This window comes from Saccharicrinis aurantiacus (genome assembly GCF_947489045.1).
In the GTDB taxonomy this organism is placed as follows: Bacteria; Bacteroidota; Bacteroidia; order Bacteroidales; family Marinilabiliaceae; genus Saccharicrinis; species Saccharicrinis aurantiacus.
The window spans coordinates 1-57,671 of the sequence record NZ_CANLCN010000015.1 but is presented as its reverse complement, the minus strand read 5'-3'; the positions used below and the strand labels follow the sequence as shown (position 1 = coordinate 57,671).

Below are 57,671 nucleotides of genomic sequence, written 5' to 3'. Positions count from 1 at the left end.
CCGTAAGGTTTAAAACCCTTAAATTTTGGTGGAGCAACTACTTTTCTGAGTCTTCTTTGACGTGGCATTTATTCAACAATCAAAAGTTTAATTGAGAATATTCTCACTACAAACATAGTGAGAATATTCTCATTATAAAATATAATTGAATAAATTTTAATAAAAAAGGTGAGTGAATTAAGTTTGATTAGACTGTTTTAAAAGAAAAAAGGCACAAAGAACTGCTAGAGTTTTGTGCCTTTAAAATGATGTATTATCAATTGTTGACTTAAGAGTCAATGTCGAACTTATTGTAAGTTTCAAATTGCCATATTTCAAGTACTTCTTTAATATGCAATTCGTAGGGTTTATATAATCTGTTGGTCGAAACCAACTGAAAGTTTTGTTTGGTGTCGAGCTGATTGTAAACTAGTTTAAACACAATACCCTCGTCTTTTGTAACAATTACACAAGGCGTAGCATCCTTAATATTTTCCCAATCCTGAATATACGAACATGTAACCCAAGTTCCTTCGGGAACAGGCAGCATAGAATCTCCTTGTATCTGAAAAGTGCGGTAAGTTTTATCTTTAGGTAAAAATGGAATAGAGAATTTATCTAATGATTCAATATATTCTAAATCGCCAAAGCCATTTGTATAGCCTGCTTGTGCCTTAATAGGTACTACTTCTATATTTTCGTCGCCTTCGTCGTTTACCGATATGGTGAGTAAGCGCAATTTTTTACCCGTAATATCAATATCAAAACCTTGTTCAATTTGCGATAACTGAAATTCCGATAGTGCTTTTAGGTTATATCTGAGGATGGCATCAACCGACATGTCGAAATATTCGGCAAATCGAATCAGTACTCTAAAAGGAGGTTGAATATTTTTTTCGTACCCCGCTAAACTGGTTCTAGTTAGCTCTAATTCTTTGGCTAAAGCAGCTTGCGAAAGCTTCTTTCTATTGCGTAGGTACTTAATATTGGTGGGAAAAAACATTGTATTTATTTGTCTAAAATTTTTATGAATCAGTATGTCTTAAAAATCAACATAATGCTGCAAATATACACATGTGCACTGTGTTAAAAAAGTGAATACTCTGTCAAATATAAGAATTATTGCTTAAATTATTGACAGAAAGTTTACGAAATAGTCGACAGTGTTAGATAGGACAATTTTACATTTGGATTTAGATACCTTTTTTGTGTCGTGCGAGAGGTTGTTAGACAGGAAGTTAAATAACAGACCTGTGCTAATTGGGGGAACTGCAGACCGAGGTGTAGTCGCTGCATGCAGTTACGAGGCGCGTACTTATGGGGTTCATTCTGCAATGCCCATGAGAACGGCCAGGATGCTTTGTCCGGATGCTATAATAATTAGAGGCAATAGTGGCGTGTATAGCGAGTTCTCCGAAATGGTTACCGAAATTATACGTGAGCGCTCGCCATTGTTCGAAAAATCGTCCATCGATGAATTTTATGTTGATATTACCGGAATGGATCGTTTTGTGCAATCGAGCTATCAATGGTCTCGGGAGTTGAGAGAGAAAATATTGCACGAAACACATTTGCCTATTTCGTTTGGTTTATCAACTAGTAAAACCGTATCGAAAGTAGGAACAGGGGAAGCCAAACCTAATAATCATATTTTAATATCGCAGGGTACCGAGAAGCCTTTTCTAGCACCTTTATCCATAAAAAAGATACCTATGGTGGGCGATAAAACCTACCATAAACTGCGTAGTTTAGGTATTGAACGTGTAAAAACCGTACAAGAAATGCCCGTGGAGTTAATGGAGCGCGTGCTGGGTAAAAATGGTAATATGATTTGGAAAAAGGCTCAGGGTATTGATAATACCCCGGTTGTGGCTTGGCACGAGCGCAAGTCGTTATCTACCGAGCGTACCTTTGAACAAGATACCACAGATACCCATCAACTGCGCAGTATTATTGTGGCCATGGCCGAAAGTTTGGCCTATCAGCTACGCAAAGAAAACAAGCTAACCGCTTGCATCACATTAAAAATACGATATACCGATTTTCAGACTTATACCCGACAAAAGCGAGTGCCTTACACTTCGTTAGATCACACACTAATTGAAACGGTGCTCGATTTGTTTGAGAAGGTTTACGACCGCAGGGTTTTGGTGCGCCTTATTGGAGTCAGGCTCAGCAACCTTGTGGGCGGAACCTATCAGATGCGTTTATTCGAAGATTCAGAGAAAATTATAAAACTTTATCAAGCAATGGATAATGTACGAAACAAATATGGAAAAAACTCACTCAAACGTGCGGTGGGTATGGATACCGTAAACCTTGGCGGGATGAATCCATTTAAGGGAACGAAAGAGTGAGGGATAGGCTGAAGGCAGCAGCATATCTAGCACCACGATATTGCGTCACTGCGAGGCACGAAGCAGTCTCAAGATGAGTTGTATTGTAATGTGTTAAGTATGCCACAAACACATTGGGTTTGGCAAGCGATTATTCCTTATTGTATTGATGCAGTTTGGTTTAAGCGCCTCGGTTTATGGCCTCTTTTTTAAATGGCTTTTGTTTTATATAAAGCTTTAGTAAGACTAGGAAGTTGAGAGCTTCGCTCGAAAATCGCCTGGCCGCACTTAAGCTTTAAATAAATAAGAAAGTTATTTAAAAAGCAGTCTTGATGTTTTTTCCCCTGCCTTTGCCGGCAGGCAGGTTGGTTTTTTATATCAAGATAAAAAATGAAGTCAGGGTTTGGGATGAAATCCCAAGACGATATTGTAATCAGATTAAAAAATAAAGATTGATAAATAATCATTCATATTACAGTTTTAAATACGGGGCTTTGTCCGTAGAGCAAGTTCTGCAAGAGCTAGAACTTGGCGGCTACGCTACGGCCGTACTTACCGATATAAACAATACGGCAGCTAGTCTTGAGTTTGTAAGGCAAGCAGCCGAATTCGATCTCGACCCTGTGGTGGGCGTTGATATCCGCAATGGCGTAACGCAACAATACGTAGCTTTGGCTCAAAATGCCGAAGGTTTTAGAGAGCTCAACGAGTTTGTGAGTGCGCACCTGCACAGTGGCGAGCCTTTTGAGGCCGAGGCTCCAGAGTTTGGACATGTATATATTATATATCCCTTTCAATCGAAGTTACGCCAACTGCGCGATAACGAGTTTATGGGAGTGAGCCCGCATAATGTAAAGTATTTGCACTTTACAGAGTGGAATGATAATCAAAGCAAATTGGTGATGTTGCATACGGCTACATTCCGCAATAAACGGGATTATAATATACATCGTTTAATGCGCGCCATCCACAACAACACTTTATTGAGTAAATTATCGAAGGAGAAGCAAGCCGACGAAAGTGATGCTTATTTGAGTAGGGAAGAGCTGATGCGTATTTATAAATCGTACCCAAAGCTGATTATCAATACACAACGCATGCTCGATAAATGTAGCTTGGAGTTTGAGTTTAAAAGTAATAAAAACAAGCAGGTTTTCAGTACTTCGGCTGATGCCGATTACGAGTTGCTAAAGCGCGAAGCCCATAAAGGCTTGCAATATCGCTATGGAGATGTCGTGAGCGATGAGGTGTTGGCTCGCCTCGAAAAAGAACTCAAAGTAATTAAGGAGTTGAACTTTTGTGCCTACTTTCTGATTAATTGGGATTTGGTACAATACGCCATCAGCAAAGGGTATTACCATGTGGGGCGGGGTAGTGGAGCCAATAGTTTGGTGGCCTATCTATTGCAAATTACCAATGTTGATCCGGTTGAGCTCGACTTATATTTTGAGCGTTTTATCAACCCTTATCGTACTTCGCCACCCGATTTTGATATAGATTTTTCGTGGACGGATAGAGATGATATTACCCGCTATTTGTTCGATACTTACGGATGGGATAAAACGGTGTTACTGGGCACCTTTATCACCTTTAACCATAAATCCGCTTTTCGCGAGATAGGTAAGGTATTTGGTTTGCCCGATGAAGAAATTAAGCGCTTACAGAAAAATACAAATCCTAAAGATGCCGATGAATACGGAAAGTGGGTGATTAAATACAGCCAGTATATTATTGATTTCCCAAGTCACAGCAGCATCCACTCCAGTGGAATTTTAATAGCTGAGGAACCTATTAGCACTTATTGTTCTACGCAGCTATTGCCCAAGGGATATCCATCCACTCAGTTTGATATGTATATTGCCGAAGATGTGGGCTTACATAAGTTTGATATTTTGAGTCAGCGAGGTTTGGGTAAAATTAAAGATGCACTTATCCTGATTAAGCAAAATCATGGGGTAGATATAGATATTAATAATACCAAGCTCTTTATGGAAGATCCTCGCGTTAAGCAGATGCTTAAAAAAGGACAAGCCATAGGCTGCTTTTATATCGAATCGCCAGCCATGCGAATGTTACTTACCAAGCTTAAAGCCGAAGATTATAAGCGTTTGGTGGCGGCAAGTTCCATTATTCGTCCGGGAGTTGCACAAAGCGGTATGATGCGCGAGTATATTGAGCGCTTTCAGGATGAAGGCAGGCGATTGCGTGCGCGTAAGGCTTTGCCAGAGTTGTATAACATACTTACGGAAACTTACGGCGTAATGGTGTACCAAGAGGATGTAATAAAAGTGGCACATTATTTTGCCGATTTAAGTTTAGATGAATCGGATGTGTTGCGCCGTGGCATGTCGTGGAAGTTTAGGCAGCGCAACGAGTTTTGGAAAATCCGAAATAAGTTTTTCGATAATTGTAAGCGAAAAGGTTATGCTCATGCTGTTATTCAGGATATATGGCGACAAATAGAGAGCTTTGCCAATTATGCCTTTGCCAAAGGACACTCGGCGAGTTATGCCGTAGAAAGTTTTCAGGCCTTGTATTTAAAAGCCTATTATCCGCTCGAATATATGGTAGCCACGCTAAATAATGGTGGTGGTTTCTACTCGCAACAGCTGTATTTGCACGAGGCTATTATGAATGGGGCAGCTGTAGAGGTGCCTTGCGTAAACAGCAGCGAATGGCAAAATACCTTGCATGATAAAACGATCTATCTGGGTTTTTATTTGCTGCGCGATGCTGAACATACTATCTGTCAGAATTTAATTACTGAACGTAAAGTCAATGGTGCTTATACTAGCTTGCGCGATTTTGTAAATCGTTGCCCTGTTGGTTTAGAAAGTCTGATTAGCTTAATAAGAGTGGGTGCTTTCCGCTTTAGCGGGAAGGGAAAAAAGGAATTATTGTGGGATGCACACCTGCTGTTGGGGCATAATAAAAAAACAAAATCAGAACGAACACTCTTTCAAACGGAAGTACAAGAATTTGAATTACCACAACTTTGGGCGCATAATTTAGAGGATGCCTTTGACGAGATGGAGTTATTAGGTTTATCAGTGCGTACATCTTTTGAGTTGGTAGAAGGCGAATTTACATCGAGCCTTAGGGCACATCATCTGCCACAGCTTATTGGGAAACATGTGCGTATTGTGGCTTACCTAATTCATTGCAAACCCAATAAAACCAACAAAGGAAAAATGATGTTTTTTGGTACCTGGATTGATTTAGATGGACATTGGGTAGATACCGTTCATTTTCCGCCGGCAGCGCAAACGCATCCCTTCCGAGGCCCGGGTTGTTATACCATTGAGGGACTTGTTGCTGAAGAGTATGGTTTTGTAAGCATTGAAGTTACTACTATGGAGCGTTTAAAAAACTATACTTTAGATGGCGATTCTGTGAGGTTAAAGCCAATAGCGAGTTAGTTGTTTTGTTTAGAGTAAGTAGGGTGAAGGCAGATGGCAGAAGTGAAGGAGTATATTTTATTGCTAAGGAGCAGGTATTCGATCCACTACTGCCTTCAGCCTAATAACTAACACCTAGTACCTAACAACTAACATCTAGTGCATACTCCATAAATTCGCCCGCTTGTTTAAATCCCATTTTGCTAAAAATACCTTTTGAATCATCCGAAGCTTGTAAATGTATTTGCTCAATACCACGCTCTTTAGCCAACGCGATAGTATGTTTTACTAATGCTGTGGCAATACCTTGATTACGATCTTCTTTCATTACTGAGAGATTATAAATACCTGCACTTTTGGGGTTCTCGGGTTCAATGAAGAGTTCAATAGTACCACTAGGTACGCTATCGTGCAGATAATTCAAAAGGACTAAATTATCATCGTCAAGAATAGTCTCTGCAAGTGTATTATAATACTTTAATACATTGGTATCAAAAGGTTCCCAATTATTAGCAATAATAAATGCATGATCGATAATAGCTTGTTTGTTATAGGCAGGTACAATATTAGGATTAAGTTCTCCCTCAGTAAGCACATTTACAGGGGCACTCATTCCTTCATTTGTAGCAGAATGCGTGATATTAAGTTCAGAGAAAATCTGTAGAATTGACTCATTTAGCTTATCTTTTTCAATCCAAATGCACGATTTACGTAATCGATTATCGTAAAAGTTAACAGCTTCTTCTATCGACTTCTTACTTACTACAGAAGCATCAGTAATATGAATTACGTTATAGGTATCAACTACCAATCCGCTATCAATATAAGTTAAACCTTCACGTTCGAAAACTTGCAAGAAGGTCTTTTGTGCCGGAAGGTGCTTAATATGTAGGTTAAAGTTTTTATCGATTGCTTCAGTGGGATTCATATAATGAAATTGAATATTTAGTGCTGCAAAAGTATAAAATAGATTGGAATTTTTAGGATAGCTTATTGTCCTTTAGTTTTTTGTATATTTGTTCAAAATACTTGAACTATGCGTACGATACAACTAAAAGTAAGTGATAAAATATACGATAAATTTCTTTGGCTTTTAAGTAGATTTAGCAAGGAGGAAATTCAGGTATTAAGTGATGAGTCTGAATTTAATGCCACTAAGAAGTACCTTCATAGTGAATTTAATGCGCTTCGCTCAGGAAAAGCAGAATTGAAATCTCAAAGTGAATTAGAAAATAGGTTAGATCGTATTATCTAAGTTTGTGAAAATTGTTTATACTGAAGGATTTATTTTGCGGTTAGAGAGACAGTTGCATTTTATAGCGAAGGATAATCCTAATGCTGCGAAGAGGTTAAAAAAGGATTTATTACAAAAAATAAAAACAATAAGACCAAACCCTACTATGTTCCGTAAATCTATTTATTTTGAAGATAATACTATTAGAGATTTAATTTTCAAAGGGTATACAATTGTATTTAGGATAAATATAGATCAAATTGAAGTTTTTGGATTTGTCAAATACCAAAAAGGTGTAATAGACTAAAATAAAAAAAGCTGAACCTAATTGAGTTCAGCTTTAAATCTTATTTATATAATAATAGGTTGTTAATGTTTTGTATGATATTGATATTCAATAGTAATTACAATGAATAGTATTTTATATAAAGGATATGTATTCAATGTATTATAGTTTTCACTACTGTCTTCAGACTATTAACTCACAAACTATTATTCCAAATACCATTTATACATTCTATCAATACCTTCGTCAAGTTCAACTTTATGTTTCCATCCTAAACTATGTAATTTAGAAACGTCAGTTAACTTACGCATAGTGCCATCAGGTTTGTCAGCATTAAAAACCAATTGCCCTGTAAAACCAACTTTCTCTTGAATAGTTTCAGCCAATTGGCGTATGGATATTTCTTTGCCTGTACCAATATTGATATGCGTATTTCTGATATCATTAGCATCGGTTACGGTATCCTTAAAATCAACTTTACCCATTATATATACACAGGCGTCAGCCATTTCTTCCGACCATAAGAACTCGCGCATTGGTTTGCCACTTCCCCAAATCTCAATGCTAACTATATTCTCTGCGTTTATCGAAACTCCGTATTTGGCAAGGATATCTATTATTTCTTCTTGAGAGTTTGCCCCTGAAACTCCTTCAATGGGGTTCTGGTTAAAATCAGCTTTAATAGCATCCCAGTTACCATCTTGTAAGCACTTGCCTAAATGTGCTTTTCTGATTAAGGCAGGTAGAACATGCGATTTCTCTAAATCGAAATTATCATTAGGTCCATATAAATTGGTAGGCATCACAGAAATGAAGTTGGTGCCATACTGTATATTATACGACTCGCACATTTTAATGCCTGCTATCTTGGCAATGGCATAAGGCTCGTTCGTGTATTCTAAAGTGTCTGTTAACAAGCAATCCTCCGGCATAGGTTGAGGTGCCAACTTTGGGTAAATGCAGGTTGATCCTAGAAATAGAAGTTTCTGTACTTTATTTATATATGATGCATGAATCACATTATTTTGTATCATCATGTTCTCATAAATAAACTCGCCTCTGTAAGTATTATTGGCTACAATACCACCAACTTTAGCGGCAGCCAAAAAGACAAAATCAGGCTTTTCTTCTTCGAAAAAGTGATTTACAGCAACTTGATTGCGCAAATCTAATTCTGACGAAGTACGTGTAATTATATTGGTATACCCTAAGTCTTCAAGGTTTTTTACAATAGCACTCCCCACCAATCCTCGGTGACCTGCTACATATATTTTATCGGTAAATTTCATTTACTCACTAATTTTTATTCAATTTATCACGAATGAAACGAATTATTAGGATGGGTTTATAATACGCTTACTAGTTAAAGAAGCGGTGCCAAAATTAACTAATAAGCCAAGTTTGTGATTGATAGCTTTAAGATAGTTACTTGTTTGTTCAAATTGACTTTTTCCAAAATAAGATGAGGCTTTAATTTCTACCACGATAGAATTATAGCAAACAAAATCTGCCACATAGTATTTTTTTAACCGTTCACAATCGTAATATATGTTAAGCTTCTGTTGGCTCTCAACAGGAATTTTTCGTTTAAAGAATTCTCTGTCTAATGCCTCTTGATAAACAGCCTCTAAAAAACCATGGCCTAATTGCGAATGTACTGCCATACATGCCCCAATAATATTATAACTTTCGTCTTTGTAAATTATCTGAGTTATCTAATTCGCTAAATTAGTTAACAGAACTTGTTCACTTTCGCTTAATTCGCGGGAAACCTTACTCAAAATAATTTAAAGTCTCATAACCACCCTCTTTCAGGTATTTATCTTTTTGCATTAGTTTAACATCTGATTGCATCATATCTTTCACTAAACCTGCTAAATCATATTCTGGTTCCCAGGTTAGTTTTTCTTTACATTTCGTGGCATCACCAATAAGTAACTCTACTTCTGTAGGACGATAATAAGCAGGATCAACTTTTACCACTTCTTTACCAATTTCTATTTGGAAATCAGGATTATTACAAGCTTTTACCTTGCCTACTTCATTTTCTGCCTCACCTGAAAACTCAAGTTCGATACCTACTTCAGAAAAGGCCATTCTCACAAAGTCTCTTACGGTGGTGGTTATTCCAGTAGCAATTACAAAATCTTCAGGTTTCTCTTGTTGAAGAATTGCCCACATAGCACGCACGTAATCTTTAGCATGACCCCAATCGCGCTTGGCATCCATATTACCTAGATAAAGGCAATCTTGCATCTTTAGGGCAATTTTAGAAGCAGCACGTGTAATCTTACGTGTTACAAAGGTTTCACCTCGCAAGGGGCTCTCGTGGTTAAATAAAATACCATTACACGCATAAATGTTATAAGCTTCGCGGTAGTTTACTGTAATCCAATAGGCGTACATTTTAGCTACTGCATATGGTGAGCGAGGGTAGAAGGGGGTTGTTTCCTTTTGAGGAACTTCTTGCACTAAACCATATAACTCAGAAGTAGAAGCCTGGTATACTTTGGTTTTCTCCGTTAAGTTTAAGAAACGAATGGCCTCAAGGATACGAAGTGTTCCAATACCATCAGCATTAGCTGTATACTCCGGCGTATCAAAGCTCACTTTAACATGACTCATAGCCGCAAGATTATAAATCTCATCGGGCTGCACTTCTTGAATAATTCGAGTAATGTTCATTGAATCCGTCATATCACCATAATGAAGAATCAAGTTTCGATTCTCGATATGTGGATCTTGATACAAGTGATCAATTCTATCGGTATTAAATAAAGAAGAACGCCTTTTTAGTCCGTGAACAATGTACCCTTTGCGTAATAAAAATTCGGCTAGGTATGCGCCGTCTTGTCCGGTGATACCGGTTATAAGTGCTATTTTTGACATGTTATTGGTTTTTCAGCCTCAGATATACATCTTCCACTGATTTTTTAATGCTGTAAATATCGTTTTATATAAGTTAATTTGCAATAGAATTAATTGGATGTTTATTTGATTTGACCAAGCCAAAGGCTATCACTAAATCCGCGTTCTTTATAATCGCGAAAAACAATCCATATATCAGTATTGCTGTTATTGAGAGTGGATTCCTTCCATAGATAAGATTTTTCTTTTCGTTCAATGCCAGTCATTTTAGAAATTGTAGCATATTGACCACGTTGGTTAGCGATAAGCAGTAGTGTGTCGGATCCGTTACCTGTAACTTCATCGCTCCATTTAAATAAAAGCCCATCTGCTGTTCTTGTGATACTTGCTTCTGCGGGGAGGGGAACAATACCCTTGCTTACTAAAGCTAAGGTATAGTCAATTTTTTGCTCAGGGTATTCTCCCACAATAGCATTACGCATATTGTACGACTTTGCTGCCATGTATGCAGATCGGCCAAGTGCTTCCTCTTTAAAGGTAAGCCTTAAGATTTCCTTAAAAGGGCTCAGAAATCCATTGACAAGCTGCATTTTCTGACGCTGTGCCAACTGCTTTTCTGATTTAGCATCCTTATAACTGCCCGGTAAAGAGCGTACATAACTTTTCCCATACATCTGGTAAGTAACTACATTACCTAATTTTCCGGAAGCACCTTCGCGACTAGTTTTATATCTTGCCATAACTAATTCGTATTATAGTTATATTAAAGCTATATACAATTCATAGTAAAGTCAAGTTAAATTCAATAAAAATCGAATTTAATATGAGTTTAAATTGAGTTTAATGTGTTGATGTTACGAGCTATTTGCGAATCTATTGCTCATCTACTAGAAAGTTATTGGGCATAAAAAAGCCGGTTCATGTGTGAACCGGCTTTTCGTAATGACAGTATTACTTATACTTAGTCAATATAATGTTCTGAATCTTTATTTATACATCTCAGCGTAATATTTTTCATATTCACCACTAGTGATATTTTCCATCCAGTCTTTGTTTTCAAGGTACCATTTTACCGTTTTCTCTATGCCTTCTTCGAATTGCAAAGATGGTTCCCAGCCTAATTCATCTTTTAGTTTAGTTGAATCGATCGCATAACGTAAATCGTGACCAGCTCTATCGGTTACATAGGTGATGAGATTTTCAGAAGTTCCTTCTTCTCGGCCTAATAAGCGATCAACCGTTTTGATCATTACTTTAATTAAGTCAATGTTCTTCCATTCGTTGAATCCACCAATGTTATAGGTATCACCTGTTTTTCCCTCATGAAAAATGATATCAATGGCTCTAGCATGATCTTCAACAAATAACCAATCTCTTACATTCTCGCCTTTGCCATAAACAGGTAGAGGCTTGTTGTTTTGAATATTGTTGATGAATAAAGGAATTAATTTCTCAGGGAACTGATATGGACCATAATTATTTGAGCAGTTACTAATTACTGTAGGCATACCATAAGTATCCTGAAAAGCTCTTACAAAATGATCTGATGAGGCTTTTGATGCTGAGTATGGTGAGTGCGGATCGTACTTAGTAGTTTCTAAAAAGTAACCTTCCTCTCCCAATGAACCATATACTTCGTCGGTAGATACATGATAGAATAGTTTTCCATCGTAGTTATCGCCCCAATAGTGCTTAGCTGCTTGTAAAAGACTTAAGGTACCCATCACATTGGTTTGTGCAAAAGTAAATGGATCTTTAATAGATCTATCTACATGTGATTCGGCTGCCAAGTGAATAACAGAGTCAATATCATGCTTTTTAAATAGCTCTTGCATTTGCTCAAAATCACAAATGTCTGCTTTTACAAAAGTATAATTGTCTTTCTTTTCAATATCAGTAAGGTTAGCTAAATTACCTGCATAGGTCAATAAATCGAGGTTAATAATGTGGTATTTAGGATATTTATTTACCAATAAGCGAACCACATGCGAACCTATAAACCCGGCTCCTCCTGTAACTAATATATTTTTACTCATAATGCTGTTTTAAAAAGGATTAGCAGTATCCTTTAATGGTTTTAATATTTGATCTTTTCCTGAAAGTTGAATTAATGAAGCATCAATCTGCCAATCTACATTTATTTCTTCATCGTTCCATGCTATGCCTGAATCATGATCAGGGGCATAGTCGTTATCTACTTTATACGCAAAAGTAGCAGTTTCACTGAGAACGACAAAACCATGTGCAAAGCCTCGTGGTACAAATAACTGACGTTTGTTATCGCCGCTAAGGTTTACAGCTACGTATTTTTTATAAGTAGGAGAATCTTTACGCAGGTCAACAGCAACATCTAAAACTTCACCTTCTATGCACCTAACTAGTTTAGCCTGATTATAAGGAGGATTTTGAAAATGTAAACCTCGTAGGACACCTTTCGATGATTTTGATTCGTTGTCTTGTACAAAAGTAATGGGGCCAATATTAGCCTCAAACTGCTTTTGATTAAAGGATTCTAAGAAATAACCTCGGCTATCGCCAAATACTGCGGGTTCTATAATGATTACTTCAGGTATATCTGTTTTAATGAATTTCATTTTATTTTACTTTTTTATGGGTGTATAGGTTAAAGGGGCTAAAAGGGTTGAAGGTGTTTGAAAGAGTTAAATGGGTATAAATGTTTGCAAAGGTAAAAGTGGTTAAAAGGGTAGAAGTGGTTTTTTTTAAAGAGTTATGTGAAAGGTTAACATTTTTCACTCTTCAACCCATTGCACACTTTTACTATTTCTACTCATTATACCCCTTTTGCTTCTTCAGCTCCTTCTAACATTCCACCATTTTAACTAATCTAAGCATACCTACCACTACTTTAACTATTTACACTCTTTTCTTCTCAATCCTCTAATTTAGTTACACTTTTTACCACTTAAACCTCTCAGCTCTCTATTGATTTTATGAGATTGTATATACTGATGCTAATTTTACGTGCTTTACCATGTAGGTTTTCAAAAGTTGTAATGTCAATGTATTTTAGGTCTTTCGCAACGTAAAGCATGCTGCGTACCTCGCCACAAGATGCTCGAGAGATATAAAGGAATCGGATAAATTCTTTATTGGATTGTCGTTCGAAGCCTTCAGCAATATTATTCATAACAGAAACTGCTGCACGTTGAATTTGATCTTTAAATCCAAAATCCTTAGATGCATTGAACGTTCGGTATATTTCACCAACAAGAATACGTGACTCTTGCCATACAACTAAATCCTCAAAGCGATTTACCTTCATAGTTTTGAGTGTTTAATGAGTTAAAGGGCTTGTAAAAGTTAGACGTGGATGCAAAGGTTCAAAAAGTTAAAGGGGGTATAAATGCTTGCAAAGGTAAAAGGGGTTAAAAGGGTAGAAGTGGTTTTTTTAAAAGAGTTATGTGAAAGGTTAACATTTTTCACCTTTTCAACCCATTGCTCGCTTTTCACTTCTTTAACCTTTTCTACCTCTTCAAACCATTTTACTCTTTTAACCCTTAATCCTATTCCACCAACTTCAACAAATACTGACCATATGCATTCTTCTTTAATGGTTCAGCTAGTTTTTTCACTTGTTCAGCATCAATGTAGCCCATCTTAAATGCAATTTCCTCTAGGCAAGCAATTTTTAAACTTTGACGTGTTTCTACCGTTTGTACAAATTGACTGGCTTCAAGGAACGATTCATGCGTACCTGTATCTAACCATGCATAACCACGACCCATTAACTCTACTTTAAGCCTGCTTTGATCTAAGTATACTTGATTTACTGTAGTTATTTCATATTCCCCCCTATGTGAAGGTTCAATTTCACTAGCTATTTTAACCACATCATTGGTATAGAAGTACAAACCAACAACGGCATAATTAGAGGCAGCCTTTTCAGGCTTTTCTTCTATGGAGGTTACATTTCCTTCTTGGTCAAAGGTTGCAACACCATATCGTTCTGGGTCGTTTACATAGTAACCAAATACTGTAGATTTACCTTCCTCCTCAACATTTTTACGTGCATTGGCTAACATTTCCGGCAAACCATGTCCGTAGAATATATTATCGCCCAATACCATACATACGTCATCATTACCGATAAAGTCTGCACCAATAGTAAAAGCTTGCGCCAATCCATCAGGACTAGGCTGCTCCTTATACTCAAAGTGCATACCTAAGTCACTACCATCTCCAAGAAGACCTTCAAAGTTTGGTAAATCTTTAGGCGTGGAAATAATAAGCACCTCGGTAATACCCGCCAGCATCAAAATTGATAGGGGGTAATAGATCATGGGCTTATCGTAGATGGGCACAAGCTGCTTGCTAATTCCTTTTGTGATGGGGTAGAGGCGTGTGCCTGAACCGCCTGCGAGTATGATTCCTTTCATGTGCAGTTTTTGTTAATGAAACAGATATTAACTTAGGTTAAGGATTTGGGTTTTATACTCTGATGCAATTTTAGACCATGTATACTCTTCTTTAGCTATTTTTGCCATCATTTGGGAATTTATGCTTAGATCACTAATATTAGTTTTATTGAGTACAGCTATCAATTCTTCGGTATTACTAAAATATAAAGCACTATCTTTTGTTGTTTCTCTATTTGTTGGAATATCTAAAGAAATTACTGCTTTTTTCAAACTCATAGCCTCTACTAAAGAAGGAGCTGTGCCACAACGAGAATGCGAGTGCACATATACACTCGCATTACCCCTAATAAAATCTAACTCTTCTTTATTGTATATAGCATCTAATAATATCATATTTTTATGTTTGCTATATTTCTCTTTTAAACGCCTTCCATACTCAGAAATATCCCAATTTGAAACAATTACTATCTTATACTTATTAAATGTTTCAAATGCTTCCAAAACGATATGAATATTGTTATCTATTTGTGCTCTAGATACACTAACAGCGTAAGGTTCTTTAGTGAAATTATACTTATTAGCAAAACGCAAATCATCAATACTGATGTTTTTTACATGATCACTTCCATATCGGATGACAATAGAATCAGCATTGAAGTGATTTTTTAGACTTTCTCGATAAAGTTCATTATCTGCGATATTTAGATTAGAGTACTTCGCTGCAATCCTATGATTAACTTTAGCCCACTTCTTTTGAAAACCGTTCAATTTTTCCCTTTCCCATTCATTCAAGCCACCATGGTTAACAATAACTTTAGTTTTGAATAATTTTATTAAGGGTGTAATAAAACCCGATCCAACAGGACTTAGGTATAGTATTACATCAGCTGTAAATAGGGATGAAATGAATGTTATTGTATCATAAAATATACCTTTAAATCCATTAGCTTCTATTCTAATGTACCTAAGCTTGGCTCCATGATAACTATCAATCTTTTTATTGTACTTGAAAGAGTTGCAGTAAACAAGGAGATCAAAATCGGAACCTAGATATTGGCAAAGGTAATCAGATAAGGTCTCAAATCCACCATATTTGGCCGGTACACCATGGGTTCCAATAATATGAACACGTTTTTTTTTCATCAAATCTATAATACTTTATTAAAATTGTGGATCCGCAAGCTTTTAAAATGCGTAAGTTTAGTAAGAACTTTGCGTAATATTATTGTACAGTAACATATTTTGTAAAAGACAACTCGTTTTAGTCTAAATATCCATTATAATAACGATTTACATAACGATTTAATGCATCTTTCCAATCTCCCATCTTGTTTACTTTACGAAGATTTAACTTAGTAGTTACAAGTCTTTCTGAAGCTGGTCTTTCTGCATAATATACATCTTTGAAATGGTCTGATGATACTTCAGTTATACTAATATCATCTTCTTTTCCTATTAGTTTAACTAATTCTTGAGCTACTTCTAATCTACTAGTTTGACCTCCACAAACACAATTATATAAGCCCCAATATTCTTTCTCAATTAACTCTTTAATAGTTAATGCAAAATCATGAGTATATGTTGGTGTACCATCTTTATCATTTACAATAAAAAGTTCCTTTTTACCATCTTTTATTTGTTTCATTAATTTTTGAATAAACTTTTTATCTTTTTTAGGTCCAGATCCCATCATCCACCCAGCTCTACAAACAATAAAGCGCTTAGCATTTTCACAAACAAATCGTTCACCCATATACTTTGATCGAGCATATACACCTAAAGGGTTTGGGGTATCCCAATCATCATAAAGATCTTGTTTTCCGTCAAATATTCCTGCAGTACTTATGTATAATAAAGGAATATTTAAAGAATTAGCGATGTTAACAGCATTTTCTACTGATAGTGTATTTGTTAAATAGGTGTCTTCCGCATTTTCCTCGCAAAATTCTAAATCTGTGTAAGCCCCAAGGTGAAATAGATAATCGGGCGCAAATTCAGTTACATCTTTTTTGTAAGCATCACAATCTCGAAAGTCAAGAAATTCGATCCAGTCTTCATTTACATCTTTGTCAGTGCATTTGATTTCATATTGATCACTAAATAATGTATAAAATGCTTCTCCTAGCATACCGCCGCATCCGGCAATGTAAATTTTCTTTTTCATTATAATGTTTGTTTAAATTGTGCTAATTTCTTAATCATTAGTTTTGCTATATTGTCCCAAGTATAAAACTCTTGTATTACTTCCATTTGTTTCAAAGCATATTGTTTGTGATAAGAAACATTATTACATAAATTGTTGATTTCATTTATTAAATTATGATTGGAAATAATTTTAACAGCATTACGTATTTTGCTATCAAAATCAACGAATGTTTCAAAATTTTCGGATAATACAACAGGTGTATTTGCAGCCATACATTCAAGAACTACTAAACTTAATGCCTCTTGTTTTGAATGTGAAATATATAGCATAGACTTATTATATAGTTTATTTAACTCAGAACCAGGTTTTACTTCTCCTATATACTTAACATGTTCGCTTAAGCTTTGAGAATGGATGTAACTAACGATTTCATTAAAATATTTGTGGTCGATTATTTTCCCTGCAAATACAAACTTATAATTCTCTTTTAAAAGAAATTCTTTAATATTAACTATCGTCTCTAATTGATTCTTTCTTTTACAAACAGAACCAATGTTAATTATTTGTTTTTGCTTATCTCCTTGAATTATAGGGTGATATTTATTTAAGTCTACACCGTTATTTATAACAATAATTTTACAGCTATTTATTTTAACGCTCTCTTTAATCCTATCCTTAATAATATTTGTAAGACTAATGATAACATCAGCTTTTAAAATTGCAATTTTCTCAAAAAATAATTTTTTCGGGATTTTTTTAGAGTTTGACCAGTCTGGTGAGTGAACAGTATAAATTGTTCTTATTTTACCTTTTCGTAATCGCCTTCCAGCAATTAAATAAGCAAAAAAGAAGTTAAACTGGTTATGAAAATGAATGTATGTTTCTGTTTGTAACTTATTTCTATATAATTTCCTTAATAACAACCCGACCCCAATAGAATACCATATACGTCGAATAATGTGTATTATGCCATTATCCTTTATTTTATTTAACCAATTAGGAACATTTACATAATGGGTAAGAGAGAGCTCAAACTTATCAGAATTTTTAACCTGATTAGAATAAGAAATATCTATAAGTGTATGTTCGATCCCATTATTATTAAGACCATTTAATAAATTTTCAATAACAATTTCTGTGGCTGCTCCTATTTTAGCAGGAATTTGAGTGTAACCAGTACCTATTTCAACTATTTTCATTTATGAGTAGATAATCTATGATGTAAGAATTGTTTGCTTAAGGCAGTGTTTATATCGTTGACTAACTGTGAACAGTTATGATCAGCCTTATATTTATTAAGATCAGGTTTTGTGAAGAATTTATCGGACAAATTTAACTTTGTGAGGTTTTCTATACTTTCAGCATATGCTATTGCGGACGATGTCGAAACTATTAATGAAAAGCTTGGGTAATTTATGTTAAAATCACGAAAATATTTGATGTCCGATAATAATGAGGGCTTTTCAAAATATACAGCAGTATCGAGGACGCCACTTTGGTAAATTTTTTTGTATGGTAAAAGAAGGAAGTCCGTTTTTGTAAATAGATAATTTAGCTCACTATCATTAATATATCTACATATTTTAAGAACATTAGGGGGTAATTTTTTTTTGGTTATTAGATTACTCTTATCAACTCCTGCAATTATTATATTTAATTTTAAGTTAATTTCTGGGTTTATATAGTTTAGTGAATCAATAAGAATATCGATGCCTTTTGTTAAACTTATTTGCCCAAAAAATAATAGATTAAGTTTATCTTTCTTGATAGAATTAATAATATCACTTTTCAACTCTTCCTTTTTAATATTCTTGTTAAAGCTGTAGTTAAAGTGAGGAAAAAGAATTAGGTCTCCTTTATATCCTATGTTGCTTAATATATTCTTCGTTTGATCAGAATGACAAATAATTCTCTTTACAAAATATTTATATATTAAGTTTTTGATTTTCTTGTTCTTATCTATCTTATTATTTGGTGTTAAGGTATAAACATCATGAACTATTATGAAAGAAGATTTGGAGATTGATAAAATTATACTAAATAATATATCTATGTTTCGCATTCCATATGATTGATATATAAATACATTTTCCTTTTTTTTGATAATTAATATTAAAAATCGAAAAAGTGTACTTATTAATGTAAGAACCTTTTGAATTCTTTTTTTCTTGTAAAAATTAGGTATATATTCTATGGAGTTATCTGTTTTATAGTTAGATAATACTGTGGTCTGTATTTTAAATTTTCTCAGTTCTGTTACAAAAGCATTATTATACAAATGCATTCCAACCTCTTTGCCAATTGTGTCAATTAAATAAATCATTTATCTTTAAAAGTGTGAAGATTAGAAAATTCTATTATAGATTCAACTATTTTGTTCCATTTAAATCTATCTGGCAAACATGGTTTTTCGTAAAGGGATTTATCATCTATACCTTTAGAGATGATCGAAACCCATTGGGATATATCCATATCTCTAATGTAAGTTCCTCTTTGGTTTTCTAATATTTCACTTGAACCAGCCGTAGGTGAGCTTATTATCGGTAGTTTGAAATGTAATGCCTCGAGTAATACCATACCAAATATTTCATATGAACTTGGAAAAATAAAGAAATTGCTATTGGAATATAGCCAAGGTAATTGTGTTTGTTTAAGGCTTCTTATGTGAATTATGTTAGTTGTTAAGTTATTTTCTTCTATTGCCCTTTCAAATTGCGACTTCATAGGGCCTTTACCAACTATAATAAGAACAATTGAATCATTTAACATAACGAGTGCTTTTAATATTGAAATTAAGAATAAAGGATTTCTCCGTTTCTCAATAGCACCAACGTATAAAAGTCTGTTTTTATAAGATAATATTTTGGATCGTAGTTTTAAAGAGAGTGTTTCATCGTTACTATTATTAAATTTGTTTAAGTCTAAGCCAACCGGAATCACTATATTCTTGCAGTTAAGAAACCCTTTGTTTTTAAAATACTGCTGAGATGCTGAAGTTTTGAAAATTACTCCATCTAACTTATTGATAAGTATTGGAGCAAATAATTTGTCATATGCCTTATTGTATAGACGTTTAATACTGCTATTAAAGTCTTCATACATACCTTGCATAAGGTAGACCTCTGAATCCTTAGTCTTATAATATAAAGCGATTAGTGCAGGAATAATCCAAGGGTATTCATGTATGAATATTGTTTTATATCTTGCTTTTTTTAGGATACTTAGAAGGTTAATTGGAATTGTTTGATTTCCCAAAAAAGGGATTCCTTTATAATTAACTATTTTTGCACTTATATTATCCTTTGAATATACTGTTGTACTCCCAATATTTTTTTTTGAGAATACATAAATATCTACATTATAGCCTTTGTTAACAAATTCTATTGCCCTACCTATTTCTTGGTTATTATAGTGTGTGTAATTAAACTCAGACTTGTTTGTAATAATAAATGCAATTTTCATAATGTATTTAATACTTTACTAGGTAATGTTTCCCACCTATTCATGTTTATATAGTCCAAGTGATATTGTTGTTTATTTTCAGTGTATATATCTATTCCCTCAATGTCACTCATGCTATTATAGGTATGTACGATACCATTTAAATCTGCAAAGGAACCTCCATTTGGACCAATAATTCGTTTGCCAAAATTAATGCTATATACAAGAGAACCAGAACTTAAAACTGAATCAAGTTTGTAAGTAAATAAAATGGACCTTGATTGTGATATATAATCATAAAGTTGGTCATCGGTAATAAATTCATTAATAAAGGTTACATTATCTGGTATAATGTCTGTTATAGCTTCTAGGTATTCTAGATCTTTACATTTCCCACAAATAAGAAATTTCCGTTTACTTAGAATATCAGATTTTAATACTTCATGAATTAAGCTATCAATATTTTTATATCTAGATATCCCTCCCCAAATTATATAATCCCATACAATCTCTTTTGATTTAATTAACTTATTATTGTAGACGGGATGATGAATATGATTAATTTTATTTTTAGGAGTAGTAGGGTATTTTGATCTAATAAAATTAGTCCCTTCTTTGGCATGTACAATAATTGAATCCGCCAATGAAGTAACTATATTCATTAATAAATTAACAATATTCAGCTTAATTTTGTCAATAATATTTTCTGGTTGTTTATGTGTTTTCTTGTTATGTACTACTAGTACGATTTTTCGTCTTAATGACTTAACAACTAAAATGCTTAATAGAAAAATTAATGCTTGGACTATTCCATATCTTTTAAATGGAATTAAGTCTATCCACTGATAAATATGAATATTCGCATCGAGATTAAATAGGTTACTTGTTATTCCTATTAACCCTTTTCTGTTTTTAACTATGCAATTATTCTTAAAAGCATCATGGAAAAGTTTAATATATAAGTTGCCCGATGTATCCCTTTGGGGATTGTATGTAGGATATATATAAACTTTGTTCATAACGAATGTTTTTTTAATAATAAGAAATAAATTTTCGCTATTATATACGAAATTGGTGAGCAAGTTTCTTTCCGAAAAGTTTTAAGTATTTCAGTCACTTTAGTTTTACCTAATAGTACCGATACTAATTGTAGTCGAATTAAAAACCAGACCGTTAATTTAAAGTTATAATAATAAAGGTTTATAATCTTGATATCTTGGTAATTCTTTTTAAGCCACTTTATATAATTAATATCTGCGTATAGTTTTCGCTCAGTAATATCTATATTTTTGTAATCACGAGAAATATTAATACCACTTGCTCTCCATTTTACTTTTGACTTAGCAATAGTTTTTATCCCTCGGTCTTTTCCTAGCTTAATCCATGTTGCATCGTCTGAATTCCAAGCAAGGTCAAAGGTAACAAACCCATCCTTTTTGTAAAATTCATCCTTCCGAAAGATATACTCAACAACGAAACTAGATATTTGGCCTTTTATTTTTTTAGTCAAAAATTCTTTTGAACTAAGTATTGAGGGAAACGTCTTCGCTTTTGCTATTTCTTTTGATCTTTCATCAATAATAGTCACATCAAAGTGATATAAACTATAGCCTGAATTCATATTTAACTCATTATAAAAATATTGAACACACATAGGGTGCATAATATCATCATCTGAGAATAACCAAATCCACTTTTCATTTTTTGCAAGTTTTATACACCTTTCCCACTGTTTAGTAAGGTTATAGCCTCCAAGGTTCTTATCAAATTTAGTATAGTATATATTAAGCCGACTTTTGTACTCATCAACAATACTTTTTATATCCTCAGGACTGTTATCATCGCCTATATAAACACTAAAGTTTTTGTTTTCTTGATTGGCGATCGATAATAATGTCTCGCTTAGAAAGGTACTTTTATATGCTGGTATTATAATTGCTAGGAAAAAGTTCATTTGCCTTATTTAAATTATGATGAAGATCAATTATGTACAGACTGCAAGCTAAAGCAAAGAAATCAACTAATATAAAAGCTGTGGCGATATTTAAGAGGTACATATATAATACGAATATTCGAATTGAGATTGGTACGTTTCTTACTTTTTTTGCTTGCAAAAAAATTAATAAGAACACAATTAGCCCAATTAAACCAAGCCTTATAAATATATAGGCATAGCCAACATCTGATGCGAATAACTTTAAGCGAGACCTTTCAATAAACATTCTATAACCATACTTGCTGTTTGAATGCGGGTAACCATTTCCCAGCAATACTGTGAAAATGTTAGAGTTTTTTTCGGTGAAAAAATACCTATATGCAGTAATCCGTATGTTTTCTTCACTATTATTTTCAAAAGAACTTTGTCTTTCTGTGAGCGCAAGCATTTTACCCACTATGGTTTTTTTTCCGATCTCTACAAATTGAAAAATTCCAATTAGAAGCATTGTAATTATTGCAATAATAATTAAACTATATCTTTTTTTACGTATAAATATATATATACTTAGAATTGCTGATAAGAATATCACTTGTCTTATAACCTCCAATACAATTAATGTTGATATTGCGGCTACAAAAATCCAATACTGTTTTTTTTTAAAGATTATTGCCTTTTCTAAAATGATAAATAACCCTAATACAAGGAAGGGTTTTGCAGCTAAACTTATTCTCATTATCCCCCTAGATATGTCAAGATTTTTATCGGAACTTGTCGTATATATATCTTCAGGGAAATGTGCCATGCCAAATATCCATAATATGATATGTAAGATTACCATAATAGATATGAACTTGTAAGTTTCTTTTAGCGTAGGTTTTAGTTTTACCAGTACAAAATAGAATAATACACCTCCAATATCATAAATTGTTATTATAGTACTTTCAATTGGAGACTGACCATGAAAAATAAATGCTTGAATGATAGAGAATAATAGGAGGAATAATAACGCCCGGATGTATTTACCAAGTACATTGGATTTTAACTTGCCGAATATTGTAGGCACTAGATAGATTAATGTAGAGATAACTGTAGCTAATGTTATTATTTTCCTTAATGATCCAGGTATTGCATTATATCTAAAAAAAGAGTAAGCAAATATGGCATACAATAAAATAATTAATACTCTATGTTTTTTCTTATTAAAAATCAGTAATGGCATTCTTCTTACTTTTCAAAGGCTAAATACCTTTACTTTAATTGTTTGTTTTTATGTGATTAAAATATATGTCTTTAATGTCAATTATCTTAAATAATAGCATTAGTGATATAGTTGTACAAAACCAAATTATCATTTTTAAAAAAATATCAATAACTAGATTATCTAAATTAAAATTTGAGGTAGTTATTATAATGACTGGAACTAAGCCTAGAATAGTAGGTTTAATAAATGCCTTAAATATTTTTATCGAGTTTATTTTTAATACATAAGGATTGAAATATAGATAGAAAAATGCTAATTGAATAATAATATAAACTAAATACCCAATTACTGCTGAGCCTACACCATAAGTGCTACATAATATTGCGTTAATTACGATTGATATAAAACAAGCTGCAGCACTGCTGTATACAAGCATTTTGGTACGACCAGATGCTAATACCAAACTAGCTACAGGTGAATTATGTAAAAAGAGTAGAACTGTTATGCACCAAAGAGCAAGCCATGGAGCTAGTTCTGTGTATTGCGCTCCTACATACAATTCAAGAATGTTTTTTGCATTAAGAATAATAGGGCAGCATAAAAATGTAACAATAATACTACTAAACCTAGTACCATTATAGGCTATCTCCTTAATGGCATTTTGGTTATCCTCTTCAATAGCTTTAGATGCTTTCGGCAAAATAATTGAAATTAATATGCCACCAATCGAAATAATAAACAATGGGAATACTTCTATAATTCTATACTCAGTCAATACTGCAGTACTTTCTTTTGAAAATATGCCCAATACTATTGGACGTGATTGCATGGCTGTGTATTGAAAAAATCCCATTGCGAAAATAGCTAAGCTATATTTTAGTATTTGGCTAAAATCTTTCCAATAAAAGGCAGGCTTAAAAGATTGGATTAAGCGCCTGTTTATAGTTGTGTATATATAAGGTATTAATACTAAGGTATTTAAAAGTGATAGGGTGATGAAATATTGAAGCAATGATAATTTAAGATAAATTGTGACTAGAACCAATACTAAATTAAGGATTGCTTTGGCTGATAATACCTGTTGGGTAAACGCAATTTTCTCATCAGCTATTAATAATTGATTGAATACCATCGTAGTCCAACTTATAGTACTAACTATTGCCAATACAATTAATAGTTGTCGAAAAGTAATAAACTGAAAGTGAGTTATGTTAAAAATGTGCTCGCCATATATACTAATGAAAATTAATATAACAGAATTAACTATACCAATTACAAGGTAAAAGGTAATATTTGTTCTTGCAACTCTGTCGATTAAATTTCTCTTACCACTACCTATCCATTGTGAAAAAAATTTAATAGCACCAGTATTAATTCCCATATTAAGTAATTGCATATATGCATTGGTTGCAATTGCTAATGTAAGCAAACCATAATCATCCTTGCCAAAGTGATTTAATAGTAAGGGGATTGTAATAAATTTTATTGCAGCATCTAAAACTTTTGTAATTACACCCCAAGAAAAAGATTTTGCGTAATATGTTTTATCCTTCATTGCTTGAAGTTAGTTTTTGTAACGCGGTATGGTTTCTTATTAACTCATCTTTATCCATTGTCCACCATTTAGAATCCTCTAGTTTCTTGATTACTTTAGGTGTAAAGCGCATCTTTATTTTCTTAGCAGGATTTCCTGCTACAATTGAATATGGTTCTATATTTTTAGTAACAATACTACCTGCACCAATAACTGCACCATTTCCTATACTTTTACATGAAGGAAGAATAACTACATTCTGTCCAATCCACACATCATTACCTATGACTAGATTTTCCCAATAGAATCTGTCTTTTGTTAAAGTATAATTATGAGATGTTCGATGAGCTATTGGGTGCATAGTGAAATCTTTGATTGGATGATTAGCTCTTAAAAAATCTACCTTACTTGCTATTGAGCAATAATTGCCTATTTTTATATTGGGTCTAATATTACTAGTATTAAAACATCCACCGTACGAGCCATATCCGATTTCGATACCATGACATTGCTTAAAGATTTTTCTTATAGTCGGGGAATACATAATACCAGCCTCTTTTTTGAGGATTATATTTGTAATCAATCTTCTAATATATCGGTTTTGATATTTGTTGTAATATTTAAACAGTCTTGTTTTCACTTGTAACTAACGTTTTAATATACTTTTTAATTTCTTAACACTCGAATCACCAATTACAGATTTAACTTTTTGTTTCATAGCTGCATTTTTATTAAAGAGGGGAGACATACTCTCTTTCATCAGCTTTACTATTTCCCTGTCTACCATTGTATTAGTGAATATTTCCAAGAGCATTGGTTTTTCGTTAGATTCACAGGTAATAAGCTTTAATGATTCTAAGCATTCATCTTCATTATTTGCCTCCAGATAGTCAAAACCTACACTTTTAGTCCACCCTTTAGCACTATTATTGTGTTTAGCTCCAAGTCCTAGGTCTGTAGTTGGCATTATTGGCTGTTGATAAAATTCATTTCCACCGTAATTATTTATTAATATGATACGAACATTATTTTTAATGTGTTTAATCCTAATCGCATTCATATCATAAAAAAAGCTAAGATCACCTATTATTAGGAATGAAAGCCTATTGGAAACAAATGCTTGACCGATAAAAGTGGACATGCACCCGTCTATACCGTCTGTTCCGATATTAGCATAAACCTTCGTGTTTTTTGGTAAATTATAGAAGTGAGAAATTCTGACACTGTTTAAAATACTTAAGTGCAAAATACTATCTTTCGGCATCAAATTAATTAGTTCTCTTATTGCATATACATTGGAGTATGGGATTTTTGGCAGTTTAATTTCATTAAACTTATTTCTCCATAGGTTGTAGTATATTTTATTATTTTTCTGTTTATTATCAGAATTCTTAATTGCATATTTAAAAAATATCTCTGGGGAAGTTTCAAATACAGAAGTTAAGTTTTTATATGCATCAAGAATTTCCCCATTTTCAGATATGTGCCAATGATCAGTTTTCTTCTTCCTTAAAAGCTCTTTGAGGTTTCTTGTAATCCCTAATGTGCCATGAAATGAAATAACAATATCAGGCTTGAAGTCTTCAAAATCATTTTCGGTTGGGCCTTCAGCAAGCATTGAGATATTTAATCTACCTTCAGCATTATAATTGCCCATATGTTCAGAATGTATGATGCAATTGTATTTTTGAAAAAAATCACTAAGTGTTTCGCTATTAAATGGTTCTGTATTCTGGCCTGCTAAAACCAATATTTTGTTCGCTTTTTTTAATTTATTAATCTGAGTTTTAGCTATATATTCTGTTTCTTGATTTGAAAAGGAATAGCGTTTAATAGCCTTAACCTCGGGGTAGTGGTCTACCTGTTCATTACTCCATGTTATTAAGGCAGGTACAGGAATATTAATATGTACAGGACCTTTTATTTTGTGATCTAACTCTAATATAGCTTCATTAATAAGCCTACTACAATACCAAGAATCATTCTCATCCTTAATAATAGGAAGGTCGACTGATTTTTGAACTACCCGATCATACATGTTAACTTGGTTAATCATCTGATCTTCTTGTTGCCCTAGCAAGTATGGATCCCTATCCCCAGTTAAAACTAAAATAGGAACTTGTTGGTAGTACGCCTCTGTAATTCCTGGATAATAATTTGTAGTAGCAGTGCTTGAAGTACAAGTTATGGCAACTGGAACATTCAGCTCTTGAGAAATACCAATGGCAAAATAAGAGGCACTGCGTTCATCTACTACTGAATAACACGTAAAAAAAGGGTCTTCTTCTACAGCTAGAATAAATTCACGCATTCTAGAGCCAGGTGATATTACTATATGAGCAATATTATGCAATTTTAGTATAGGTATTAGTATTTGGATGCTTTTATATTTAGGAATATACATAATCTAAATTTCTATGAATTGTTTTTATAGCCGCCACCATCACATTGAATAGTTTGACCAGTTATAAAATTACTTGAATCGCTAATTAAGAATAGTGCCAATTCGGCAATTTCTTCGGGAAGACCATATCTTTGCATAAAACTAGTACTATCATATATATTTTCTTTTGGATTTTTGCATCTTTGCATTTTAGTAGCAATTCTACCTGGGGCTATCCCATTTACAATTATTCCTTTTGAAGCAAGTTTTCGACCTAAACCTAATGTTAATCCATTAATATCCCATTTAGTCATTCTGTAAGGGTAAGTTGCTCCAACAAATCCGCCACTTGATGATATATTTATTACTTTCTTATTTCTATCCTCTTGTAGTAACCATAATTTGCAGATATGCTGAGTAAGAAAATACAGCCCTTTGGAATTAGTAGAGTATGTTTGATCCCAAATTTCTTCAGTTACATTAGGAAATATGATTGGAGAAAGGACACCTGCGTTATTAACTAAAATATCTATATTACCACCTAATAGTTGTGTGGCTATTTCTATTTTAGAATTAATAATATTTATATCGCTAATATCCCATTTAAGATATGATAAATTGTCAGAGTTTATTTCAGACACAGCCTTTTCTAGCTTTTCTTCGTTTCTTCCTGTGATGAGGACATTAGCTCCTTCGGATATACACTTTTTTGCAATGCAGAGTCCTATACCGGAGCTGGCACCCGTAATAAGTACTCTTTTGCCATTAAGTATTTCTCCATTGCTTATTTGTGCTATATTAACTGTTGTATGCCCTCCATCTTTTAGGAACTTACGCATGGATTTAAAGTAAGAAAGTAGTTTGTTTAATGTTGGCATTCTATGTGTTTTATAAGATGAAAAATAACCAATCTCTTTTTTGTGTGAAGAATTATAGATAGCGTGCAATATATTCGAGAATTGTTTCCTTTCTCTGTATTACTACTGAATTTAACCGTTCATCTATTATTTTACGCAAATTATCCCTGTCAGAGTATGCTTTCTTCATCTTAGAAATAATAATTTCATTAGAATCATTTACCATATCTCCCATTGATGAATAATTTAGTGTATCTTCAAATAAGCCATTAAATTTTCGGCTGTATGCTAGCGGAAATACTGGTACATTAGATGAAAACGCCGCAATTGTTGCATGCATCCTTGCTCCCAAGAAAAAGTCAAAGGAAGAAATGTATTCTTTTGCTTGTATTGGGTCCATAAAAAATGGAGCTAGTTTTATTCTGTCTGATTTATACTCGTTTATAATATCTAAAGAAACAGAATAATCATTTTCTATAGCTCTATAAGGAACAACTACATGAGGAACTATATGTAACTCTACGTTTTCAATATTATTGAAGTGTTTTATAATACTAGTTGTAAGTTCCTTATAGTTTGCACTTAAGTTGAATTGATTGTTTTTTGTATAACCGCCATTCCATAATAAACCAGAAATATTTAGTCCAACTTTAATTGTATCACTTTTTTTATATTGATTATTAAAAGGCATAAAAAAAGCAACATCTACAGCCTCGATAGAATTCTTTTGATTACTATTTTCTTTAACGAAAGCACTACTCCTCTTATCTCTTGGAAAAGCTAAACATGCTGCTTCAATACTTTTAATTGCCTCATTTTTAATTTTGGGGTCTTTATATGGACCAATGGTTTGAGGTAGTAGTATATACTTTTTTCTTAATAGTCGTGCCATTTTGTTTTGGTGGTTTATACTATTAAAACGGACCTTACCATATATATCTGAGAAACTATCACCTTCCCCCATATTCATAAAAATATCCATATTTCTATACGCCTTAAAAGAGCGCCTATGTTTCTTAATTAAAATACATTTTATTAAATCTTTGGGTTTGTAGAAATTTAACATGGAAATATTGGTGATTTTTATACTTTGTTTCCCAATATTAATTATATCTGATTCTTTAGTGTAATTATTATTAATTAAAAAGTAATTTATATTTAGTTTTTTACTTTCTCTGATTTCCTCTAATAAATATAAAGTGGAGAATGATAAAGCTCCAACACCACGATTGCCATTGTATGGGTATGCACCAATTATTCCTACATTAATATTTTTCATATTTTTCATATTTTATAAGTGCTTACTCTCGTAAATAATTCCATCATCATTCATATCTCGCCATATTCCTTCCGCTTTTATTTTTAGTGGTTGTCCTGCCATTAGTGAATGCGTTGGACCTTTAGTGTAATCTTTATTTAATATTGATGTTGCACCAAAGATTGTGAAGTCAGGTGTTTTAGTTCCTTTTAAAACTAATGACCTTACTGGAATCCAATTGTTATTTCCAATTATTATTTCTTTATATGGTTCTCCAATTTTATTTCCATTAATATCTTTCAATTGATGGAATGAAGTATCCATTATTATTACCTCCCAAGCAACTCTTACATCATTACCAAAGCTTATTCCACAATACGATGCTAATTTTAAGGCAGCGGTATTTTTAAAATTATTACCAAAGGTAATTTTACCTGTTTTACCTATAGAAATCGAGGAATCATTACCAATTTGGCATGTGCCTTTAAAAACCACAGTTCCCCCGTGGTTCTCCCACATTATCCCATTATTAGGGTATAATGATACAACTCTTATTCCTAACCTGATCATACCTGGTTTTATGCAATCGGATTCTATTCGAACTTGTCCATTACACTTTAAAAGTTCCGCTTTGTAAACAAATACGGGTAATTTTATAGCTTGATTAATCGGTAGGTACTTAAAATTGAAATATATCGTTTTAATCCAATTGATTGAAACAACTGTTGCCATATGCTTAAGCATAGTTTATTTATTATTATAGTATTGCACAAAAATCATATCTTTTAAAAATATGTTTAATTTAACCATCGTTCTTTTGTTACTCGGTATCCTTTCAAAAGATATATAATACTAATACCAAAAAAAACTCCGAGAAATCCCCATACTATTACTATTAATGATCTTCTAGGGGCACTTTTTTCATGTGGGATAGTGACTTTTTGAATTACATTAAAAGATGGTTTATTTTGAGCAACTTTAATTTTTGCTTGCTCTCTTTGCTTAGCTAGTTCTGAGTAAATATCTAACTTTAAGTTGTAATCACTTCTAAGGTGTTGGAGTATAGATTGAACCTTCGCTGATGTTATATTCTTATTTTTATCAGAGTACATAGCTAATTTTTCTTCTGCTAATAAAAACTCATCTTTATTAGTTTCTAGTTGGTCTTCCACAAAACGAAGTTCATCCTCAGCCTTTTTTACTCTATAATATGTAACATATTTCTGTAGTAAAATTCTTGTCTCCCTCGTAAATTCGGCTGCAGCTAAAGCTTCTGGCATTGTGCACTCTAATGATATATAGCCTAAATCACTGTTGAGTTTTAGTTTGATTTGTTTATAAATGCTTTTTCGTATAGAATATTCCTTTTTATTAAATGAAAAGGTGTTAGAACCTTGTGTTTTCTGGGAATTATCAATTGTCTGGGTGTATTTGTTTATTATTAGTTTGGGTAAGCCAATTGTATACTTCTTAACTATGCTGAAGTAAGACGGTTTTATATTTTTAGTATAATAGTCGGATATAGAGATTGGGATATTAGAATTAGAAAAGTTTATTTCAGTTTTTATTAAATCTTGAAAAAATGAGGGGCTTTCTAATATACTTTGATATAAGCTAGGTGATATTTCTGGATTTGATTGGTTATTTCCGAGATTAAGTCCTGCTATTGCTGCTAGACTACCCAATGATCCATTTATATTTCTAGATTCATTGTTCTGAGGAACAAATATAGTGCTTGCAGTGTATTCCTTAGGAGAGAAAATGGCAATAAATAATCCTATTATAGTACAAATGATAGTCGATCTAATTATGATTCTGCGACCTTCCCAAAGAGTTTTAGCAATTTCTATTAAATCTATCTCGTCGTCCTCTATCTGTTCTTTTTCTATATTGTTTTCCATATGGTAGTTATAATAAATGTAAATTATGGAGGTCTACTTTAAAATATTCGCCAAAGAGGTAATACTTATTGCCAAACCAGTCACTGCCGATGCTATTGCTACCCATTGTGCCGCCCCCATATTGGACTCAGGACGTTGTGGTACCATTATTTCAGATCCTGGTTCAACTTTAGGGTAACGCTTAAATAATATGTAGTTTTTTGTAGTGCTAGATATGCCATTGGCATGAATAACATACACGCTACTTCTTTTCGGCCTAACGCCATATCCACCTGCTTGTTTGATGAAGTATTTAGCACGCCTTCCTTTTTGGTAGGTAAGCGATATGGGGTTCATAACGTTACCAGAAGTTTTAACAGTCTGTAATTGGGTAGGAATTATTATTTTATCTCCATCAGAAAGAATGAGGTCATTTGCTTCTCCAGGGTTAGCTAATATCTCATCTAATTTAATGCCGACTTGCTTTACGCTTGATAAGGAAATATTCAAAGTGCTATCTTTCTCTATGATTTCTTCACGAATTTGTAATTCTTCATCGCTTAGGTTTTTTTCTCTAATAAGTATAGCACCTGCAGGGTAGGCAAGAGGGGTAAGTCCACCGCTTCTGTTAATTAATGCAGAGATAGATTCTTCTCTCGTGGTTATGCTATAGGTTCCACCATTCATAACCTCGCCGATAATCGTTACTGTACCTCCTTTTCTAAATCCGGGAGCTTTACGTACACTTACGATATCAAATGGTTTTAAAATAAACTTTTCATCTGTGTCATTGAGTTTGAGATTTCTATCCACATCAAAGCTAAAGGTGTGTCGCAATTGGTTGGTATATTCTTGTCCTTCTTCAATCGATAGTATCCTAGATACTTCGATACTATTGATATCTGCGGACTCTTTAAAACCTCCTGCTTTAAAAATTACGTCCCCTAAGGTAAGATTATCTGCATAAAGTTGCTTACCTCTCTTTTGCACTAAGCCATTTACAGAGATGAACTCCTTTTCTTTTAACCCAATTTCACTTTGTATCATGATAACATCTTCTCTTTGAAGGGGAATGTCCCATCGACCTTCAAGTACATCTTTAAGATTGAACGATATGTTATCATAAGTATTATCCACTTTTAAGCGAGTAATTAAGCCTCTATTGGTAAAAACGCCTTCTTTTACACCTTCTGCTTCTTTTATTAATCCGGCAAGGGTCATGCCATCTTTTAGCTCATATCCGCCAGGTCTGAATACATGACCTTGGATACTTACTCTATTTTCATATCTGCTTAGTAGGTTTCCTGCAGTAATCTCATCACCATTCTTTAATGTGAAGTGCTTGAGTTCACCAAAATCGACTGTTTTTACTTCTAGCTCTGTTTGTGTTTTGCGAATCACTTTCAGGTTTTTTTGAAATGCTTCTTCTGAAAAGCCTCCTGCTATTTTGATCACCTCATCTAGGGTGGTTTCAGGGAGAGTCTCAAAAAGGCCAATGTTTTTAAATGCCCCTTGCAGTCTCACTTTACTAATGAAGCTAGATACGTATATGATATCATCTTCTTTAAGATTAATGTTGTCGCTTAAATCACCATTCAATAAAAAATTATAAACATCTAGTGTTTTTATGCTTTTACCATTACGGATAATTGAGATGTTCCTGAAAGAGCCATTTTTATTTGGTCCACCAGATAAGTATAGAGCATTAAAGGCTGTAGCAGTAGCTGGCAAACTATAGGTTCCAGGTACGTTTACCTCACCAATAACATTAACCTTTATTGATCTCAGTGCACCTAAGCTAATTTCAGAAAAGGTATTTGGGTTTGCCCCTTTCATACCGCTGTATATGCCTTGAAGGCGTTGTTTGATTAATTTTGATGCAGCATCAAATGTTTTTCCGTATACAGATATTAAACCAAGGTCAGGAATATTGATTTGTCCGTTAATATCAATTGGTAGTTGGTAGGTAGTTTGAGAGGCACCCCAAATAGTAATATCTATTTGATCACCAATACCAATAATGTAATTGCTTGGAGTAGGTATGTTAATTGAGGGTTCAAATGTTAGATTCTTGGTGTTGAATAGTTGATAGCCATAGGTCTCCTGTGCCTCGAAAGAAACAAAGTTTTCCTTTTCAGATGTTTTGCTCTCGTTAATGAAGAATGATGTTGCTGGCGCAGCACTTCCATTCGGATTTTTGCTGGCAGTTGGTGAATTTAGATTCTCCGCACGAACTTTTTGGATTCGCATCATCATTTTGCTTACCTGAGTAGAGGTAGCCCCTTTCATACGCGCGATGGCAATAGCATCTTCGTCACTGAGTCCGCGAGCCTCAATTTCCTGAACCATTTCTCTAATTTGGTCATCGGATAATTCATCTACATTAACACTACTTGGGTCAATGTTAGAAGATTGGGCAAAAGTATTACCAATGGATAATGCAAGTGATAATGCAATAATAAGGAATGAAAATTTCATAATCGATATGCTAAATTTTGCAGCGTTACGGAATTGTTAATTTTATGTTAATTTTACATTATTAAATATGGCATAATGTTTGATGTCACACTTCTGCCAGATTAATAATTTTAGAAAAGTTTTATTTATACGGTATTGTTGATTTGTTCAAGATATGATACGGCTTCGCCCCCTCAGTCACATAATATGCTGTTATAACTGTAAGGTATATTGCTCATTTTTTTAAAACAGGCACAAAATTAGTTTTTATTACGATTATTCAATGCCTCAGTTTCATAAAGATTCTTGCTTTGTAACAGGTTTTTGTCTTCTTGCTTGGAATTAAAAGTGTTAGCAAAGTGTTAAAAGTTAAAGTTTAATAGTTTTTGTACTTTTAAATTGTTTTTATGTATAGTAGAGTTGTGGTTGTTAATTATTTATGGTGTTTTTTAGTGGTCAATTAGCTATGAATATTATTTTATTGGTTGACTGTTTAACTCATGATAACAAAAGAAGGTTGTTTTGTTATTTTTTATTTCAAAGTTAAATTGCTCCTGAGTATTTGTTTTACCTTTTGCGTTGAGTGTTACTTGGTGATTTCCTTCGGGAAGTTTGACTCTGCTGTAATGGATGGCATAAGGTAGTGATTGCCAGTTGCGAGTATCTGCCTTTTCAGTCATTGCATTCACAATACTTACTATAGTGCCTATGTTCTGATCTTGGTTATTTGCGATGCTTTCCATTGCTTTTTTTGTTGCTAGTCTGGCAATACCGTATGCCATCTCCCTAGCCATTCTGTCTTTTAGCGACCTGAATGCAATAGCATTAATGTTTTCGGCTAATTCTAATTTGTGTACGCTATTATCTACGGTTAAAGTAGCCTGAAAAAGAAGTGGTTTGCGTTCTTTGTATTTAGGGAATGCCACACGAAGGAAGGATAGATTTTTATAGGCATTTTGTTGGTCTTTACTTTTGTTTCCTATGTATATTGGGAAGCTAAAACCTTCCTGTTCGTTGACAAGGGTAATCCAACCGTTATTATATCCAGTGTTTGTAAAATTAATACTCCATTCGTCTTTTACTGGTCCAAAGCCGTTCATCCATAAAAATACCAAATCACCGGTTTCAGTGCTGTCTGGTTCGTAACTCATGTTAAACTTTTCTTTATAGCTTCTGTGTTCCTCGCCAAAGCCTAATTCATAACTTGTTCTGAGTATATCTTTTTTTAGTTGTTGTGGTGCCGCTAGCTTAAATAGTTCGGTATATTTTGATTCGTATAGTTCAAGTGCATTTCTGTAGGCAATAAAAGCATTGTTTTTATCTCCTGAGGCATCGTATATTATGCCCATTAGGTTATGAGCAAATGCATCATCGCTATATTTGTTTTTTGATTTTGAGTATTTGTCGTTTATTTGGTGAAGTAAAATATTAACACGCTTGGCTTCTACTATGGCCTCATCGTACTGATTAAGGAACAAGTAGTTTAAAGATTTGTAATAATGTATCATTACAGCTTCAAAATCCTCAGGCTTATATGGTCGCACCATTGAATTTGATATTAGTGCTAAGGCTTCGTTTGCTGCACTCCTTTTGAAATCTTCTATGTATAAATCTGCTTTCTCAAAATAGGCATTGCTCACTTCATGGTTATTCATCATAAAGTTTACAGTTCCTTTATTCATAAAATAAAGCACTCTATTCTTACCCTCTTCACCTTTTTTGTCAGCGCTTAATATTTTATCAGCTTTTTCAAAATTACCACTGGTAATGTTTTGTTGAAGTACTAGGTTTTGTTGGTAATAACTAGCGCATCCCCAAAGTGTGATGGAAAGAAGAATGCCAACTATAATGTGGGGTGTGAATCGAGGTGTTGAATTTCGCATAATGTGCAGAGAAGTGGTGAGTGGTAAAATAAGAAGGCTATCATAGCTTTAAATGATAGCCTTAATGGTTTTATTTATTGATGTATTTTTTGATTTTTTTATCACCAATCCAAACGATCTCATTTGTTTCCAAATCAGATAACTCTAGGTTTGTCTGGTAAAAATTAACGCGTTCCTTTTTATAGGTGTCTACAATAGAATTGATATCGCCATTAAGCATAAAGTCAGCTCCTAACTCTTTACCCCATTTTTTTGCTGTTGCTGATGAAGCAAATTCTTGTTGTGCAGCGCGCTCGCTTCTTAATTGCTCTCTTTTGTCGGCAGCTTGCACCAAACGAACTCTACCACTGTTAATAAACGATCGTTCAACATCTTTAATGAATGTTGCAGAGTTGATATGCTCGTGCGACTTGTTTGAAACTAGCCCAACCACAACAACTGGTTTGGCTCCATCATTTGCCTTAGCAAAGTTATCTATCCAACCACCGGATAAAATTTGGTCAACCATAGCTTCAGCCACCATTTTTGAGTCAGCATCATTCCATCGTCCACTTAAATCAATAGTTTCATCTGGTGATACGCGTTCTACTTTATGTGAGCATGAGCTCGCAACTATAGCAATGAATAAGAGAAGTGATAATAATTTAGTGTTCATACTTTATTGTTTTATTTTTTTTATTAATAGGAGTTAAATGTAGCCCCAAGTTATTTGTTCAAAAAAGGTTAAAAATTTAATAGTTCGAAGTTACGAATTAATAATAGTAATATAATGCTGCATTTGTTCAGTAATAAAAAGTGGGTCTTTTTGCGTTTCCTCAATATTTAATAAAAGATCGTGTGTGTCAGCCTCAAAACTTGAGCAGCCTACTTTAAATTTAGCATTAGATAGTTTAACAGTGTTTTCTATTTGATAGGAGTGTTCTTCGTATAAATTCACCAATACATCATGCGATTTGTTAAGAACGGTTTTTACCTCAACTAACTTTGGGATGTAAAAATAGCTAAAGTTTTCATTAATAAGATAATGGTGTTTAGTATCACTAATTAAATTAGAAGCGCTTTTTTTGTTCGAATATCCAATTACCTCGCAGTTTATGTTTCGCTCTGCAAAAAATGCCTTCATTTTTTGAATGGCTTTAATGCCTTCCTCATTTGATATATTACCTACTATTAGTGCATTTTGTGCTTTGTGAATATTGCAGACTTCAATTTGTCGATTTAACTTTTTCTGCTGTTTTTTAATTAGGTACTTAGATATACCAACTCTTGTTTTTGTTATAATATTCATTGGTATTATTTATTTAGTAAGGCTATAAATTCAGTTTCGTTTATTATTTGGATACCTAGTTTTTCTGCTTTACTGAGTTTGCTAGGGCCTGTTTTTTCGCCAGCAACAAGATAAGTAGTTTTAGAAGATACACCACTCAGGTTTTTGCCTCCATTTTCTTCAATTATTTTCTTTACTTCATCGCGGCTGTAATTGGTAAAGGTGCCACTTACCACAAATGATTGGTTGGTGAAATTCCCTTCTAAAATCTCTACCTTTTCAGATTCTAATTGAATACCATTTTCTTTAAGTCGCTCAATTATTTCCGTATTTTCCTCATCGGAAAAGAAATTTGTGATACTTTCTGCAACTTTTGGTCCAATATCATCTGTTTCGATTAATTCTTCTTTAGTTGCCTTAGATAGAAGCTCAATATTGTTGAACTTTTGCGTTAGCGTTTTTGCAACTGTAGCTCCAACATGCTTTATACCTATACCAAACAAAACGGAAGAGAAGGGAATGGTTTTGGATTTTTCAATACCATCTAATAGTTTTTGAGTTGACTTCTCCTTAAAGGAGTAAACTTTTTTTCCATCTTTTGATATAGATTTAGATAGTCCAATCAATTTCTCATAATTCAGATCGTAAATATCTGCAATGTTTTTAACAAGTCCTTCTTCAAATAATAGATCTACAACTTGCTCACCAAGAGAATCGATGTTTAGTGCTTTTCGGCTCACAAAATGTTCAATCTTTCCTTTTTGTTGTGGTTTACATCCTTTATCGTTGGGGCAAAAGTGAGATGCTTCGCCTTCGGGCCTTATCAATTGAGTTCCGCATTCAGGACATTGTGTAATGTATTCCACCTTTACTGCCGAGCTGTCTCTATCTTTAATTTCAACTCGTGTAATTTTCGGAATAATTTCTCCTCCTTTTTCAACCCAAACATTATCGTTTTGGTGTAAATCTAATTCGTTAATAATATCGGCATTGTGTAACGATGCTCTTTGCACTGTTGTTCCGGCAAGTTGAATGGGAGAGAGGTTGGCTACGGGCGTAATTCTTCCAGTTCGGCCTACTTGGTAACTTACTGAAAGTAATTTTGCTTTTGCTTCTTCAGCTTGGAACTTGTAAGATATTGCCCATCGTGGTGATTTTGCAGTATAGCCCAATTCATTTTGAATATTTATATCGTTTACCTTAATAACTATACCATCAATTTCAAAGGGCAAACTGTGTCGTTTCTCATCCCAATCGGATATAAATGTATTTATTTCATTAAGAGAATTACATTTTTTGTAATCAGTAGGTATCTTAAATCCCCACGATCGCGCTATTTCTAAATTTTCTGTGTGTAGTGTTGATGGAAGATTGTCTCCTAGTATATAGTATAAGTAGCAATCTAGTCCTCTTTTGGCTACCTCGCTACTCTTTTTCATTTTTAAGGAGCCTGAAGCTGCATTTCTGGGATTAGCGAATGGAAGCTCTTCATTCTTAATACGCTCTTGGTTTATTTTTTCGAATTGTGAATGTGGCAAAACAATTTCACCCCTTATCTCAAATTTATCTGGATAATTACCGGTTAATTGTAGAGGGATGCTTTTTATGGTTTTAACATTTTCGGTAACATCATCGCCTTTTTCGCCATCGCCTCTAGTTACAGCATGTTTTAGCAAACCGTTTTCGTAATTGAGGCTAATCGATGTTCCATCGTATTTTAATTCGCAAACGTACTCAACATCGCCAATGCTCTTATGAACCCTGTCGTGAAAATCAGATATTTCATCTTCATTATAAGTATTCCCCAATGATAGCATCGGATATTGGTGGGTAATTTGGGTGAAGTTGTTTGAAATATCGCTGCCTACTCTTTGAGTAGGGCTATTGGGGTCGTTAAATTGTGGATTCTGCTTTTCGAGTTCAATCAGTTTGTTCATAAGTTGATCAAAGTCGAAGTCGCTTATTTCGGGTGTGTTGTTTACGTAATAATTGTGGTTGTGCTTATTTAATTCAGCCCTTAAGGCTACTAATTGTTTTTGTATGTCGCTCATATTCTATTTGCAAATTCTGTAATGCAGTAAAAATACAATTTTGATTGGAGAGCTTAATATAAAAGACAAAAAAAAGCATGTTCTAGCAAAAATGTAGAACATGCTTTAATATATTTAGTGTAGTAAACGTTATTTTTTTACATCAACGATCCATGCTGGAGAAATACCAGTAGCATATTCTTCCTGAGGATTACCTTCTGCATCATATATTTTTAAGAGTCCATTTGTTGTAGTGCTTTGAGATACCATAACATAAATTAGATTTGAGGTTGTATTGTAGTATACTCCATTTATGCCGTCCACGCCATCAATAAAAGGGGTGTCTTCAAACGAACTGTCAATTGTGTTGAAAGTGTATATACCACCGCTATATCCATTGGCCCCCCAAGTTCCGCCTACAACATATATTTTAGACATATCGGAATTGAATGTCATTAGAGAGCTATACTCAGTACTTACTAAGCTTAAGGGGAAACTTGCCTCTACGGTGTTATTGCTTGTGTTAATGTATGCTAAACCTGCATCAGAATTTGGGTTGCTGTGAGTATTAGGTTGAAGTACGTATAGGTTATTTAGCTTGTCTTTTAGGAAGTACGAAGAAACACCTGAAAGGTCTTCAATGTAAGAAACCTCTTCAGAATTTAAATCTACCATTGCAATTTTATTGGTGTAATTCAATGCGCAATAGAGTGTGTTATTTACTATTTCAAGTCCTTCAGGACCATAAGGTATCATTATCTTTTTTTCAACTGTATTTGTGTTGATGTTATATTTTGCGATATAACTTTTTTCAATGTTCTCAGGAACCCAGATATCTCCGCCCCAACATGATATATATAGGTAATCCCCATTGCCAATGCAAAAACGTGGCTTAATGATATCTTCAGTAACACCATTTTGAGTTTGTGTTAAATCATCAGCACTTACATGGAATATTTCATCTTTAGCATTTCCCATAAAGTAAATGTTTCCTTTATATTCATAGGCATATTGTGGTTTTCCAGACATGCTCACGCCATTCGCACTCTCATAAGCTCCGTTTTGTACTGTGTTGTTTTCTAAATCAATGTATGATAATGAACCAACTGTAGCACTATAGCTACCGTAATTTAAAACGTAATGTCCTGTTATTTTTAAAGATGGTTTGTTGTCATCATCATTGGAGCAAGACGCGAATAAAAAAGGTAGTGCTAAAAGTAGTAATCGTAATTTGTTCATGGTTTATGTATTAAAATGTATAATTAATTCCTATTCTATAATTTATTTCGGGCATCGCATAGTTATACTGATTTTGATATTCTTTACTCAGTAGATTGTTTATGTTAGCCGAAATGGTGAGTTTGTTTTTATTAATATTCATGTTGTAGGCACATGATAGGTTAACGAGTTTAAATGCATCTAATTTTCCTCCTACCTGATTGTATTTTCGTTCGCCTACATATGAGCCATCAATACCGACATCCCATTTTTTATAATGATGCTGTATGTAAAGGTTGCCATTGTATATAGGAACATACTCAATTTGTTCATTTAGTTTGTCTGTTTCTAGTTCTGATTCTTTTCTCTCTGCAGAGTTGTATGAGAAGTTACCACCAAGAGTGGTTTTATGTTGGCCATAATTGCGAGTAAGCGAACCACTAAACTCAACTCCGTTGCTAATTACGTGGGCAATATTTTCGGCATACCAACCATTGGTACCTTGAATCCACATTAACCAATTGTCAACATCCATATAGAATGCATTTATTTTTGCATTGGCTACCCACTTATCATCAAGAGCATATAAGTAATTAAAACCTAGTTCGTAGCTAGTGGCATCTTCCGGACTAATGTTTTTATTTCCTGTATACCCATCTTGACCCCAAAACCTATCATTCAGAGTGGGGATTCTATATGCTCTTTGTAAACTTCCTAAAACAGATATTATACTCTGAGAATTGTACCAAAGGCGGGCATCAAACCCTATGGAAGGAGTGAATGGTGCGTTAAACTCAGTAACAACTTGCTGTCTTAGATTTAAGGTAGTTTTTAACCAAGGGTATGGCTTATAAAGTAGCGAAGCAAATACGGAAAACCTATTCTCATCTATATTCTCATCATAAGCATATACATCAGGTTTAATATAAACATTGCGCATTCCGGCTTTAACGCTTATTTTATTGTACTCTTTAGATGCACCTGTTTCGGCAATAATTCGTTGAGTTGCTATTTTTTGAGCTTTATTATTGTAGTCAATGGCATTATCAAAAACGTATCCAGCCCCTATGTAATAGTTTATGCCATTTGTTATGTTGTCAAATTGCACCCATGTTCGTATGTTTTCATCCTCAAGGTATCTGGTGTTCGGGTTTTGATTTTCATTCATGTTAGGTTGACCTTCGTGTCTGTTTTTAGCCAACCAAATTACGGACGAAATGCTTTTGTCTTTATTCCACTTATAGTTAAGTTGTTGTATGAAATTGAGGTTTTCTATGCGTGCATTTTTTTGTGTGTCTCTTGGAAATTCTTGTTTTTCAAAGTCGTAGCTTGATGTATTGGTAAATGGGAAGTTATTCTCTTTTTCGTAATAAGCTAACCTTGATATTGATTCGAATTTGCCATTGCTTGCAAATACTTTAGCACCAGCCATGTATTCACCAAAACTACCAGCGCTTAATTTTACCTCAGAGTTAACTCCTGCGTTATATTTGTTCTCTAAGCCTAGGTTTACGTTTCCTCCTATTGAGCCAGATCCTTTTGTAGCTGTTGAACTACCATAGGTTAACTCTACTTGATCAAATAAAAATACAGGAGCATTACTTGAATTATAACTTCCTAGGGTTTGAGAATTTATTTCTAATCCTCTAAGTTTAACAGAGGTGTGATTGTCTGAAGTACCCCTTACTCGAATGGAAGAAAGTCCGCCAGCATCAGATTTAACGTATATGGGCTGGTATCTTGATATTAAGTCACTTAAGTTACCTGCCTCTGTTGTTTGTTTTTGCATTGGCGTAAACGTTTCCTTTTTACCACCAACCTCATATAGGTTTATTTTTTTACTTACTACATCTACATTATCAATATATACGGTATCTAAGCCTGCTAAAAAGAGCGACTCTTCTTCAGAAAATGTGTCCTGTCCGAATAATTGAAATGAATAAAGTCCAATAATAACTAAGCAAATGCCTAATTTTATATACATCTGAAAAAATCATAAACGCAAGGGGAGAAATAGAAAAGACCTTCAATTAAGAATATCCTTAACAGCCTAGCTCCCGAAGCTTTTGTTAAACAATATTTGGTAGGTCTTCTGGCTCGTTTCTTATTATTGCTACCTTCCCATTAATAGTATTAACAGTGGTGTGAGATGCAATAATTGTTTAGAAACTTACAGCTGCGGGTACAGCTCCGGAATTTCACTAAAGTGATCACCGGATTCCCTTTTAATCCATAAAAATTATGGAACCAAAATTTTGCGCAAATATAATTGATGTTTTTATTCCGTGCTAATGTTTAGGTATAAAAGATGAAAATATCTTCTATATAAATATTCTCTTCTCGATGGGCTATTAATTTAAACTTAATTGGTGATGTTTAATAATTTCATAGATATTACACATTAATTAATAGGTAATCTTATATTTGCACTTTGAAAATTATATTGTTAGTACGTTTTAAAAAATCAGAATAATCAGAATGAAGAATTTTTTTCCAAGCATATTATTGGTTTTTTGTGTAATATCTGTTTCATGCAGTATCAACAACTCCAACTATGGTAAAGAAACCTCTATTGTAGGAACCTTTGTAATGAACCAAGGTAGTGGTAGTGCAAACGGAAGTGTTACGCATTATCATGCAGATACTTTAACCAACGAGCTTTTTAACGAAATAAATGATAGACCATTAACAGGAGAAATGTTGGCGGCCTCTTTCGGATCGGAAAAAGGGTATTTTTTAATGTCGGAGGGGAATAGTTCTGTTATCGAAAAAGTGAACCTCGATGATTTTAAATCAGAAATGACATCAGCGTCAGTGGCTAATGCAACAGATGTGGTTTGTGTTTCTGATACCTTTGTTTATGCTACAATAGCAGGAGCAGATGAAATGACCTCAGGAGAACTTTTGAAAATAGATGCTACAACTCTTTCAATTAAAGAAACCATTAAAGTTGGAATTAATCCTACAAAAATAGCTTACGATAAAGGTAAGTTGGTTTATGTTGCTAATACAAGTGATCTTGAAAATGGTATTATGATTGTTGATTTAGTGAGAAATCAGACTATCGATACTGTTAAGATTGAAACATTAGTTAATCCAGTAGATATGGTTATTGATGTGCATAGTAACTTGTGGGTATTGTGCGAAGGTGAAGGTGAAAGTCCAAAATCAAACGCAGGTTTAGTCCGTATCTCGTATAATACAAACGAGGAGGGTGAACGCACTGTTACTAATTATCCTTTTGGTGGATATGTTGGTAAAGGACGAGATGGTATAGCTATTTCTCTTGGAGGAACCACTCTATATTATATAAATGAAGGTACATACTCGATGCGAATTAGTGAAGATGACCTTTCTTCAGCGAAAATCTTATTTCCTGAAGATAGATATAGTACAAAGGTATTTGATGCAATAAGTGTAAGTAGTAGGAGTGCAGAGTTCTTTGCTACTGTTTCTGATGAAGATAAAGTAGTTGTTTTTGACAGTTATGGTCTAAACGAAGAAGATAAAGAAATATTAGTAGGTGAGAACCCTGGTAAGTGTTTGTTCAGATAGAATCGTTCTCAAAGCGATTTTGAAAATATAAAAAATCCCAGTGAAGTTAACTTCACTGGGATTTTTGTTTTATGATCGTTGATCAATAATATTTTGTAATGGTTTAATAATTTCTTCAGAAATACCAAGCTTCCCATTTATTAAACTAGTGGTTGTCACAATGCCTTTTAAGCAAATTTTATTATCGCTGAGGCGATATATGTCTTGATGAAAGATATACTTAACTCCTTTAAGTTCAACCCTTGTTTTTACAACAAACTTGTCGTTACTTTTTAGTGGAGTTTTATAGGCTAAATCGATACGAGCAACAACAGCTACTATACCATCATCAAACAACTTGGAAAAGTTAAGTCCAATGGAGTCTAAAAACTCATGGCGTGTATGCTCTAAGTAATTTTGATATACTGAGTTATTTACAATGCCTTGTAGGTCGCACTCGTAATCTCTTACCTTAAATTCAAGTTCAAAGTCGTATTGCATAATTTGATTCATAGAGCTTTTAAACTTAAATCTAAACTTTTAATATGGTGTGTTAATGCACCAACCGAAATATAATCAACCCCGCACTCAGCATAAGCTCTAATAGTTTCAAAAGTAATACCACCCGATGACTCAGTCTCAAGTCTTCCGTTTATTAGTTCTACTGCTTTTTTAGTATCGGCAGGAGTGAAGTTATCAAGCATAACTCTCTGCACTCCCTCAATGGCGAGTACTTGATTTAATTCATCAAAATCTCGCACTTCAACTTCAATCTTGAGATCCTTATTTTTCTCTTTTAAGTATTGCTTAACTTTTGCTACAGCTTTTTCAATGCCGCCAGCAAAATCAATATGGTTGTCCTTAAGCATCACCATATCGTATAGTCCGATTCTATGGTTTACACCACCACCTATTTTTACAGCAAGTTTTTCAATTTCCCTTAGCCCAGGAGTCGTTTTTCTGGTATCAAGTATTCGTGTGTGCAAGCCTTCTAGTTCAGTTACATATTTGCGCGTGTTGGTAGCAATACCACTCATGCGCTGCATCATATTAAGAACAAGTCTTTCTGCTTTTAGTAAATCAAGCACTTTACCCTCAACTGTTAAAACAACATCTCCAGGTTTTATAACTGCACCGTCTTTAATAAATGTTTCAATTTTAATGTTAGGGTCAAATCTTCTGAAAATGTGTTCGCCAATTTCTACACCTGCTAAAACTCCATCTTCTTTGGCTAAAAGTTGCATCTTACCAATTGCGGTATCCGGAATGCATGATTGAGATGAGTGATCACCATCCCCAATATCTTCTTTAATTGCGTTGTCAACAATTGTATTTAAAACTGACTCATTAATCATCTTCTTGTTCTATTCTTAATTGATGTATAAAGGTTTTATCTTCAGTTGTTTTTGTCAGAAAATAAAATCTAAAAATATTATTTTGTGTTTTGTATTTCCCAATAGCAAATGAAGAGCTTTGTCTGTTGCTTTGGTGTATTATTTTAAAGCTTTGGGCTGGGTTGTTTTTAAAAAAGCTGCTCATTACTAGTTGAGCTTGTTCTTTGCTAAAAACACCTGATTTCTCGGGCAGAACTAATTCTATTTTAGAATTGAAGTATTCTGATAACTCAGGCGAGTTTGCACTCTGTGTTGCCTTGGTAATTTCCGTAGGAAATTGAGCAGAACTCTCTATAGTAATTCCCATTAAAAGAAGAATTACAAGCAATGGTGTGTGTATTCTAAAATTTAGGTTTGTCATATTTTTATGTTTTGGTCAAACAAAAATAACCGATCCAAATATTAATCCACTATATCTTTACTTATTTTTGTTTATTTGTGATGCATTTTTTACTTAAATGGTATAATATTAGTTATGTATTTAGTATAATATGGCAATGCGTATATTATTTTAATACGTTTTACGTAACATTAGTTTTTTTGTTAGAATGAAAGTAGTTTTGGTTGTAATTGGTAAAACCGATGAGCAATATCTTGAAAAAGGAATTTCTAAATTTATAGATAGACTTAAGCATTATGTGCCTTTTGAAATGAAGGTAATTACTGATATTAAGAATACAAAGAATATGAAAGCTCTTCAGCAAAAGCAAAAAGAAGGGGAGCTTATATTGGCTCAATTACAATCGGGCGATGAGTTGATATTATTAGATGAAGGAGGTAAGAGTTTTTCTTCTCGTGGTTTTTCTAATTTTATGGAGCAAAAAATGCTAAGAGGTTTAAAGAGACTGGTGTTTGTAATCGGTGGACCTTATGGTTTCTCCGATGAAGTTTATAAAAAAAGCAATGGAAAAGTATCTTTATCAGCAATGACATTCTCGCACCAAATGGTACGCCTTATTTTTGTTGAGCAAATTTATCGTGCTTTTACAATATTAAAGAATCAACCATATCATCACGATTAATTTCTATTGAAAACTAGTTTATGAGTCTATCTTCAATGATTGATAAAATAAAATCCATTCATGTTCTGTTTGTAGTATCTGTATTATTGTCAATAATATTTGCCTCAATATACAAGCATAATACTGATGGTGCTTTTAATCTGCGTAGCTTTAGAACTACCTTGATAGAAAAAAAACATGAAGCTCAGGAATATTCCACTGGTGTGCTTAAAGCATTAGATAAGGAAACTCCATGGAAACTTGTAGAAAAATCTTTAAACGATAAACCCGAGGGGTATGATTTTTTAATTTATGAAAACGATTCGTTAGTGGCATGGAGTGATCAAATGCTCTCTTATAACAACGAAGGTATTCAGCAATTCGACCAGCAAGTAGTTAAGCTTGAAAATGAGTGGGCATGGGTTCATGTATACAAGCATCATAAGCAAAAAGTAATATCCATTATAAGTTTAAGAAAAGAGTATCCTTATAATAATGCATTTTTACATGATGCCTATACAATTGCTAGCCCGTTTAATGATGACTGTAAGTTAATTACCAAACAAATTGAAGGTCAGCTTCAGGTTACTGACGAAGATGGTACTTTCTTATTTTCAATTGAGAATTGCCAAAAAGAGAATGCAATCTATGCTTATATAAGCATAATGTTTTTTATAATTTGCCTGTTAATTTACTTTAGCGTTATTATTAATGAACTGAAAAAAGCCAAATCGAATAAAGTTAAGTGGATTATTTTTTATGGCAGTACATTATTTATATTTATACTTTACGCAGCACATAGTTATTTAAATTGGCCAGGTATTCTATTTGAAACTGCCTTATTCTCTCCGATACATTTTGGCGTCAATAGGTTTTTATCCAATCTAGGTAGTCTGTTATTTTTTGCAATTCTAGTGTATATGCATGCACTATTATTTTATAGGTATATCGATTTGGGTAGCTCTTCTTTCGGAGGCAAAATACTTTGGCGCAAATACCTAATGTTAGTTTTTAATATTGTGATAGGGGTTGCAATTTGGTTTGTAGCTAATCACATTATTATTGAAATGTTCGATCATTCTCCGGTAGCAACACTTGTATTTAAGGTTACCGATATTCAAGTATACGGAGTGGTTCGAATCTTTATAACTGCCCTTCTTTGGTTGTCTTCGGTTCTTGTGTTAGAAAAAATGTTGAGGAGTTTTTACTTGCATTTTACTAAGCGACTACAACTAATTGTATTGTGTGTTGTAGTAGCCATTTCTTTATTGTTTTGTCATAATCTTCTGCATTATATTATTCAGGTTGGTGTTATACTGTTGTATATGCTGTTATTATGGATTAAACAAAATCCGAACAGACACGCTTATACTTCTTTTATTTGGTTTATATTTTTCTTTGCAGCTTATGCAGTAGTTGTATTTTTAATTCATTATGTAGATAAAGAAAATGAGGAAAGGCGTTTACTGATTGATAATCTTTCTTTTCGATTAATATTAGAAGAAGATCCTCTATCAGAGTTGCTGCTGAAAGAAAAAGAACAACTTATAAATAAGGATACCTTTTTATTGCAAGAGCTTACAAAGCCTAATATGGATGTAAGGCAAATTCAGCGGCATTTGTCAAAAGTCTATTTTGATGGGTATTTGTCGAGGTATGATTTGCAATTGATTCCATGTTGGCCTGGGGGCGAGGTTAGATTAACACAAACCGATAGCCTATATGATTGCTATAGTTATTTTAAAGGAATTTTAAAAAATCATGGTACCAAAGTTTTAGGTAGTAATAACTATTACTTTATGAGTTCGCCGGTTGATGTAATTACCTACTTTGGGGTGTTTACCTTTTACGCAAATTCAGATCAAGAAGTAACTTTATTTTTAGAGTTGGTTGCAAAGCCGTTTTTTGAAGGGGCTGGATATCCAGAGTTGTTGCTTACGGAACGTGAGCGAAAGTTAAAGGAGCCTTTTACGCATTATTCATATGGTAAATACGTAAATCAGGAATTGGTAAAACAAACCGGAGATTTTTCGTACTCAAAAGAAGTTTTTTCAAAGGGTTCAGAACTTGAAAACTATGGAACCTTTAGGTATAAAGGTTTTGATCATATGGTGTATCACCCAGAGGATGATGTAACTATTATTTTGTCTTTGCCAGTGATTGACTTTAATATGTTGTTGGTTGCGTTTTCTAGTTTCTTTATTTTTTATTTTGTATTTGGTTCAATTCTGGTATCCATTATAAAAGTAAAAAAAGGACAATTATTTAGGAATTTCTCCATTCATGAGCGGATACAGGTATCCATCATCAGTTTAATGTTTTTATTACTTATTGCTATTGCTGGTGGGTCTGTTTGGCAAAGTTTAAATAGGTTTGAGGAGAAGAATCATCAAATATTATCAGAGAAAACCAAGTCTATTTTAATGGAGCTTGAACATAAAATAGGCTCAAAAGTAGACATTACAGAAGAGGATGAAGCTTATTTAACTTCTTTACTTACCAAATTCTCAAATGTATTTTATACAGATATAAATATGTATAGTCTTGAAGGGCGGTTAATGGCCACTTCTCGACCAGAGTTGTACGAAAAAGGATTACAGAGTCACTTAATGAATAGTGCAGGCTTTTTGGCAATGAGAAATAATCTCGAAAACGAATTTATCCAATATGAGAAGATTGGTGACCTAGAGTTTTTGTCGGCATACGTTCCGTTCTTTAATAATAAAAATGAAATAATGGCTTACATTAATATGCCTTATTTTATAGGGACCTCCGAAATTAGAGAAGAAGTATCTTCTTTGGTAATGGGGATTTTGAATTTTTATTTAATCTTTTTAATTATCGTTTTTGCATTAACAGTTGTAATATCTCGACGAATTACCTATCCACTTTTAGTGGTACAGGATAAAATGAGTCGTTTGCAATTGGGCGTACGAAACGAGAAAATAGAATATAAATGGAACGATGAGATAGGTAAGCTTGTTACTGAGTATAACCGAATGGTTGATGAGTTGGCAAGTAGCGCTGAGAATTTGGCAAAATCGCAACGAGAATTAGCTTGGCGCGAAATGGCACAGCAGATAGCGCATGAAATTAAAAATCCGCTTACGCCGATGAAGTTGAGTATTCAATATTTGGAGTTGGCAAGGCAAGATGATGCAGATGATTTTGATATGAAATTGAAGCGCGTATCATCAACTTTAATTGATCAAATAGATAAGTTATCATCCATTGCTTCAGAGTTCTCTAATTTTGCTAAAATGCCTGCTGCACAACGCGAGCAAATAAATATAATTGAATCGTTGTTACAATGTGTTCATTTGTTTGATAAAGAAGAGAAAGTAGTATTTAGGGTGATAAATAGGGTAGGAGGAGAGTATTTGGTTTATGCTGACCCTAAACAGCTCATAAGTGTATTTAATAATCTTATTAAAAATGCAATGCAAGCCATCCCTGACAAACAAGATGGATTAATTGAAGTGCATATTGAAGATGTTGACGATAATATTGTTATTAGAGTAAAAGATAACGGAAGAGGTATTCCGGATGAGATTAAGGATAAGTTGTTTATGCCAAACTTCACTACCAAATCATCAGGTATGGGCTTAGGTTTAGCAATTGTAAAGAATATGGTAAATATTAATAAAGGCGAGATTTGGTTTGAGACAGAATTAAACGTAGGCTCTACTTTCTCGGTTAAGTTTCCTAAGAATGATCTTTTAAGTTAGGCAATTGGAATTTAATTAAGATATATCCTCAACTGAAATTATTTGGTTCAATATTGAATAAACAGTTAAACCCGAAACGGTTTTAATACCTAGTTTGCGTGTAATGTTTTTTCTATGAGAAATAACCGTGTGTGTGCTAATGTATAGATTGGTTGCTATTTCTTTGTTGGTTTTTCCTAATGCAATTTCGCGTAATACATCCTTTTCTCTATCGCTTAATTCTTCAGAAGCAGTTTCCTGTTCGTTATGAATATCAATGCTCTTAATAATTTCACCTAACTTATTAAGAAGCGTGGATTTTGAATCGAAAATTGAAATTTGAGTATTGCTACTATCTAAATTTAATGGCGAATTAAAAACAGAAACTACTTCAATCTCATCATTAGAATCTTTTAATAATTGCTCCATATTTAAAATAGAGCTTATCGAGGTGTTAATTATAAAAATGTTCGGAGCAGTGTCTCCAATTGTTTCTATAATATGATCCGTTGATGCGGTTTCCTTAATATCAATTCCACCCTTTAATTCGTTTAAAACGCTAATCAGTCCTTTTCTAACAAGGTACGAAGGCTCACATATAAGTACTTTGATCATAATTACAAGAGATTAAAAGTTTTTAATTTCCTGTTCCATTTGTCTCACTTTGGGTATGAGGATTTTCTCTTCAATTTTTGAGTGAATTTGAAGATCGGTTTCTAGTCTGAATATCTCATACAGAAGAGAATTGTACTTGCAATTATCAGTAGGAGGTGCTAAATACTTGATGAGAATATTCTTTAAATCGAATAACTTTTCTTCGATATCACTATGCTCATCCAAATAAATATCAATGCCATATTCTTCAAAGTTTTGGATAAAATCATCCGTCTTTTTTCCTTGATTGATGCATTCTGATAAAGCACTAATATAGGGGAATACAGTTTTTTCTTCGAGACCAATATGTACGCTTAACTCACGCATATAGTCGGTGAAGAAGTTTTTAATAAGCTCGTAGTTGGCACTGGAATCTTTTATTTCATCCACTAAGGATACAATCTTTTCATTAATCTCAGGTATCTTGTGATCAAGATAACATTGATGTGTTCTGCGCAAGAAACCGATAAACCATTCTGCCTTAAAAACTAAAAATTTCTCCTTCGGAAAATAGTCTGCATCATGAAATACATTGGCTAGTTGTAGAAAAAAATCAGTGTTCACATTATTTTCAATGCAAACCTCATCAATCGATTTTTCTCTAAACCCCAAAGGAATACCAATTCGTTGAATAACAGCTAGCAGTTGAAAATCCATATGGATTAAATCTGCCATTTTCATTTCTGCAGTAATAAGCATAATTATAAATTTTGCCTAAAAGTAGCTCCTATTTTTATTTTGTCCAAATAAGAAGAAGGATTAAGAGTGTTTAAAGTTAAATTGTCAGCACAGGAGTTTATGTAATTCTACAAAAACGTCTATTCTTTTAGCGTGATTTTGTAAACAATTGCAGCATCTCCTTCGGCAGGTTTCTTGCTCGGAGAAGTAACTTTTATACCTTTATTTGTTGTAGACCATTTGATACGTTCTTTGCTGCCTAACACTTTTATCGATTTCACTTTCATGTTTTTTGCTTTACCAGCGAAGGTTTCAAGTATAAGTTCTTGTTTAGATCCGGGCCATCCTAACTGAATTGCATAAACTGTTTTACCATTTTGGGTATAACGAACATCTTGTGCGTTCAACTTGTCTAAGCCAGCTTTAATTGAACCGTATGCATTCCAATTGTCGTTGGGGTTAGAAACTAACTTAGTAGGGCCTTGACCAAACTCAACAAACGGACGAGTATCATAGATTGCCTCTCCATATAACTGCAGCCAATTGCCAATGCCTTCCATACTAGCTACTTGCTCTTCTGGAATAATACCCTCTGCCATTGGCGCAGCAGCTAAAATCATTACTCCATTCTTACTCACCACTTCGGCCAGAATTCTAATTGCTTTTTGAGGATTTAGAGCTGTTCTTTTATCTTTATTGTATCCCCACGAACTACCTAATTGAAAATCAGTAATCCAAACAAATGGAGTGATATCTTCCATAGTAGCACGCTCAACATTAACGGCTGCAATATCAGTAGGGAAGAAGTCTCCCTTGGTATTTACCACCACTTCTTTATTGAGTTCTTGCGCTTTATTAAAGTAGTTTGCTAAGAATTGTTTGCGGTAGTCTTCTCTCACGTATCCTTGTGCAAAATCCATCCAAATATAATCCGGACAATATTCGTTAATTACCTCGTTAAGTTTGCCTAGCCATATATCACATTCCTTTTCATAGGGCATATTTCCATAAAGGATATCATAGTCGCCTCCTTCAGGAAACTCTAGTTGGTTATAAGCAACAAGGTGTTGCGTTGCAGGGCGCAATACCGAGTTTTCTTTTTTAGGGAAAAACATCATATGAAAACCATGATGAAAAGTGGTCATAAACTTTAAATCTCGTTTTTTCACTTCCAAAGCCATCTCTTTCACCACATCAATTTTAGGTCCCATCTCTTTTGAGTTCCATGGGTTTACTTCACTTTCCCAAAGCGAAAAGCCATCATGATGTTCAGCAATGGTTCCAATAAATTTAGCACCCATATACTCAAATTTGTCAACCCACTCTTTTGCATTAAACTGTTCGCCTTTCCATTCAGGAATAAAATCGTGGTATTGTTTATCTCTTCCGTAAGTATTGGTATGGTAATCGTAAATATCTTTGCCCCAATTCTTTTTTCTGTCGTGCTCATACATAAAACGGCCATACCATTCGTTCCCATTTGCAGGTACATTATATACTCCCCAATGGAAATATACACCTAGTTTAGCATCAGAAAACCATTCAGGTGTGACCTTGTGATTTTTAAGGTTATCCCATTCAGGTTTGTATTGCTCTTGAGCATTAATTGCTAATGTGATTATTAAAAATGAAAGTAGAATTATTGTCTTTTGCTTCTTTATCATGATAGTGGTAGCTAGTTTATTAGGTCCTAGTAATTTGTTTAGTTTTTAATGAATGCAATTTCATTAAAAAAAGATATATAATCGAGAATTTAAAACTCAAATAAAGGGGGGGAATGAAAATACCATGCTAAATAGGGTATTCTGTCTCTGTATATCTTAGTAAAAAATGATAATATTGACTATTCAAACAAATTAAATATCCACGATGAAAAAATTAAATCTGATAACCATTATCTTATGTTTTAGCTTAACGCTTAGTGCAGGTATAAAACACGAGAAATTTAAGAACAAACAAGCTATTAATATTGATAAATGGGAAGTGCTTGATATCACTTTTAAAGCAAAAGCATCAAAACAAAATCCTTTTACTGAGCAATTTGATGCAGTCTTTACCTCACCATCGGGCAATAAAATAAAAGTTCCAGGTTTTTTTAATGGTAAAAATGAATGGGTACTGCGATTCTCAGCCAAAGAAAAAGGGGCTTGGACTTATAAAACTACATCAGCAATAGCTGCTTTAAATAACAAAGTAGGAACCGTTGAGGTGAGTAGCAATGCTTATAATAATGTAAAAGGGGCAATAGAAATACCAAAGCACGATTCTCGTCATTTCTATTACGAAGATGGTACTCCTTATTCGTTAATGGCTTTCGAGTGTGATTGGCTGTATGCACTCGATTATAAAAATAGCGATGGTTTACCCCGTACCACGCAATTATTAAATACCATTAAAGAAAATGGTTTTAACCAAGTGGTAATGAATGTGTACACTTTCGATATTAACTTGGCGCACAACGGTGAGTGGACTAGAGACGAAAAGTTAAAGAATCATCCAGAGCATGATTTTGGTGGCGATTTAGAGATATTTCCATTTTTAGGTAATAATGAAGAACCAGATTACTCAATGCTAAATGTAGAGTTCTTTAAAAAACTAGACCGAACAATCAGCTTAATGCATGATAAAGAAATAGTATCGCACCTAATGATTTACGTATGGAATAAGTTAGTGAATTGGCCCGATATGTATTCTGAAGCAGATGATATGTATTATGACTACGTGGCAAAGCGCTACGGAGCTTTCCCTAATGTTATGTGGGATGTATCTAAGGAAGCTTTATTCTATGGCAGAGCCGATGATGATTATATTTTAGAGCGCTTACGCCGACTAAGAAATCAAAATCCTTTTGATAGAACAATAACAGTACACGATTATGGTTTTTGCAAGCGCCATAGCGATGAGGTAGACTATATATCGCGTCAAACTTGGAATTTAGCCTTGTATCAGGATATGATTTCTGATTATAGAAAGTTCAAAAACAAACCCATCTTTAATATTGAGCATGGCGGATATGAGAAATCACCATATTATGTTTTTCCAGGTAGTTATACTGATGCGGCATATTGTTTAAAAAGAAATTACCAGTGTATTTTCGCAGGCGCATATTCAACATACTATTGGCAAGCCGCTGCATGGAATGTAATAATATGGAACCCTTTTGAACAGCCTGAAGATTTCTATCAACCCAAGTTCGAATATTTTAAGCACCTAACTGATTTTTTCACAAAGTATCCTATTACTGATTACGAGCCATCTCCACACCGAAATCAATCGGGTTATGCCATGAAAAAGAATGGCGAAGAGCAGTACTTGTTTTATGTGCCAAAAGAAACTTATCAATTTAGAGCCCAATTCATGTTCGATTCGGAAAAGGAAATTAAACCAGTCGCTTTTAAATGGTTTAATACCTTAACTGGCGAATATAGTAAAGAAGTTAATGCAACTAAAAAACAAGATTTTGTATCTCCGTGGGAAGGAGTGGCTGATGCTATTTTGGTAATGATGAAGTAAAATGCTTTTCAAGTACACCCATAGGAATTAGAGTGAATAATTAAATGGGATAAAATATTGATAGGGTTTTATTATTTATTCTATTAAAAAGTTAAACTGTACATTGTGCTATTATTAAGCATAGTGTGCAGTTTTTTTATGCTTATATTCTACAATAAGAGAGTCTATAATTATTTCTTTTAATAAAAAGTGCATTTGGTTAAAATATCAGGTTGAGTTAATCGTCTTAAAAGTATAAGCGAATAAAATGAGTAGTAAAAATAACTATATAGAAAGTTCATATAATGGGCAAAAAAACAAGTTGCTCAACTTTATAAAAAAAGCGCTGCCATTAGATCAGGCAGAGGATGTGCTTCAAGATATTTTTATTCAGCTATTCAACGGTTTTGAGCAAATAGAAACGTTAGATAATATTTCTTCGTGGTTATACCGAACGGCAAACAACAGAATAATTGATTTAAAACGAAAAAAGAAACCAGAACTATTAAGCGATAAATCCGCGGATCGCAAAGCTGATGGTGAAGATGAAAAGTTATTTATCGAAGATATTCTGCCAGCATCTACAGGTAACCCTGATGATGAGCTTTTTAGAAAAGCCATTTGGGATGAAATTTTAGAGGCCCTAGATGAATTGCCTGAAGAGCAACGTGAGGTATTTATTTTGCACGAGTTTGAAGACTATTCGTTTAAACAGATAAGTGATCAAACAGGCGAGAAGGTAAATACATTAATATCGCGCAAGCGATATGCAATAGTGTATTTACGTGAGCGACTGAATGAGATGTACGAATTATTAAAAGATTAAAAAGATGAAAAAAGGGAAATTTATAGCAGGCAAAATCATATTGATGTTATTAGGAGTTGGCTTAGTCACTATAGCTGTACTATTATTATGGAATTGGCTTATGCCAGCAATATTCGGATTAACAATTATAACTTATTGGCAGGCCCTTGGTTTGTTGGCACTATCAAAAATATTATTCTCAGGTTTCGGTCGCGGTCATTCTTGTTCAAACAAAAAGAAGAAGAATTGGCGTGGTAGATTCGGAAATAGATGCAGCAGTATACCTAAGGAGAAGCGTGCTGAGTATATGCAAAAAATGAAGGATAAGGGTTTTGGATCGCATAAAGAGTAAGCTATGAATAAGTTTAAACAAAGATTAATCAGCAACAAGTTAGAACAGGAGCTAAGGATAAAAAATGGAAAAATCGTGATTAACGAAATTTCTTGTGATGGTTGCGGAAGTTGCGTAGAAGTTTGTCCTCACTCAGCTTTAGCTCTAAAAAACCTTAGTAAAAATGAGGTAAATAGCCTTCCGTTTAAAGGCCGATTAAAAGTAAGGATAAAAGGTAACAGCAAAGCATATGTTCAAAATTACGATCAATGTACTACATGTGGTTTTTGTATGAAACAATGCCATGAGTTTGCTATTCATAAAGTAGAACAAAAAACCAGTGAAACTCGAATGGTCATTTAATTGATTATCATGATATAGGTGCTTTCATAGTGCCTAGTGTATCATTAATACTTAGCAAGCTGATTCTATAGGAGTCAGCTTGTGTCATAAATTTAAATACATCTAATAAATATATAAATGAAGTTTATTCCATATTTAATTCCAATAGGTTTTTTAAGCTTATTGATAGTATCAGTAATATATCTAGCTCGAAAATGGTCTTGGATCATGGGAGCTGATAGCACAACATGGTTTTATGTGTTTTTTGCTGTTGTGCCAGTCCTTTTTATGGTAGGATTAATAAAAAACATTAATGCAGTAGATTATATGGGGCATGCTTTTTATAAAATAGCCTCGGTAGCAATGGGCTTGTACCTATTTATCACCATGGCTTTTTTAGCCGTCGACCTCGTGGCTTTGTTCATTAAGTTAAAACCCATGCAATTCGGGATACTGTCGTTTACTTTATTTTCAGTATTGGCTTTGGGTAGTTATTTTAATGAACAATATCTTCGCACAAGTAATTATAAAGTTCCGCTTAAAGGGCTCAGCCAAACTATAGATTCGGTACATCTAACAGATATACATATAGGTCACTTCCGCAATAATGGCTTTTTAAATAAGCTAGTGAAGCAAACCAATGCGCAAAATCCAGATGTGATTTTTATTACAGGCGATTATCTCGATAGCAAGTATGCTTTAAACTCATCTCATTTTGAACCTTTGCAAAACTTAAAAGCACCCGTTTATTTTGTAGATGGTAATCACGATCATGCCACGGATAACGATAGTATTTTAGCAATGATGCGCAGTGCAGGAGTAAATGTTTTGCAAAACGAAATTGCCCAATTCAAAGACTTACAAATTATAGGTCTTGAGCATATGGTTGCAGATAGAGAAACTTTTGATGTACATGCTTCGCCAGGTAAACCTACCATCCGCGAAACCTTAAATCGTTTACCCATTAAAAGCGATAAACCATCCGTAATATTGCATCATGCACCCAATGGTATTAAGCATGCCGAAGCTCATGGCGTTGATTTATATTTGGCCGGACATACACATGGTGGGCAGATATTTCCGTTTAACTATGTGTCAAACTTAATGTTTGAGTATAATAGTGGGATGAATATTTACAAATCACTTAAAGTTTTCGTGTCAGAAGGAGTCGGAACTTTTGGGCCTCCATTCAGATTGGGTACAAAAAGTGAGCTGGTAAATTTGCAGTTGATACCAACAGAGTAAACTAACTCTCTGTAATGTAAACTTTTTATAATGTATAATATTGGCATCTCAGCAATAGAGTAGGGGTGCCATCTTTTCAAATTGGGCGTTCCCCTCCCACTAATACTCTATTATCAGCACAAATCCCTTTTCTCGGGTCATGCTTTCCGCTATATCTTTGCTTCGCCATAATGGGCTCACAAAGGATGCCGCTCCAATCATTAACGTATCTCTTCGTATACATTCTGTAAAAACCACAAAGTACACAGGAAGGAGTCAGCTTTGGTAAAAACACAAATGAAAGCCATATCAAACACAGATCAAACTCACGTTAACGTGAGTTTGATCTGTGTTTGATATGTGGGTTAAAAAAAGAGAAAAAACATTACGTACCTAAGTGTCTCATCAGCTATTATTTGAACAATGATGTTATTAAAACTTCAAAAAAACTTTCCCGAAGCATTAGGAATTGTAAATTAAAGTCCTCACTTTTGCACCCGCTTTGAACGCAAGGCACGATTACAACGGACATTTT

Annotated in this window: 51 protein-coding genes and 1 riboswitch (1 of these 52 running past the window's edge); of the genes, 12 read left to right on the top strand and 39 right to left on the bottom strand. The window is 33.8% G+C overall.

What is annotated here, in order from left to right; genetic code table 11:
* Positions 1-68: the beginning of a DUF134 domain-containing protein gene (locus QMO11_RS16030; RefSeq protein WP_282038304.1), read on the bottom strand. It extends 343 nt beyond the left edge of the window; only the first 68 of its 411 coding nucleotides appear in the window; the start codon lies at positions 66-68; its stop codon lies off the left edge, out of view.
* A gap of 200 nt (positions 69-268) precedes the next feature.
* Entirely contained in the window at positions 269-982 is a 714-nt protein-coding gene (locus QMO11_RS16025) for an XRE family transcriptional regulator (protein ID WP_282038302.1), read from the bottom strand.
* 160 nt (positions 983-1,142) lie between these two features.
* Between QMO11_RS16025 and dinB the strand changes: the two genes are divergently transcribed.
* Both dinB and QMO11_RS16015 read left to right on the top strand, forming a co-directional pair.
* The gene (dinB, locus tag QMO11_RS16020; RefSeq protein ID WP_282038300.1) at positions 1,143-2,336 is read left to right on the top strand and encodes a DNA polymerase IV; all 1,194 of its coding nucleotides are present in this window, start codon (positions 1,143-1,145) and stop codon (positions 2,334-2,336) included.
* A gap of 431 nt (positions 2,337-2,767) precedes the next feature.
* The gene (locus QMO11_RS16015; RefSeq protein WP_345741868.1) at positions 2,768-5,734 is read left to right on the top strand and encodes a DNA polymerase III subunit alpha; all 2,967 of its coding nucleotides are present in this window, start codon (positions 2,768-2,770) and stop codon (positions 5,732-5,734) included.
* A gap of 121 nt (positions 5,735-5,855) precedes the next feature.
* On the opposite strand, the gene QMO11_RS16010 is transcribed toward QMO11_RS16015, so the two are convergent.
* On the bottom strand, positions 5,856-6,641 hold the full coding sequence (locus tag QMO11_RS16010; protein ID WP_282038296.1) for a GNAT family N-acetyltransferase: 786 nt from the start codon (positions 6,639-6,641) through the stop codon (positions 5,856-5,858).
* Between the two features lie 108 nt (positions 6,642-6,749).
* Here QMO11_RS16010 and QMO11_RS16005 point away from each other — a divergent pair, with 108 nt between their 5' ends.
* The gene (locus QMO11_RS16005) at positions 6,750-6,968 is read left to right on the top strand and encodes a hypothetical protein (RefSeq protein ID WP_282038294.1); all 219 of its coding nucleotides are present in this window, start codon (positions 6,750-6,752) and stop codon (positions 6,966-6,968) included.
* Positions 6,969-6,972: 4 nt separating this feature from the next.
* Positions 6,973-7,254 (top strand): type II toxin-antitoxin system RelE/ParE family toxin, encoded by a 282-nt coding sequence (locus QMO11_RS21995; protein WP_425595549.1) that lies wholly within the window; start codon positions 6,973-6,975, stop codon positions 7,252-7,254.
* A 185-nt stretch (positions 7,255-7,439) separates the two neighbouring features.
* Here QMO11_RS21995 and QMO11_RS16000 read toward each other — a convergent pair whose 3' ends face one another.
* The 30 genes from QMO11_RS16000 to QMO11_RS15855 all read right to left on the bottom strand — a co-directional run bounded on the left by QMO11_RS16000 (position 7,440) and on the right by QMO11_RS15855 (position 41,958).
* Entirely contained in the window at positions 7,440-8,522 is a 1,083-nt protein-coding gene (locus tag QMO11_RS16000; RefSeq protein WP_282038292.1) for a GDP-L-fucose synthase family protein, read from the bottom strand.
* A 45-nt stretch (positions 8,523-8,567) separates the two neighbouring features.
* On the bottom strand, positions 8,568-8,936 hold the full coding sequence (locus tag QMO11_RS15995) for a GxxExxY protein (RefSeq protein ID WP_282038432.1): 369 nt from the start codon (positions 8,934-8,936) through the stop codon (positions 8,568-8,570).
* Positions 8,937-9,006: 70 nt separating this feature from the next.
* Entirely contained in the window at positions 9,007-10,122 is a 1,116-nt protein-coding gene (gmd, locus tag QMO11_RS15990) for a GDP-mannose 4,6-dehydratase (RefSeq protein ID WP_282038290.1), read from the bottom strand.
* 101 nt (positions 10,123-10,223) lie between these two features.
* Entirely contained in the window at positions 10,224-10,841 is a 618-nt protein-coding gene (locus QMO11_RS15985; RefSeq protein ID WP_282038288.1) for a DUF6266 family protein, read from the bottom strand.
* A gap of 246 nt (positions 10,842-11,087) precedes the next feature.
* Positions 11,088-12,137 carry a dTDP-glucose 4,6-dehydratase gene (gene rfbB / locus QMO11_RS15980; RefSeq protein ID WP_282038286.1) on the bottom strand — a complete coding sequence of 350 codons (1,050 nt, stop codon included), beginning with the start codon at positions 12,135-12,137 and terminating at the stop codon, positions 11,088-11,090.
* A gap of 9 nt (positions 12,138-12,146) precedes the next feature.
* Positions 12,147-12,695 (bottom strand): dTDP-4-dehydrorhamnose 3,5-epimerase, encoded by a 549-nt coding sequence (gene rfbC / locus QMO11_RS15975; RefSeq protein ID WP_282038284.1) that lies wholly within the window; start codon positions 12,693-12,695, stop codon positions 12,147-12,149.
* A gap of 338 nt (positions 12,696-13,033) precedes the next feature.
* Positions 13,034-13,384, bottom strand: a complete 351-nt coding sequence (locus QMO11_RS15970) for a four helix bundle protein (protein WP_282038282.1) — start codon at positions 13,382-13,384, stop codon at positions 13,034-13,036.
* 241 nt (positions 13,385-13,625) lie between these two features.
* Positions 13,626-14,498, bottom strand: a complete 873-nt coding sequence (rfbA, locus tag QMO11_RS15965; RefSeq protein WP_282038281.1) for a glucose-1-phosphate thymidylyltransferase RfbA — start codon at positions 14,496-14,498, stop codon at positions 13,626-13,628.
* A 27-nt stretch (positions 14,499-14,525) separates the two neighbouring features.
* Positions 14,526-15,623 carry a DUF1972 domain-containing protein gene (locus QMO11_RS15960; RefSeq protein ID WP_282038280.1) on the bottom strand — a complete coding sequence of 366 codons (1,098 nt, stop codon included), beginning with the start codon at positions 15,621-15,623 and terminating at the stop codon, positions 14,526-14,528.
* Positions 15,624-15,741: 118 nt separating this feature from the next.
* The gene (locus tag QMO11_RS15955; RefSeq protein WP_282038278.1) at positions 15,742-16,644 is read right to left on the bottom strand and encodes an SDR family oxidoreductase; all 903 of its coding nucleotides are present in this window, start codon (positions 16,642-16,644) and stop codon (positions 15,742-15,744) included.
* On the bottom strand, positions 16,644-17,825 hold the full coding sequence (locus QMO11_RS15950) for a glycosyltransferase family 4 protein (protein ID WP_282038276.1): 1,182 nt from the start codon (positions 17,823-17,825) through the stop codon (positions 16,644-16,646). Before QMO11_RS15950 ends, QMO11_RS15955 begins: the two co-directional genes overlap by 1 nt.
* Positions 17,822-18,949, bottom strand: a complete 1,128-nt coding sequence (locus tag QMO11_RS15945; protein ID WP_282038274.1) for a glycosyltransferase — start codon at positions 18,947-18,949, stop codon at positions 17,822-17,824. Before QMO11_RS15945 ends, QMO11_RS15950 begins: the two co-directional genes overlap by 4 nt.
* Positions 18,946-20,088, bottom strand: coding sequence for a glycosyltransferase family 4 protein (locus tag QMO11_RS15940; RefSeq protein WP_282038272.1), 1,143 nt, complete (start codon positions 20,086-20,088; stop codon positions 18,946-18,948). The genes QMO11_RS15945 and QMO11_RS15940 overlap by 4 nt, the downstream gene beginning before the upstream one ends.
* A complete protein-coding gene (locus tag QMO11_RS15935; RefSeq protein WP_282038270.1) occupies positions 20,085-21,086 on the bottom strand; it encodes a glycosyltransferase family protein in 1,002 nt (333 codons plus the stop codon). Before QMO11_RS15935 ends, QMO11_RS15940 begins: the two co-directional genes overlap by 4 nt.
* Entirely contained in the window at positions 21,083-22,021 is a 939-nt protein-coding gene (locus tag QMO11_RS15930) for a glycosyltransferase (RefSeq protein ID WP_282038269.1), read from the bottom strand. Before QMO11_RS15930 ends, QMO11_RS15935 begins: the two co-directional genes overlap by 4 nt.
* Complete coding sequence (locus QMO11_RS15925; RefSeq protein WP_282038267.1) at positions 21,984-23,225, bottom strand: hypothetical protein; 1,242 nt, start codon at positions 23,223-23,225, stop codon at positions 21,984-21,986. The genes QMO11_RS15930 and QMO11_RS15925 overlap by 38 nt, the downstream gene beginning before the upstream one ends.
* 34 nt (positions 23,226-23,259) lie before the next feature.
* Positions 23,260-24,762, bottom strand: a complete 1,503-nt coding sequence (locus QMO11_RS15920; RefSeq protein ID WP_282038264.1) for a lipopolysaccharide biosynthesis protein — start codon at positions 24,760-24,762, stop codon at positions 23,260-23,262.
* The gene (locus QMO11_RS15915; RefSeq protein ID WP_282038262.1) at positions 24,752-25,285 is read right to left on the bottom strand and encodes a CatB-related O-acetyltransferase; all 534 of its coding nucleotides are present in this window, start codon (positions 25,283-25,285) and stop codon (positions 24,752-24,754) included. Before QMO11_RS15915 ends, QMO11_RS15920 begins: the two co-directional genes overlap by 11 nt.
* 102 nt (positions 25,286-25,387) lie before the next feature.
* Positions 25,388-27,145: a 2-succinyl-5-enolpyruvyl-6-hydroxy-3-cyclohexene-1-carboxylic-acid synthase gene (menD, locus tag QMO11_RS15910; protein WP_282038260.1), complete on the bottom strand. Its 1,758-nt coding sequence runs from the start codon at positions 27,143-27,145 to the stop codon at positions 25,388-25,390.
* A gap of 11 nt (positions 27,146-27,156) precedes the next feature.
* Complete coding sequence (locus tag QMO11_RS15905) at positions 27,157-28,002, bottom strand: SDR family NAD(P)-dependent oxidoreductase (protein ID WP_282038259.1); 846 nt, start codon at positions 28,000-28,002, stop codon at positions 27,157-27,159.
* 52 nt (positions 28,003-28,054) lie between these two features.
* Positions 28,055-29,260 carry a polysaccharide pyruvyl transferase family protein gene (locus QMO11_RS15900; protein WP_282038257.1) on the bottom strand — a complete coding sequence of 402 codons (1,206 nt, stop codon included), beginning with the start codon at positions 29,258-29,260 and terminating at the stop codon, positions 28,055-28,057.
* Between the two features lie 12 nt (positions 29,261-29,272).
* Positions 29,273-29,983: an LbetaH domain-containing protein gene (locus QMO11_RS15895; RefSeq protein WP_282038255.1), complete on the bottom strand. Its 711-nt coding sequence runs from the start codon at positions 29,981-29,983 to the stop codon at positions 29,273-29,275.
* Positions 29,984-30,036: 53 nt separating this feature from the next.
* Positions 30,037-31,140, bottom strand: a complete 1,104-nt coding sequence (locus QMO11_RS15890) for a Wzz/FepE/Etk N-terminal domain-containing protein (protein WP_282038253.1) — start codon at positions 31,138-31,140, stop codon at positions 30,037-30,039.
* Between the two features lie 33 nt (positions 31,141-31,173).
* Positions 31,174-33,597: a polysaccharide biosynthesis/export family protein gene (locus tag QMO11_RS15885; protein WP_282038251.1), complete on the bottom strand. Its 2,424-nt coding sequence runs from the start codon at positions 33,595-33,597 to the stop codon at positions 31,174-31,176.
* Positions 33,598-34,049: 452 nt separating this feature from the next.
* A complete protein-coding gene (locus QMO11_RS15880; protein ID WP_282038249.1) occupies positions 34,050-35,459 on the bottom strand; it encodes a COG3014 family protein in 1,410 nt (469 codons plus the stop codon).
* Between the two features lie 70 nt (positions 35,460-35,529).
* Positions 35,530-36,114, bottom strand: coding sequence for a penicillin-binding protein activator LpoB (locus QMO11_RS15875; protein WP_282038248.1), 585 nt, complete (start codon positions 36,112-36,114; stop codon positions 35,530-35,532).
* Between the two features lie 90 nt (positions 36,115-36,204).
* Positions 36,205-36,747, bottom strand: coding sequence for a DUF6913 domain-containing protein (locus QMO11_RS15870; protein ID WP_282038247.1), 543 nt, complete (start codon positions 36,745-36,747; stop codon positions 36,205-36,207).
* A 5-nt stretch (positions 36,748-36,752) separates the two neighbouring features.
* Entirely contained in the window at positions 36,753-38,777 is a 2,025-nt protein-coding gene (gene ligA, locus QMO11_RS15865) for an NAD-dependent DNA ligase LigA (RefSeq protein WP_282038246.1), read from the bottom strand.
* 129 nt (positions 38,778-38,906) lie between these two features.
* Positions 38,907-39,995 carry an NHL repeat-containing protein gene (locus QMO11_RS15860; protein ID WP_282038244.1) on the bottom strand — a complete coding sequence of 363 codons (1,089 nt, stop codon included), beginning with the start codon at positions 39,993-39,995 and terminating at the stop codon, positions 38,907-38,909.
* 10 nt (positions 39,996-40,005) lie between these two features.
* The gene (locus QMO11_RS15855) at positions 40,006-41,958 is read right to left on the bottom strand and encodes a TonB-dependent receptor (RefSeq protein ID WP_282038242.1); all 1,953 of its coding nucleotides are present in this window, start codon (positions 41,956-41,958) and stop codon (positions 40,006-40,008) included.
* An 81-nt stretch (positions 41,959-42,039) separates the two neighbouring features.
* Positions 42,040-42,241, bottom strand: a riboswitch (cobalamin riboswitch).
* A 211-nt stretch (positions 42,242-42,452) separates the two neighbouring features.
* Between QMO11_RS15855 and QMO11_RS15850 the strand changes: the two genes are divergently transcribed.
* Positions 42,453-43,529: a YncE family protein gene (locus QMO11_RS15850; protein ID WP_282038240.1), complete on the top strand. Its 1,077-nt coding sequence runs from the start codon at positions 42,453-42,455 to the stop codon at positions 43,527-43,529.
* A gap of 69 nt (positions 43,530-43,598) precedes the next feature.
* Here the strand turns inward: QMO11_RS15850 and QMO11_RS15845 are convergent, their stop codons facing one another.
* Genes QMO11_RS15845 through QMO11_RS15835 form a run of 3 tightly spaced genes read right to left on the bottom strand, consistent with a single transcriptional unit; the run spans position 43,599 to position 45,263 of the window.
* Entirely contained in the window at positions 43,599-44,021 is a 423-nt protein-coding gene (locus tag QMO11_RS15845; protein WP_282038238.1) for an acyl-CoA thioesterase, read from the bottom strand.
* Positions 44,018-44,863 (bottom strand): carboxylating nicotinate-nucleotide diphosphorylase, encoded by an 846-nt coding sequence (gene nadC, locus QMO11_RS15840; protein ID WP_282038236.1) that lies wholly within the window; start codon positions 44,861-44,863, stop codon positions 44,018-44,020. Before nadC ends, QMO11_RS15845 begins: the two co-directional genes overlap by 4 nt.
* Positions 44,856-45,263 (bottom strand): DUF4783 domain-containing protein, encoded by a 408-nt coding sequence (locus QMO11_RS15835; RefSeq protein WP_282038234.1) that lies wholly within the window; start codon positions 45,261-45,263, stop codon positions 44,856-44,858. The genes nadC and QMO11_RS15835 overlap by 8 nt, the downstream gene beginning before the upstream one ends.
* 187 nt (positions 45,264-45,450) lie before the next feature.
* Between QMO11_RS15835 and rlmH the strand changes: the two genes are divergently transcribed.
* Positions 45,451-45,924 carry a 23S rRNA (pseudouridine(1915)-N(3))-methyltransferase RlmH gene (gene rlmH, locus QMO11_RS15830; RefSeq protein WP_282038232.1) on the top strand — a complete coding sequence of 158 codons (474 nt, stop codon included), beginning with the start codon at positions 45,451-45,453 and terminating at the stop codon, positions 45,922-45,924.
* Positions 45,925-45,944: 20 nt separating this feature from the next.
* Positions 45,945-49,631: a sensor histidine kinase gene (locus QMO11_RS15825; protein WP_282038230.1), complete on the top strand. Its 3,687-nt coding sequence runs from the start codon at positions 45,945-45,947 to the stop codon at positions 49,629-49,631.
* 15 nt (positions 49,632-49,646) lie between these two features.
* Here QMO11_RS15825 and QMO11_RS15820 read toward each other — a convergent pair whose 3' ends face one another.
* The 3 genes from QMO11_RS15820 to QMO11_RS15810 all read right to left on the bottom strand — a co-directional run bounded on the left by QMO11_RS15820 (position 49,647) and on the right by QMO11_RS15810 (position 52,606).
* Positions 49,647-50,225 (bottom strand): response regulator transcription factor, encoded by a 579-nt coding sequence (locus QMO11_RS15820; protein WP_282038228.1) that lies wholly within the window; start codon positions 50,223-50,225, stop codon positions 49,647-49,649.
* A 12-nt stretch (positions 50,226-50,237) separates the two neighbouring features.
* Complete coding sequence (locus QMO11_RS15815; protein WP_075601837.1) at positions 50,238-50,963, bottom strand: hemerythrin domain-containing protein; 726 nt, start codon at positions 50,961-50,963, stop codon at positions 50,238-50,240.
* A 119-nt stretch (positions 50,964-51,082) separates the two neighbouring features.
* Entirely contained in the window at positions 51,083-52,606 is a 1,524-nt protein-coding gene (locus QMO11_RS15810; protein WP_282038225.1) for an alpha-L-fucosidase, read from the bottom strand.
* Positions 52,607-52,811: 205 nt separating this feature from the next.
* Between QMO11_RS15810 and QMO11_RS15805 the strand changes: the two genes are divergently transcribed.
* The 5 genes from QMO11_RS15805 (at position 52,812) to QMO11_RS15785 (ending at position 57,157) form a co-directional block, all read left to right on the top strand.
* Complete coding sequence (locus tag QMO11_RS15805) at positions 52,812-54,455, top strand: DUF5060 domain-containing protein (protein WP_282038223.1); 1,644 nt, start codon at positions 52,812-52,814, stop codon at positions 54,453-54,455.
* A 247-nt stretch (positions 54,456-54,702) separates the two neighbouring features.
* Positions 54,703-55,260, top strand: coding sequence for an RNA polymerase sigma factor (locus QMO11_RS15800; protein WP_282038221.1), 558 nt, complete (start codon positions 54,703-54,705; stop codon positions 55,258-55,260).
* A gap of 4 nt (positions 55,261-55,264) precedes the next feature.
* Positions 55,265-55,591: a hypothetical protein gene (locus QMO11_RS15795; RefSeq protein WP_282038219.1), complete on the top strand. Its 327-nt coding sequence runs from the start codon at positions 55,265-55,267 to the stop codon at positions 55,589-55,591.
* 3 nt (positions 55,592-55,594) lie between these two features.
* Complete coding sequence (locus tag QMO11_RS15790) at positions 55,595-55,933, top strand: 4Fe-4S dicluster domain-containing protein (protein ID WP_282038217.1); 339 nt, start codon at positions 55,595-55,597, stop codon at positions 55,931-55,933.
* A 117-nt stretch (positions 55,934-56,050) separates the two neighbouring features.
* Positions 56,051-57,157: a metallophosphoesterase gene (locus QMO11_RS15785; protein ID WP_282038216.1), complete on the top strand. Its 1,107-nt coding sequence runs from the start codon at positions 56,051-56,053 to the stop codon at positions 57,155-57,157.
* The last annotated feature ends 514 nt before the right edge of the window (positions 57,158-57,671 follow it).

What these genes read in the sequence shown, in the direction of transcription:
- ligA (WP_282038246.1), bottom strand. Translation starts at nt 38,777, where the DNA reads ATGAGCGACATACAAAAACAATTAGTAGCCTTAAGGGCTGAATTAAAT.
- QMO11_RS15960 (WP_282038280.1), bottom strand. Translation starts at nt 15,623, where the DNA reads ATGAAAAAAAAACGTGTTCATATTATTGGAACCCATGGTGTACCGGCC.
- QMO11_RS15860 (WP_282038244.1), bottom strand. Translation starts at nt 39,995, where the DNA reads ATGAACAAATTACGATTACTACTTTTAGCACTACCTTTTTTATTCGCG.
- rlmH (WP_282038232.1), top strand. Translation starts at nt 45,451, where the DNA reads ATGAAAGTAGTTTTGGTTGTAATTGGTAAAACCGATGAGCAATATCTT.
- QMO11_RS15870 (WP_282038247.1), bottom strand. Translation starts at nt 36,747, where the DNA reads ATGAATATTATAACAAAAACAAGAGTTGGTATATCTAAGTACCTAATT.
- rfbB (WP_282038286.1), bottom strand. Translation starts at nt 12,137, where the DNA reads ATGAGTAAAAATATATTAGTTACAGGAGGAGCCGGGTTTATAGGTTCG.
- QMO11_RS15950 (WP_282038276.1), bottom strand. Translation starts at nt 17,825, where the DNA reads ATGAAAATAGTTGAAATAGGTACTGGTTACACTCAAATTCCTGCTAAA.
- QMO11_RS15800 (WP_282038221.1), top strand. Translation starts at nt 54,703, where the DNA reads ATGAGTAGTAAAAATAACTATATAGAAAGTTCATATAATGGGCAAAAA.
- QMO11_RS15805 (WP_282038223.1), top strand. Translation starts at nt 52,812, where the DNA reads ATGAAAAAATTAAATCTGATAACCATTATCTTATGTTTTAGCTTAACG.
- QMO11_RS16025 (WP_282038302.1), bottom strand. Translation starts at nt 982, where the DNA reads ATGTTTTTTCCCACCAATATTAAGTACCTACGCAATAGAAAGAAGCTT.
- QMO11_RS15785 (WP_282038216.1), top strand. Translation starts at nt 56,051, where the DNA reads ATGAAGTTTATTCCATATTTAATTCCAATAGGTTTTTTAAGCTTATTG.
- QMO11_RS15855 (WP_282038242.1), bottom strand. Translation starts at nt 41,958, where the DNA reads ATGTATATAAAATTAGGCATTTGCTTAGTTATTATTGGACTTTATTCA.
- QMO11_RS15850 (WP_282038240.1), top strand. Translation starts at nt 42,453, where the DNA reads ATGAAGAATTTTTTTCCAAGCATATTATTGGTTTTTTGTGTAATATCT.
- nadC (WP_282038236.1), bottom strand. Translation starts at nt 44,863, where the DNA reads ATGATTAATGAGTCAGTTTTAAATACAATTGTTGACAACGCAATTAAA.
- QMO11_RS15925 (WP_282038267.1), bottom strand. Translation starts at nt 23,225, where the DNA reads ATGCCATTACTGATTTTTAATAAGAAAAAACATAGAGTATTAATTATT.
- QMO11_RS15915 (WP_282038262.1), bottom strand. Translation starts at nt 25,285, where the DNA reads ATGTATTCCCCGACTATAAGAAAAATCTTTAAGCAATGTCATGGTATC.
- QMO11_RS15890 (WP_282038253.1), bottom strand. Translation starts at nt 31,140, where the DNA reads ATGGAAAACAATATAGAAAAAGAACAGATAGAGGACGACGAGATAGAT.
- QMO11_RS15875 (WP_282038248.1), bottom strand. Translation starts at nt 36,114, where the DNA reads ATGAACACTAAATTATTATCACTTCTCTTATTCATTGCTATAGTTGCG.
- QMO11_RS15945 (WP_282038274.1), bottom strand. Translation starts at nt 18,949, where the DNA reads ATGATTTATTTAATTGACACAATTGGCAAAGAGGTTGGAATGCATTTG.
- gmd (WP_282038290.1), bottom strand. Translation starts at nt 10,122, where the DNA reads ATGTCAAAAATAGCACTTATAACCGGTATCACCGGACAAGACGGCGCA.
- rfbC (WP_282038284.1), bottom strand. Translation starts at nt 12,695, where the DNA reads ATGAAATTCATTAAAACAGATATACCTGAAGTAATCATTATAGAACCC.
- QMO11_RS15835 (WP_282038234.1), bottom strand. Translation starts at nt 45,263, where the DNA reads ATGACAAACCTAAATTTTAGAATACACACACCATTGCTTGTAATTCTT.
- QMO11_RS16005 (WP_282038294.1), top strand. Translation starts at nt 6,750, where the DNA reads ATGCGTACGATACAACTAAAAGTAAGTGATAAAATATACGATAAATTT.
- QMO11_RS15905 (WP_282038259.1), bottom strand. Translation starts at nt 28,002, where the DNA reads ATGCCAACATTAAACAAACTACTTTCTTACTTTAAATCCATGCGTAAG.
- menD (WP_282038260.1), bottom strand. Translation starts at nt 27,145, where the DNA reads ATGTATATTCCTAAATATAAAAGCATCCAAATACTAATACCTATACTA.
- QMO11_RS15885 (WP_282038251.1), bottom strand. Translation starts at nt 33,597, where the DNA reads ATGAAATTTTCATTCCTTATTATTGCATTATCACTTGCATTATCCATT.
- QMO11_RS15795 (WP_282038219.1), top strand. Translation starts at nt 55,265, where the DNA reads ATGAAAAAAGGGAAATTTATAGCAGGCAAAATCATATTGATGTTATTA.
- QMO11_RS15935 (WP_282038270.1), bottom strand. Translation starts at nt 21,086, where the DNA reads ATGAACAAAGTTTATATATATCCTACATACAATCCCCAAAGGGATACA.
- QMO11_RS15790 (WP_282038217.1), top strand. Translation starts at nt 55,595, where the DNA reads ATGAATAAGTTTAAACAAAGATTAATCAGCAACAAGTTAGAACAGGAG.
- QMO11_RS15920 (WP_282038264.1), bottom strand. Translation starts at nt 24,762, where the DNA reads ATGAAGGATAAAACATATTACGCAAAATCTTTTTCTTGGGGTGTAATT.
- QMO11_RS15940 (WP_282038272.1), bottom strand. Translation starts at nt 20,088, where the DNA reads ATGAAAATTGCATTTATTATTACAAACAAGTCTGAGTTTAATTACACA.
- QMO11_RS15930 (WP_282038269.1), bottom strand. Translation starts at nt 22,021, where the DNA reads ATGAACTTTTTCCTAGCAATTATAATACCAGCATATAAAAGTACCTTT.
- QMO11_RS15820 (WP_282038228.1), bottom strand. Translation starts at nt 50,225, where the DNA reads ATGATCAAAGTACTTATATGTGAGCCTTCGTACCTTGTTAGAAAAGGA.
- QMO11_RS15825 (WP_282038230.1), top strand. Translation starts at nt 45,945, where the DNA reads ATGAGTCTATCTTCAATGATTGATAAAATAAAATCCATTCATGTTCTG.
- QMO11_RS15985 (WP_282038288.1), bottom strand. Translation starts at nt 10,841, where the DNA reads ATGGCAAGATATAAAACTAGTCGCGAAGGTGCTTCCGGAAAATTAGGT.
- QMO11_RS16000 (WP_282038292.1), bottom strand. Translation starts at nt 8,522, where the DNA reads ATGAAATTTACCGATAAAATATATGTAGCAGGTCACCGAGGATTGGTG.
- QMO11_RS15845 (WP_282038238.1), bottom strand. Translation starts at nt 44,021, where the DNA reads ATGAATCAAATTATGCAATACGACTTTGAACTTGAATTTAAGGTAAGA.
- rfbA (WP_282038281.1), bottom strand. Translation starts at nt 14,498, where the DNA reads ATGAAAGGAATCATACTCGCAGGCGGTTCAGGCACACGCCTCTACCCC.
- QMO11_RS16010 (WP_282038296.1), bottom strand. Translation starts at nt 6,641, where the DNA reads ATGAATCCCACTGAAGCAATCGATAAAAACTTTAACCTACATATTAAG.
- QMO11_RS15900 (WP_282038257.1), bottom strand. Translation starts at nt 29,260, where the DNA reads ATGAAAAATATTAATGTAGGAATAATTGGTGCATACCCATACAATGGC.
- QMO11_RS15955 (WP_282038278.1), bottom strand. Translation starts at nt 16,644, where the DNA reads ATGAAAAAGAAAATTTACATTGCCGGATGCGGCGGTATGCTAGGAGAA.
- QMO11_RS15810 (WP_282038225.1), bottom strand. Translation starts at nt 52,606, where the DNA reads ATGATAAAGAAGCAAAAGACAATAATTCTACTTTCATTTTTAATAATC.
- QMO11_RS15970 (WP_282038282.1), bottom strand. Translation starts at nt 13,384, where the DNA reads ATGAAGGTAAATCGCTTTGAGGATTTAGTTGTATGGCAAGAGTCACGT.
- QMO11_RS15880 (WP_282038249.1), bottom strand. Translation starts at nt 35,459, where the DNA reads ATGCGAAATTCAACACCTCGATTCACACCCCACATTATAGTTGGCATT.
- QMO11_RS15815 (WP_075601837.1), bottom strand. Translation starts at nt 50,963, where the DNA reads ATGCTTATTACTGCAGAAATGAAAATGGCAGATTTAATCCATATGGAT.
- QMO11_RS15895 (WP_282038255.1), bottom strand. Translation starts at nt 29,983, where the DNA reads ATGCTTAAGCATATGGCAACAGTTGTTTCAATCAATTGGATTAAAACG.